This is a genomic window from Defluviimonas salinarum, assembly GCF_026013545.1.
GTDB classification, from domain to species: Bacteria; Pseudomonadota; Alphaproteobacteria; order Rhodobacterales; family Rhodobacteraceae; genus Albidovulum; species Albidovulum salinarum.
Genome location: NZ_JAPDOG010000004.1, coordinates 1 through 56347, shown reverse-complemented (window position 1 = coordinate 56347; position 56347 = coordinate 1). Strand labels below are relative to the sequence as shown.

General features: G+C 66.5%; 54 protein-coding genes and 1 tRNA gene (1 of these 55 cut by a window edge). 25 read left to right on the top strand and 30 right to left on the bottom strand.

Annotated features, from left to right (window positions below):
• The 5 genes in view from OM960_RS05815 to OM960_RS05795 are tightly spaced (at most 51 nt apart) and all read left to right on the top strand, a layout consistent with a single transcriptional unit that may run on beyond the window.
• On the top strand, positions 1-984 hold the 3' portion of the coding sequence (locus OM960_RS05815; protein ID WP_263332848.1) for an extracellular solute-binding protein. 843 nt of this gene lie to the left of the window's left edge; 984 of the gene's 1827 nt are visible here — the last part of the coding sequence; its start codon lies beyond the left edge, outside the window; it ends in the stop codon at positions 982-984.
• A gap of 4 nt (positions 985-988) precedes the next feature.
• Entirely contained in the window at positions 989-1102 is a 114-nt protein-coding gene (locus tag OM960_RS05810) for an entericidin EcnA/B family protein (RefSeq protein ID WP_263332845.1), read from the top strand.
• Between the two features lie 49 nt (positions 1103-1151).
• The gene (locus OM960_RS05805; RefSeq protein ID WP_264771347.1) at positions 1152-1625 is read left to right on the top strand and encodes an arsenate reductase ArsC; all 474 of its coding nucleotides are present in this window, start codon (positions 1152-1154) and stop codon (positions 1623-1625) included.
• Entirely contained in the window at positions 1622-2272 is a 651-nt protein-coding gene (locus tag OM960_RS05800) for an aquaporin (protein ID WP_263333242.1), read from the top strand. Before OM960_RS05805 ends, OM960_RS05800 begins: the two co-directional genes overlap by 4 nt.
• 51 nt (positions 2273-2323) lie before the next feature.
• Positions 2324-2650 (top strand): hypothetical protein, encoded by a 327-nt coding sequence (locus tag OM960_RS05795; RefSeq protein WP_263332841.1) that lies wholly within the window; start codon positions 2324-2326, stop codon positions 2648-2650.
• Between the two features lie 9 nt (positions 2651-2659).
• Here OM960_RS05795 and phoB read toward each other — a convergent pair whose 3' ends face one another.
• The 7 genes from phoB to OM960_RS05760 all read right to left on the bottom strand — a co-directional run bounded on the left by phoB (position 2660) and on the right by OM960_RS05760 (position 9959).
• A complete protein-coding gene (phoB, locus tag OM960_RS05790) occupies positions 2660-3343 on the bottom strand; it encodes a phosphate regulon transcriptional regulator PhoB (protein WP_264771346.1) in 684 nt (227 codons plus the stop codon).
• Between the two features lies 1 nt (position 3344).
• Positions 3345-4058 carry a phosphate signaling complex protein PhoU gene (phoU, locus tag OM960_RS05785; protein ID WP_263332836.1) on the bottom strand — a complete coding sequence of 238 codons (714 nt, stop codon included), beginning with the start codon at positions 4056-4058 and terminating at the stop codon, positions 3345-3347.
• 11 nt (positions 4059-4069) lie between these two features.
• Positions 4070-4867, bottom strand: a complete 798-nt coding sequence (pstB, locus tag OM960_RS05780; protein WP_263332835.1) for a phosphate ABC transporter ATP-binding protein PstB — start codon at positions 4865-4867, stop codon at positions 4070-4072.
• Between the two features lie 20 nt (positions 4868-4887).
• Positions 4888-6231, bottom strand: a complete 1344-nt coding sequence (pstA, locus tag OM960_RS05775; protein WP_264771345.1) for a phosphate ABC transporter permease PstA — start codon at positions 6229-6231, stop codon at positions 4888-4890.
• Positions 6228-7688: a phosphate ABC transporter permease subunit PstC gene (gene pstC, locus OM960_RS05770; RefSeq protein ID WP_264771344.1), complete on the bottom strand. Its 1461-nt coding sequence runs from the start codon at positions 7686-7688 to the stop codon at positions 6228-6230. The genes pstA and pstC overlap by 4 nt, the downstream gene beginning before the upstream one ends.
• A gap of 58 nt (positions 7689-7746) precedes the next feature.
• The gene (locus tag OM960_RS05765; protein WP_264771343.1) at positions 7747-8784 is read right to left on the bottom strand and encodes a substrate-binding domain-containing protein; all 1038 of its coding nucleotides are present in this window, start codon (positions 8782-8784) and stop codon (positions 7747-7749) included.
• A 134-nt stretch (positions 8785-8918) separates the two neighbouring features.
• On the bottom strand, positions 8919-9959 hold the full coding sequence (locus OM960_RS05760; protein ID WP_263332827.1) for an ATP-binding protein: 1041 nt from the start codon (positions 9957-9959) through the stop codon (positions 8919-8921).
• Between the two features lie 161 nt (positions 9960-10120).
• Between OM960_RS05760 and OM960_RS05755 the strand changes: the two genes are divergently transcribed.
• Positions 10121-10498: a hypothetical protein gene (locus OM960_RS05755; protein ID WP_264771342.1), complete on the top strand. Its 378-nt coding sequence runs from the start codon at positions 10121-10123 to the stop codon at positions 10496-10498.
• Between the two features lie 6 nt (positions 10499-10504).
• Here OM960_RS05755 and OM960_RS05750 read toward each other — a convergent pair whose 3' ends face one another.
• From OM960_RS05750 to OM960_RS05740, 3 genes are read right to left on the bottom strand one after another with little or no spacing between them, the layout of a single operon-like run.
• On the bottom strand, positions 10505-11023 hold the full coding sequence (locus tag OM960_RS05750; protein ID WP_264771341.1) for a gamma carbonic anhydrase family protein: 519 nt from the start codon (positions 11021-11023) through the stop codon (positions 10505-10507).
• A complete protein-coding gene (gene gmk / locus OM960_RS05745; RefSeq protein ID WP_264771471.1) occupies positions 11020-11655 on the bottom strand; it encodes a guanylate kinase in 636 nt (211 codons plus the stop codon). Before gmk ends, OM960_RS05750 begins: the two co-directional genes overlap by 4 nt.
• A gap of 2 nt (positions 11656-11657) precedes the next feature.
• Positions 11658-12536 (bottom strand): YicC/YloC family endoribonuclease, encoded by an 879-nt coding sequence (locus OM960_RS05740; RefSeq protein WP_264771340.1) that lies wholly within the window; start codon positions 12534-12536, stop codon positions 11658-11660.
• 231 nt (positions 12537-12767) lie between these two features.
• Here OM960_RS05740 and OM960_RS05735 point away from each other — a divergent pair, with 231 nt between their 5' ends.
• The gene (locus tag OM960_RS05735) at positions 12768-13379 is read left to right on the top strand and encodes a PAS domain-containing protein (RefSeq protein ID WP_263332818.1); all 612 of its coding nucleotides are present in this window, start codon (positions 12768-12770) and stop codon (positions 13377-13379) included.
• A 48-nt stretch (positions 13380-13427) separates the two neighbouring features.
• Here the strand turns inward: OM960_RS05735 and OM960_RS05730 are convergent, their stop codons facing one another.
• Positions 13428-14798, bottom strand: coding sequence for a class II 3-deoxy-7-phosphoheptulonate synthase (locus OM960_RS05730; protein ID WP_263332816.1), 1371 nt, complete (start codon positions 14796-14798; stop codon positions 13428-13430).
• Positions 14799-14932: 134 nt separating this feature from the next.
• Between OM960_RS05730 and OM960_RS05725 the strand changes: the two genes are divergently transcribed.
• Positions 14933-15970: a GlxA family transcriptional regulator gene (locus tag OM960_RS05725; protein ID WP_432759510.1), complete on the top strand. Its 1038-nt coding sequence runs from the start codon at positions 14933-14935 to the stop codon at positions 15968-15970.
• Between the two features lie 6 nt (positions 15971-15976).
• Here OM960_RS05725 and OM960_RS05720 read toward each other — a convergent pair whose 3' ends face one another.
• Positions 15977-17077, bottom strand: coding sequence for a PQQ-dependent sugar dehydrogenase (locus tag OM960_RS05720; protein WP_264771339.1), 1101 nt, complete (start codon positions 17075-17077; stop codon positions 15977-15979).
• A 165-nt stretch (positions 17078-17242) separates the two neighbouring features.
• Between OM960_RS05720 and OM960_RS05715 the strand changes: the two genes are divergently transcribed.
• The 5 genes from OM960_RS05715 to OM960_RS05695 all read left to right on the top strand — a co-directional run bounded on the left by OM960_RS05715 (position 17243) and on the right by OM960_RS05695 (position 22475).
• Positions 17243-18427 (top strand): ABC transporter substrate-binding protein, encoded by a 1185-nt coding sequence (locus OM960_RS05715; protein ID WP_263332810.1) that lies wholly within the window; start codon positions 17243-17245, stop codon positions 18425-18427.
• Between the two features lie 108 nt (positions 18428-18535).
• Positions 18536-19324, top strand: coding sequence for an ABC transporter ATP-binding protein (locus OM960_RS05710; RefSeq protein WP_264771338.1), 789 nt, complete (start codon positions 18536-18538; stop codon positions 19322-19324).
• The gene (locus OM960_RS05705) at positions 19321-20148 is read left to right on the top strand and encodes an ABC transporter ATP-binding protein (RefSeq protein ID WP_264771337.1); all 828 of its coding nucleotides are present in this window, start codon (positions 19321-19323) and stop codon (positions 20146-20148) included. The genes OM960_RS05710 and OM960_RS05705 overlap by 4 nt, the downstream gene beginning before the upstream one ends.
• A 3-nt stretch (positions 20149-20151) precedes the next feature.
• The gene (locus tag OM960_RS05700) at positions 20152-21162 is read left to right on the top strand and encodes a branched-chain amino acid ABC transporter permease (protein ID WP_263332805.1); all 1011 of its coding nucleotides are present in this window, start codon (positions 20152-20154) and stop codon (positions 21160-21162) included.
• Positions 21159-22475: a branched-chain amino acid ABC transporter permease gene (locus OM960_RS05695; protein ID WP_264771336.1), complete on the top strand. Its 1317-nt coding sequence runs from the start codon at positions 21159-21161 to the stop codon at positions 22473-22475. Before OM960_RS05700 ends, OM960_RS05695 begins: the two co-directional genes overlap by 4 nt.
• An 89-nt stretch (positions 22476-22564) precedes the next feature.
• Here OM960_RS05695 and OM960_RS05690 read toward each other — a convergent pair whose 3' ends face one another.
• On the bottom strand, positions 22565-24133 hold the full coding sequence (locus tag OM960_RS05690; RefSeq protein WP_264771335.1) for an ArnT family glycosyltransferase: 1569 nt from the start codon (positions 24131-24133) through the stop codon (positions 22565-22567).
• Positions 24134-24344: 211 nt separating this feature from the next.
• On the opposite strand from OM960_RS05690, the gene OM960_RS05685 reads away from it, so the two are divergent.
• Entirely contained in the window at positions 24345-26771 is a 2427-nt protein-coding gene (locus OM960_RS05685) for a GcvT family protein (RefSeq protein ID WP_264771334.1), read from the top strand.
• A 134-nt stretch (positions 26772-26905) separates the two neighbouring features.
• The gene (locus tag OM960_RS05680; RefSeq protein WP_264771333.1) at positions 26906-27505 is read left to right on the top strand and encodes a nucleotidyltransferase family protein; all 600 of its coding nucleotides are present in this window, start codon (positions 26906-26908) and stop codon (positions 27503-27505) included.
• Between the two features lie 13 nt (positions 27506-27518).
• Here OM960_RS05680 and OM960_RS05675 read toward each other — a convergent pair whose 3' ends face one another.
• The 4 genes from OM960_RS05675 to ypfJ form a co-directional block, all read right to left on the bottom strand.
• Positions 27519-28190 (bottom strand): Hint domain-containing protein, encoded by a 672-nt coding sequence (locus tag OM960_RS05675; RefSeq protein WP_264771332.1) that lies wholly within the window; start codon positions 28188-28190, stop codon positions 27519-27521.
• Positions 28191-28577: 387 nt separating this feature from the next.
• On the bottom strand, positions 28578-28886 hold the full coding sequence (locus tag OM960_RS05670; protein WP_264771331.1) for a hypothetical protein: 309 nt from the start codon (positions 28884-28886) through the stop codon (positions 28578-28580).
• 600 nt (positions 28887-29486) lie between these two features.
• Positions 29487-29570 (bottom strand) — tRNA-Leu (locus tag OM960_RS05665).
• A gap of 56 nt (positions 29571-29626) precedes the next feature.
• Complete coding sequence (ypfJ, locus tag OM960_RS05660; protein ID WP_264771330.1) at positions 29627-30472, bottom strand: KPN_02809 family neutral zinc metallopeptidase; 846 nt, start codon at positions 30470-30472, stop codon at positions 29627-29629.
• Positions 30473-30608: 136 nt separating this feature from the next.
• Between ypfJ and OM960_RS05655 the strand changes: the two genes are divergently transcribed.
• The gene (locus OM960_RS05655) at positions 30609-31187 is read left to right on the top strand and encodes a YqaA family protein (protein WP_264771329.1); all 579 of its coding nucleotides are present in this window, start codon (positions 30609-30611) and stop codon (positions 31185-31187) included.
• On the top strand, positions 31184-31639 hold the full coding sequence (locus OM960_RS05650) for a disulfide bond formation protein B (RefSeq protein ID WP_264771328.1): 456 nt from the start codon (positions 31184-31186) through the stop codon (positions 31637-31639). The genes OM960_RS05655 and OM960_RS05650 overlap by 4 nt, the downstream gene beginning before the upstream one ends.
• A 7-nt stretch (positions 31640-31646) precedes the next feature.
• On the opposite strand, the gene OM960_RS05645 is transcribed toward OM960_RS05650, so the two are convergent.
• Entirely contained in the window at positions 31647-32078 is a 432-nt protein-coding gene (locus tag OM960_RS05645) for an Lrp/AsnC family transcriptional regulator (protein ID WP_264771470.1), read from the bottom strand.
• 120 nt (positions 32079-32198) lie between these two features.
• On the opposite strand from OM960_RS05645, the gene rocF reads away from it, so the two are divergent.
• The 3 genes from rocF (at position 32199) to guaA (ending at position 35881) form a co-directional block, all read left to right on the top strand.
• The gene (rocF, locus tag OM960_RS05640; RefSeq protein ID WP_263332784.1) at positions 32199-33125 is read left to right on the top strand and encodes an arginase; all 927 of its coding nucleotides are present in this window, start codon (positions 32199-32201) and stop codon (positions 33123-33125) included.
• Positions 33126-33130: 5 nt separating this feature from the next.
• On the top strand, positions 33131-34177 hold the full coding sequence (gene ocd, locus OM960_RS05635) for an ornithine cyclodeaminase (protein WP_264771327.1): 1047 nt from the start codon (positions 33131-33133) through the stop codon (positions 34175-34177).
• A gap of 144 nt (positions 34178-34321) precedes the next feature.
• Positions 34322-35881 carry a glutamine-hydrolyzing GMP synthase gene (gene guaA, locus OM960_RS05630; RefSeq protein WP_264771326.1) on the top strand — a complete coding sequence of 520 codons (1560 nt, stop codon included), beginning with the start codon at positions 34322-34324 and terminating at the stop codon, positions 35879-35881.
• 109 nt (positions 35882-35990) lie between these two features.
• Here the strand turns inward: guaA and OM960_RS05625 are convergent, their stop codons facing one another.
• The 4 genes from OM960_RS05625 to OM960_RS05610 all read right to left on the bottom strand — a co-directional run bounded on the left by OM960_RS05625 (position 35991) and on the right by OM960_RS05610 (position 43523).
• Positions 35991-39134, bottom strand: coding sequence for an efflux RND transporter permease subunit (locus OM960_RS05625; RefSeq protein WP_263332778.1), 3144 nt, complete (start codon positions 39132-39134; stop codon positions 35991-35993).
• Between the two features lie 13 nt (positions 39135-39147).
• Positions 39148-39696: a hypothetical protein gene (locus OM960_RS05620; protein WP_263332776.1), complete on the bottom strand. Its 549-nt coding sequence runs from the start codon at positions 39694-39696 to the stop codon at positions 39148-39150.
• Positions 39689-42643, bottom strand: coding sequence for an efflux RND transporter permease subunit (locus OM960_RS05615; protein ID WP_264771325.1), 2955 nt, complete (start codon positions 42641-42643; stop codon positions 39689-39691). Before OM960_RS05615 ends, OM960_RS05620 begins: the two co-directional genes overlap by 8 nt.
• A gap of 88 nt (positions 42644-42731) precedes the next feature.
• The gene (locus OM960_RS05610) at positions 42732-43523 is read right to left on the bottom strand and encodes a hypothetical protein (RefSeq protein WP_264771324.1); all 792 of its coding nucleotides are present in this window, start codon (positions 43521-43523) and stop codon (positions 42732-42734) included.
• Positions 43524-44029: 506 nt separating this feature from the next.
• Here OM960_RS05610 and OM960_RS05605 point away from each other — a divergent pair.
• Positions 44030-45160 (top strand): hypothetical protein, encoded by a 1131-nt coding sequence (locus OM960_RS05605; RefSeq protein ID WP_264771323.1) that lies wholly within the window; start codon positions 44030-44032, stop codon positions 45158-45160.
• A 173-nt stretch (positions 45161-45333) separates the two neighbouring features.
• Here OM960_RS05605 and OM960_RS05600 read toward each other — a convergent pair whose 3' ends face one another.
• The 5 genes from OM960_RS05600 to OM960_RS05580 form a co-directional block, all read right to left on the bottom strand.
• Positions 45334-45894 carry a sarcosine oxidase subunit gamma gene (locus tag OM960_RS05600; RefSeq protein WP_263332768.1) on the bottom strand — a complete coding sequence of 187 codons (561 nt, stop codon included), beginning with the start codon at positions 45892-45894 and terminating at the stop codon, positions 45334-45336.
• A complete protein-coding gene (locus tag OM960_RS05595) occupies positions 45887-48868 on the bottom strand; it encodes a sarcosine oxidase subunit alpha family protein (protein WP_264771322.1) in 2982 nt (993 codons plus the stop codon). Before OM960_RS05595 ends, OM960_RS05600 begins: the two co-directional genes overlap by 8 nt.
• On the bottom strand, positions 48865-49188 hold the full coding sequence (locus tag OM960_RS05590) for a sarcosine oxidase subunit delta (protein WP_263332763.1): 324 nt from the start codon (positions 49186-49188) through the stop codon (positions 48865-48867). The genes OM960_RS05595 and OM960_RS05590 overlap by 4 nt, the downstream gene beginning before the upstream one ends.
• 75 nt (positions 49189-49263) lie before the next feature.
• Positions 49264-49512 carry a hypothetical protein gene (locus OM960_RS05585; RefSeq protein WP_263332761.1) on the bottom strand — a complete coding sequence of 83 codons (249 nt, stop codon included), beginning with the start codon at positions 49510-49512 and terminating at the stop codon, positions 49264-49266.
• 73 nt (positions 49513-49585) lie between these two features.
• Positions 49586-50830 (bottom strand): sarcosine oxidase subunit beta family protein, encoded by a 1245-nt coding sequence (locus tag OM960_RS05580; protein ID WP_263333236.1) that lies wholly within the window; start codon positions 50828-50830, stop codon positions 49586-49588.
• Between the two features lie 208 nt (positions 50831-51038).
• On the opposite strand from OM960_RS05580, the gene ccmI reads away from it, so the two are divergent.
• The 3 genes from ccmI to OM960_RS05565 are packed head-to-tail and all read left to right on the top strand — an operon-like array spanning position 51039 to position 52944.
• Positions 51039-52238, top strand: a complete 1200-nt coding sequence (ccmI, locus tag OM960_RS05575; protein ID WP_264771321.1) for a c-type cytochrome biogenesis protein CcmI — start codon at positions 51039-51041, stop codon at positions 52236-52238.
• Positions 52235-52711, top strand: a complete 477-nt coding sequence (gene ruvX / locus OM960_RS05570; protein WP_263332757.1) for a Holliday junction resolvase RuvX — start codon at positions 52235-52237, stop codon at positions 52709-52711. The genes ccmI and ruvX overlap by 4 nt, the downstream gene beginning before the upstream one ends.
• Positions 52708-52944 carry a DUF1289 domain-containing protein gene (locus tag OM960_RS05565; protein WP_263332755.1) on the top strand — a complete coding sequence of 79 codons (237 nt, stop codon included), beginning with the start codon at positions 52708-52710 and terminating at the stop codon, positions 52942-52944. Before ruvX ends, OM960_RS05565 begins: the two co-directional genes overlap by 4 nt.
• Before the next feature lie 11 nt (positions 52945-52955).
• Here OM960_RS05565 and OM960_RS05560 read toward each other — a convergent pair whose 3' ends face one another.
• The 3 genes from OM960_RS05560 to dusA form a co-directional block, all read right to left on the bottom strand.
• On the bottom strand, positions 52956-53729 hold the full coding sequence (locus OM960_RS05560; protein WP_263332752.1) for a hypothetical protein: 774 nt from the start codon (positions 53727-53729) through the stop codon (positions 52956-52958).
• Complete coding sequence (locus OM960_RS05555) at positions 53723-54541, bottom strand: sulfite exporter TauE/SafE family protein (RefSeq protein ID WP_264771320.1); 819 nt, start codon at positions 54539-54541, stop codon at positions 53723-53725. Before OM960_RS05555 ends, OM960_RS05560 begins: the two co-directional genes overlap by 7 nt.
• 75 nt (positions 54542-54616) lie before the next feature.
• On the bottom strand, positions 54617-55633 hold the full coding sequence (gene dusA / locus OM960_RS05550) for a tRNA dihydrouridine(20/20a) synthase DusA (RefSeq protein ID WP_290428564.1): 1017 nt from the start codon (positions 55631-55633) through the stop codon (positions 54617-54619).
• 101 nt (positions 55634-55734) lie between these two features.
• On the opposite strand from dusA, the gene OM960_RS05545 reads away from it, so the two are divergent.
• A complete protein-coding gene (locus tag OM960_RS05545) occupies positions 55735-56280 on the top strand; it encodes a hypothetical protein (RefSeq protein WP_264771319.1) in 546 nt (181 codons plus the stop codon).
• Positions 56281-56347: the final 67 nt, after the last annotated feature.

The following is a 56347-nucleotide window of genomic DNA, read 5'->3' as shown; positions in this document are numbered from 1 at the left end:
AGCCAGCGCGAATACAACGCGGCCAAATGGGCGAGCCAATACGACTTCGCGGCCGTGACATCCGGCGAGGTGGTGAAGTCGGAAATTCCGAACCAGCGGCCCTCGGGCATCACCGGCCTTGTCATGAACACCCGCCTGCCGGTCTTTGCCGACTGGCGGGTGCGCGAGGCGATGATCCTCGCCTTCAATTTCGAGTTCATCAACCAGACCATGAATGGCGGCACCGAACCGCGCATCAGCTCGTACTACTCGAACTCGGTGCTCGGCATGGGCGCCGGCCCGGCCGAGGGCAAGGTGGCCGAACTGCTCGCCCCCTTCGCCACCGAACTGCCGCCCGGCACGATCGAGGGCTACGCGCTGCCCGAGGGAAGCGCCGACCGCGCGCTCGACCGCAAGTCGCACAGGAAGGCCGTGGCGCTTCTGGAGGAGGCCGGCTGGACCGTAGAGGACGGCGTTCTGAAGAACGCCGAAGGCGCACCCTTCGAGTTCGAGATCCTTCTCGCCGCCGGTGCGACCGAGACCCAGACCGTCGTCGACATCTATGTCGAGGCGCTTAAGAACCTTGGCATCTTCCCGCGCGTGACCGTGGTCGACAGCGCCCAGTACAAGGAGCGTACGAACAACTACGAGTTCGGCATGGCCTGGTACACGCGCGCCCTGTCGCTCAGCCCCGGCAACGAGCAATACCTTTACTGGGGCGCTAAGGGGGTCACCGAACCCGGCAGCCGTAACTGGATGGGCATGAACGCGCCGGCGGCCGAGGCGATGATCAAGGCGATGGTTGAAAGCCGCAGCCAGGAGGATTTCATCTCTGCGACCCGGGCGCTCGACCGGGTTCTGACGGCGGGGCGCTACGTGATCCCGGTCTGGTTCTCCAAGGTCTCGCGCATCGCCCATTCGGCGCATCTTCACTACCCCGAGCGAATTCCGCTATACGGCGACTGGCCGGGCTTCCAGCCCGAAACCTGGTGGTATGAGGAATGACCCGATGAAGAAGATTGCCCTGCTCACCGTCCTTCTGGCGCTGGCGGCCTGCAACACCGTGGCCGGTGTCGGCGAAGATGTCTCGGGCGGCGCCCGCACCGTGCAGAGCTGGTTCTGAAACCGCTCCACTTCGCAGAACCGTTACACTCGCACGCTAGAGGGCGGGCATGAACATACTCGTCCTCTGTACCGGCAACTCCGCGCGCTCGATCCTGCTCGAAGCGATCCTGAACCGTGACGGCGCGGGCCGCGCCCGCGCCTTCTCCGCCGGATCGCGCCCCGCGGGCCGGGTCCATCCGCAATCCCTGCGGCTCCTTGACAGCAAGGGCATCGACATCTCCGGCCTGCGCTCGAAGAGCTGGGACGAATTTGCCGGCCCCGAGGCTCCCGCGATGGACATGGTGGTGACGGTCTGCGGCTCGGCCGCAGGCGAGACCTGCCCGATGTGGCCGGGCGCGCCGCTCCGCGCCCATTGGGGCGTCGAGGATCCGGCCGCCGCGGCCGAACCCGACCAGCCCGCCGCCTTCGCCGAGGCCTGGGACATCCTCTCGGCGCGGGCCCATCTCCTTCTCGCTTTGCCGTTCGAAAGCATGGACCGCGCCGCGCTCTCGGCCGAGCTTGCCCGGATCGGAACGCTCTGATGACCCGACGACTTGTCGCCGAGGCGCTCGGCACCGCCTTCCTGCTCATCGCCGTAGTCGGCTCGGGGATCATGGCCGAGACGCTTTCGGGCGGGAATACCGGCTTCGCGCTCCTTGCCAACGCGATCCCGACCGGCTGCGCGCTCTATGTGCTGATCACCGTGCTGGGCCCGGTATCGGGGGCGCATTTCAACCCCGCCGTGACGCTCGCCTTCGCGCTGATGCGCCGGATCGCCCCGGCCGAGGCCGCCGCCTATGCCGCCGTGCAGGTCGCCGGCGGGATCGTCGGGGTCTGGCTCGCCCACGCGATGTTCGACCTCGAAATCCTGCAGGTTTCAACGACCGCACGCACCGGCGGCGCGCAGTGGCTGGCCGAGGTCATCGCCACCTTCGGCCTTCTCTTCGCGATCCTCGGCGGGCTGCGCCACGCCCCGGCCCAGGTGCCGGCGCTGGTCGGCACCTACATTGCCGGCGCCTACTGGTTCACTGCCTCGACGAGTTTCGCCAACCCGGCCGTGACCATCGCGCGAGGGCTCACGGACACCTTCGCCGGCATCGACCCCGCCCACATCCTCGCCTTCGTCCTGGCCCAGTTGGCCGGCGCCACGCTCGCGGCGTTTTCTCTGCCGAAGCTCTTTTCTGACTGAGCGATCGGGTGCAGACTGGAAAAAACAACAATTCCCGGCGGAGCATCCGCGATGAAATGGCATCATGTTCAGGAAAACTGGTCTGCGTTCTTTGACGCGATCCTCGACAAATGGCCCGACGCCGACGAAACCGAGCTTGAGGAAATCGACGGCGATCAGCGCGCCTTCATCGCCTATGTCGCCGAACTGACCGGACAGGAACCCTCCGACGCGCGCGAGGAAATCCGTGACTGGCTGTCCGGCGAGCTTCCTTCCGACGTGGTCATGGATCCCCGCCACGACGACCATTCGATCCGGCTCTCGGGCAAGTACCTGCCCGAGGGCGAGGATGAATACGACGACGACTCCCGCTTCGGCGACGACGGCGCCGGGCGCTGAGGCCCGGCCTCAGCCGAGCGCGTAGCCCGCGCCGCGCACCGTGCGGATCGGATCTTCGCCGCCCTGGGCGCAGAGTGCCTTCCGCAGCCGCCCGACATGCACGTCGACGGTGCGGGTGTCGACATAGATCTCGCGCCCCCAGACCCGGTCGAGTAGCTGGTCGCGACTCCAGACCCGGCCGGGCTTTTCCATGAAGGTCGCCAGCAGCCGGAACTCGGTCGGGCCGAGTTTCAGCGCCTTGCCGTCGCGGTGCACCCGATGGGTCTCGGCATCGAGCGTGATGTCCGCGTATTCCAGCGTCTCGCCCAGGACCGCGGGCCGCGTGCGGCGCAGTTGGGTGCGCACCCGCGCCATCAGCTCGACGACCGAATAGGGCTTGACCATGTAGTCGTCGGCCCCGGTCTCGAGCCCGCGCACGAGATCGACTTCCTCGGACCGCGCCGAGAGCATGATGATCGGCACCCCGCGCGTCTCGGGCCGCGACTTCAGCCGCCGGCAGACCTCGATCCCCGAGACGTTGGGCAACATCCAGTCGAGCACGATCAGGTCGGGCGCCTCCTCGGCCACGAGAAGCAGCGCCTCCTCGCCGTTGTCGGCCTGGGCGACGCGGAAGCCCTCGGCCTCGAGATTGTAGATCAGAACCTCGCGCTGTGCGGGCTCGTCCTCGACCACCAATACGCTCGGCGCCTGCATCTCACTTCCCTTCGATGCCGGCCGTGGTCACGCTGTCCGCCTTCGGCCGGCTTTCCTCCGGCATGGCGCCCGTGACGAGGTAGATCACCTGCTCGGAGATCGTCGTGGCATGGTCGCCCATCCGCTCGATATTCTTGGCGATGAAGTGCAGGTGCATGCAGGGCGTGATGTTGCGCGGATCCTCCATCATGTGGGTGAGGAACTCTCGGAACAGCGCGGTGTACATCTGGTCGACCTCGCGATCGCGCGCGCGCACGTCCTCGGCCAGCGCCACGTCGCGCGAATTGTAGGCATCGAGCGCATCAGACAGCATCTGCACCACCGCCTTCGACATCCGCTTGAGCGCGCCGCCGGCGCCGGGAATGTCGTGCATTTGGCTGAGAACCGTGGTGCGTTTCGCCATGTTCTTGGCAAAGTCCCCTACCCGCTCCAGGCTCGAGGCGATCTTCAGCACCGAGAGCGCGGTGCGCAGGTCCGACGCGGCCGGCGCGCGCAGCGCGATCAGGCGCGCCGTCTCCTCGTTGATCTTCTCCTCGAGCGCGTCGATCGCCTTGTCGCCGGCCCGCACCTTCTCGGCCATGTCCTCGTCGCGTGCGGCGAGCGCCTCGGCGGCGTCGAGGATCGCGGTCTCGACCATGCCGCCCATGCGCATGACGAGTCCTTGGACGGCCTCCAGATCGCGGTCGAAGGCGCGCAGGATGTGCTGTTCGCTCATGTCGGTCTCCCTCAGCCGATCCGGCCGGTGATATAGGCTTCGGTGCGCGGATCACGCGGGTTGGTGAATATCTGGCCGGTCTCGCCGAACTCGACGAGATTGCCGAGGTGGAAGAAGGCCGTGCGCTGACTGACGCGGGCGGCCTGCTGCATCGAGTGGGTCACGATCACCACCGAGAAATTCTCGCGCAATTCGTCGATCAGTTCCTCGACCTGCGCCGTCGCGATCGGGTCGAGAGCCGAGCAGGGCTCGTCCATCAGGAGCACCTCCGGCGAGGTCGCGACCGCGCGGGCGATGCAGAGCCGCTGCTGCTGGCCGCCCGAAAGCCCGGTGCCGGGCGAGGTCAGCCGGTCCTTGACCTCGTTCCACAAGGCGGCGCGGCGCAGCGACTTCTCGACGACCTCGTCAAGCTCGGCGCGGTTGCGGGTCAGGCCGTGGATGCGCGGCCCGTAGGCGACGTTGTCGTAGATCGACTTCGGGAACGGGTTCGGCTTCTGGAACACCATGCCGACGCGGGCCCTGAGCTGCACCGGATCGACGCGCTTGTCGTATATGTCCTCGCCGTCGATCTCGATCCGCCCCTCGACTCGGCAGATCGGGATCGTGTCGTTCATCCGGTTGAGGCAGCGCAGGAAGGTCGACTTGCCGCAGCCCGACGGACCGATGAAGGCCGTGACGGTGCGGTCGGCGATGTCGACATCGACGTCCTTGATCGCGTGGTTGGTGCCGTAATAGACCTGCACGCCGCGGGCGGTGATCTTGTTCTCGCGCGCCGACGCGGTGCGGTCGGCCAGTCGCATGTCTTCCATGGTTTGAGTCTCCGCCATTCTTACCACCGCCGTTCAAATCGGTTGCGCAGCAGGATCGCGACCGCGTTCATCACCAGCAGGAACACCAGCAGAACGATGATCGCACCCGAGGCCCGCTCGGCAAAGCCGGGATCGGCGCGTTGTGTCCAGTTGTAGACCTGCACCGGCAGCGCCGCGGCAGGATCGAAGAAGCCCTCGGGCGGCGCGGCCGGGAAGTCGCGCACGAAGGCGACCATGCCGATCAGGAGAAGCGGCGCGGTCTCGCCGAGCGCCTGGGCAAGTCCGATGATCATGCCGGTCAGGATGCCGGGCATCGCCAAGGGCAGCACATGGTGAAAAATCGTCTGCATCTTCGACGCGCCGACACCGAGCGCCGCCTCGCGGATCGACGGCGGCACCGCGCCGAGTGCCGCGCGGGTCGGGATAATGATCCGGGGCAGCGTCATCAGCGTCAGCACCAGCCCGCCGACGATGGGCGCCGATTGCGGCAGACCTGCGAAGTTGATGAAGATTGCGAGACCGAGGATCCCGAAGACGATCGACGGCACCGCCGCGAGGTTCGAGATGTTGACCTCGATGAGGTCGGTCCAGCGGTTCTTCGGCGCGAATTCCTCCAGATAGATCGAGGCGGCGACGCCGATCGGCAGCGACAGGATTAGAACGATGATCATCATGTAGGCCGAGCCGAGGATCGCGACGCCGAGCCCCGAGGCTTCGGGGCGAAGCTCCGAGGCGTCCGGGCCGGTGATGAAGTCCCAGTTGAAGGCCTTGACGAGCAGCCCCTCGGCCATCAGCGCATCGGCGAGCCGAAGCTGGTTCGGCGTCACGTTGCTGTCGCGCTCGGCGCTCTGCATCGTCACTCGGCCCTTGAGGTAGCCGTCGATCCGGCCGTTGGCGAGCACCTTGACCGTCACCGTCTCGCCGACGAGATCCGGATTGGAGAGCACCCGCTCGCGCACCTGTGCCGCCGCCTCCTTGGAGATCATGTTGGCGACGTCCTTGTCGGTCAGCCCCTCGATCGCGATCCCCTTCGCGGCGACGGCTTCCTTCAGCGCCTTGTCGATGAGCTTGCCGTAGCCGATCGTGGTGACCTTCTTCATCTCCTCGGGATCGCGGTTGCCCTTCTTGTCGAGCACGGCCGCGTCGAGGTTCATCTCGAGCACGAGCGAGGTCTGGCGGAAGGCGCTGACACCGTTGGAGAGGACCGAGGTGAGCAGGATCACCAGCGCCGCGAGGCCGATCCCGAGCGCGACGAGGCCGTAGAGGCGGAAGCGCTTCTCGGCCGCGTTGCGGCGGCGGGTGCGGGCGTCGACCTCAATCAGCGAACCGCGGTGCGGCGTGGTCGGAAGGGAGGCGTCGGTCATTCGTACTGTTCCCGGTATTTGCGCACGACGACGAGTGCGAGCACGTTCAGCACCAGCGTGAAGAGGAAGAGCATCATCCCGAGCGCGAAGGCGACAAGCGTCTCGGGCGAGGCGAACTCGGTGTCGCCGGTAAGCTGGCTGACGATCTTGACGGTGATCGTGGTCATCGCCTGGAACGGGTTGAGGTCAAGCTTGGCCGCGGCCCCTGCCCCCATGACGACGATCATCGTCTCGCCAATCGCCCGGCTCGCGGCGAGAAGGATCGCGCCGACGATGCCTGGCAATGCGGCCGGCAGGATCACCTGGCGCACGGTTTCGGACTGCGTCGCGCCGATCGCGAAGGAACCGTCGCGCAGCGATTGCGGCACCGCGTTGATGATGTCATCCGACAGCGAGGACACGAACGGAATGAGCATGATCCCCATCACGAGGCCCGCCGTCATCACCGAGGCCGAGGACGTGCCGAGCCCGAGCGGCTGGGCGAAGTAATCCCGCAGGAGCGGGCCGACCGTGATCAGCGCGAAGAGACCGTAGACGATGGTCGGGATGCCGGCGAGGATCTCGATCGCGGGCTTGGCGAAGGTGCGCAGCCGCTTGGAGGCGTATTCCGACAGGTAGATCGCGATCAGCAGCCCGACCGGCACCGCGAAGATCAGCGCCACGAAGGAGACGTAGAGCGTTCCCCAGAGAAGCGGCCAGATGCCCAGGTCGGAGCCGCCTCGGAACTGCGGGTTCCAGGTCAGGCTCAGGAAGAAGTCCTTGGCCGGGTAGAGCTGGAAGAAATGGATCGACTCGAAGAGGAGCGAAGCGATGATGCCCGCGGTGGTCAGCACCGCGACCAGCGACGAGGCGATCAGCGCGGCGAGGACGAAGCGTTCGAAGACATTGCGGGCGCGATATTCGGGCGAGACGCGGAGCAGAGACAGAAGCGCCCCCACGAGCGACACCGCAATCACCGCCGCGGTCAGCGCCAGCCGCGCGCCATGGCTGTCTGACCGGTAGGCCTTCGCCGCCTCAAGCACGTTCGGCCGCAATTCGGCGCCGAGCGCGACGCCCGCGTCACTCAGGAGGCTGCCGAGCTCGGCGTCACCAGCCTGTAAACCGGCGAGCGCTTCTTCAGTAACCGCACCTGACGCGATCGCGGCATCGAGCCCCTCGGCGAGACGGCGCACGTCGCTCATCACCAGGGTGGCCGATCCGCCCTCGGGGATGTCGGAGGGCTGGATCATCGCGCCCACCCGCGCCTCGATCAGCATCGGCTGCAGGAACAGCCAAACGGCGAGCAGAAAAAGCGCCGGAACCGAGGCGAAGAGGAACACCGTCTGGCCGTAATAGCCGATGAGCGAGTGGAGGTTGCGACGGTCGCCTTGCGCGCCGGACAGCGCACGGTGACGGCCCAGCACGTAGCCCGCCGCGGAGATGGCCAGCACGATCAGGACGAGGACGGCAATGTTCATGGGAGGTTCCGAGTGAAGGAACGGGCGGCGTCAATCGCGCCGCCCGCAAGGCTGGAGATCAGTTCAACGGCGCCATCGGCGTGCCGGCGGCAACCATTTCCTGGGTCGCGGCCAGTTCCGGATCCGACACGAGGCCGTATTCGGCGAGCGGGCCGTCCGGGCCGGCGACGTCGTCCGAGACGAAGAAGTCGATGTACTCCTGCAGGCCCGGGATCACGCCGAGATGCGCCGTCTTGACGTAGAAGTAGAGCGGGCGCGAGACCGGGTAGTCGCCGGCCGCGATCGCCTCGACGGTCGGGACAACGCCGTCCATCGTCGCGACGACGAGCTTGTCGGTGTTGTTCTGGTAGAACGAAAGGCCGAACACGCCGATACCGTTCTTGTTCGCGTCCACGCGGGCCAGCGTCTCGGTGTAGTCGCCGTCGATGTCGACCGACACGCCGTCGGTCCGAAGCGCCATGCACTTCTCCTCGGCCGCGTCCTCATCGCCGCCCGCGACGGTCTTGAATGCCTCGAAAGCGCCCGTGGCCTCGCAGCCGGCGAGGATCACCTTCTCGTCGAAGACTTCGCGGGTGCCGTGCTTGGTGCCCGGGACGAAGGCGAGGATGTCCTGCGCGGGCAGGTCGGCGCGGATATCGGTCCAGCTCTTGTTCGGGTTGGCGACGACTGCGCCGTCGACCACGACCTCGGCCGCGAGCGCGCTGAACCAGTCGGCGGGCGTGAAGGCGAATTCCGGGCCGTTGATGTCCGAGGCGAAGACGATGCCGTCATAGCCGATGCGGACTTCCATGATCTCGGTCACGCCGTTGGTGGTGCACAGGTCGATGTCCGACTGCTTGATGCGGCTCGAGGAGTTGGCGATGTCGATCGTGGTCTCGCCCACGCCTTCGCAGAGCTTCTTGCGGCCAGCACCCGAACCGCCACCCTCGACGACCGGGGTCGGGAAGTCGAAGTTCTCGCCGAAGAGCTCGGCGACGATGGTGGAATACGGCAGAACCGTCGAGGAGCCGGCGATCTGGAGCTGGTCGCGGGCGTCGGCCGCGGTCGCGGCGGCAGCCAGCGCGAGAGCCGAGACGGTGAATTTCACGGAAGCCATTGCATTCTCCTGCAAGTCACTTGCGGCCGCCCCATGACGACCTCGCCGCCCGTGTAGAAGCGTGCCGCTATGCTTTTGTGACGCTTCAGTAACAGTTTTATGACGGCCGCGACAGGTCCGCGCATTGGAAATCGCTAGCCGGACGGCAGTATCACCATGAATCTGCTACCTTTTCCGAGTTCGCTCTCGATCCGCAACCGGCCGCGGTGACGGTTAACGATGTGTTTTACAATCGCGAGACCAAGCCCGGTTCCGCCCTTTTCGCGACTCCGGTGGGTATCGACCCGATAAAACCGCTCGGTCAGGCGCGGCAGGTGCAGGGGATCGATTCCCTCGCCGCGGTCGATGACCTCGATCTGCACGGCCGGGCCGCGCAGCACCGGCTCGCGCTCGATCCGCGACACCCGCACCGTCACCTCCTTGCCGGAGGCGCCATATTTCAACGCGTTCTCGATGAGGTTGTGGAAGACCTGGGTCAACTGGTCGGCATCGGCCCTGAGCTTCACCGGACCCGGACAGGGTTCGAGCCGCAGGGTCACGCCGGTCGCCGCCGCCGCGTCCTTGTGGCTCGCCAGCGCGCTGCCGAGAAGGCCGAGGATCTCAACCTCGTCGGAGGGCCGGCGCCGCTCCTCGGCCTCGACCCGGCTGAGCGACAGGAGGTCGTTGACGAGCCGGATCATGCGGCCGGCCTCGCGCTCCATGATCGTGAGGAACCTCTCGCGCGCGCCCGCGTCGTCGCGCGCCGCGCCGCGCAGGGTCTCGATGAAGCCGACGAGCGCGGTCAGAGGCGTGCGCAACTCATGGCTGACATTGGCGACGAAATCGCGGCGCATCGCGCCGGCCTGCTCGAAGGCGGTGAGATCCTCGAAGGCGATCAGCGTGCCGGAGCGGTTCTCGACCGGCATCGGGCTGAACGTCACCTCAAGATGGGTCTCGCGGCCCGCCCCGGCATGGAGGATGCGGGCGGTAGAACGGCGCCGGGCGCCGAGGCTCGCCTCGAGACCGCCGAGGAAATCCGGATGCCGCAGGAAGGCGTTGCAGGGCCGGCCGACCATCGCGGCGCCGAACAGCGCGGTCGCCGCCTCGTTGGCGGCCACGACGCGCTGGTCCGGCCCGGCCAGCACCAGCGCCATCGGCACCCCGTCAAGGACCGTTCCGATTTCTTCCTTGCGCATCGCCTTCGCCCCCTTGCCCGAACCGGAGCCGCACCCTGAGCCAGCGCGCATCCATTGTAAATCTCCGCGGAGGTTTCCTCGGTCGCCGGGACAGGATAGATGAGGAGCTGAGAATCGTTCGCATCGGCCTTCCGACAGGCGAACCGGGCAAGCAGGATGTCATGGGGGCGGCACGACACAACGAACAGGCAGAGATCGGAGCGGGCGCGATCCGCGCCCTGCTGGTCGATCTACCGCAAGATCTCGCCGCCAGCCTGCCCGGACTCGGGCGGCTCAGTACCGTCAGCATCGGCTCCGAGACCTTTGACCTCCGCGCGCTCGCGCAGGTGATGCCGGACGTGGTGATCACGCCGCTCATCGGGCCGGGGATCGATATCCTCGATCTCGCACGACGCCTCGCAGCCTTCGGCTATGGCGGCGCCCTGCGCGCCGTGACCGGGCCGATCCCCTGCCCGGCCGAGGTCACGGCCGAGGTCCGGGGCGCCTGCGTGGGAATTGATTTCGATCTTCTAGTGGTCGCGGAGCCGGCCCGGATCTGACCCGGCTCAGGTCTCGCGCAAGCCCGCACGGTAGCGCGCCGCGTTGGCGCGGTAATGCGCCGCCGAGGCGATGAGCTTCGCCCGCGCCGCCGCATCTAGTTCGCGGACGACCTTGCCCGGAGCCCCCATCACGAGGCTGCCGTCAGGGATCTCCTTGCCCTCGGTGATGAGCGCACCGGCGCCGATCAGGCAGCCCTTGCCGATCTTCGCGCCGTTCAGCACCGTCGCGCCCATCCCGATCAGCGAGCCCTCGCCGATGATGCAGCCGTGCAGCATCGCCTTGTGGCCGATGGTGCAGTCCGCGCCGATCACCAGCGGGAAACCCATGTCGGTGTGCAGGACGCAGTTCTCCTGGATGTTGGAACCGCTTCCGACGCGGACCTCCTCGTTGTCGCCGCGCAGCGTGGAGCCGAACCAGACATTGGCGCCCGCCTCCAGAACCACCTTGCCGATCAGGTTCGCGCCCGGCGCGACCCAGGCGTCCTCGCCGATTTCCGGCACGATTCCATCGAGTTCGTAGATCATCTTGCAGCAAACTCCCGGTTGAGGCCGCGGACGAACTCCGCCAGATCCGGCTGGCGGTCACGGCGCATCCGCTCGGCCGTGAGGATCGTCTTGAGCTCGGATTCAGCGCGGTCGATATCCTCGTTGATCAGAACGTAGTCGTATTCCGCCCAATGGCTGATCTCGGCTTCGGACTTGGCCATGCGGCCCGCGATCACCTCGTCGCTGTCCTGCGCCCGCGACCTGAGCCGCCGCTCCAGCTCGGCGATCGACGGCGGCAGCACGAAAATCGACACGACGTCGCGCCCGAGTGCCGAGTTGCGGATCTGCTGGCCGCCCTGCCAGTCGATGTCGAAGATCGTGTCGCGCCCCTCGGCCATCGCCGCCTCGACGGGCGATCTGGGCGAACCGTAGAGATTGCCGAAGACCTCGGCATGTTCAAGCATCTCGCCGGCCTCGACCATCGCCTCGAATTCAGGCCGCGAGCGGAAATAGTATTCCCGCCCGTCCTCTTCGCCGGGGCGCGGCGCGCGGGTCGTGGCGGAGACCGAGAAGCGCAGGGATTGGTCCCATGCCATCAGCCGCCGCGCCAGCGTCGATTTCCCAGCACCGGAGGGCGACGAGAGAATAATGAGCAAACCCTTGCGCTTCATGGTCATTCCACGTTTTGAACCTGCTCGCGCATCTGGTCGATGACGGTCTTGAGGTCAAGCCCGATCCGGGTCAGCCCGGCATTTCCGGATTTCGAGCAGAGCGTGTTCGCCTCGCGCATGAACTCCTGGATCAGAAAGTCGAGTTTCCGGCCGACCGCGCCCGGCTCCGCCATAAGCGCCCGCGCCGCCGCGACATGGGCAATGAGCCGGTCGATCTCCTCGCTGACGTCGGCCTTGACGACCAGAACCGCCAGTTCCTGCGCCACCCGCGCCGGATCGGCCTCGGCTGCGCCGGCCATCACCCGCGCGAGGTTGTCGGAAAGCGCCCGCTCCATCTCGGGCCGCCGCGCCTCGGCGGCAGTGGCCGCCGAGGCGGTCAGCGCCTCGATCCTGTCGATGCGGCTCTCGATCACCCCGGCCAGCGCTGTGCCCTCGGCGGCGCGCACCGCTGCGAAATCATCCAGAAGCGGCGGGAGATCCGCGAGAAGCGCGTCCCGGAGCGGCCCGGTCTCCTCCGCCTCGCCGCCCTGGTCGGTCACGCCGCGGAGGGCAAGGATCTCGACCGCGCTCGGATCGGCCACGGGAATCCCCGCCGCCTCGGACTTCGCCCGCACCAGCGCGAGTGCCGCGAGTGCGGCGTCGAGCCCGGCGGGATTGACCCGCAGCGCCTCGCCGCCGCCGTCGCGCGCCAGCTTCAGCGACAGCGTGATGTTGCCGCGGCTCGCCACCCGCGCAACCGCTGCCCGCACCGCCGGCTCCAGCCCCTCGATCCAGTCCGGCAGCCGGAGCCGCAGGTCGAACCCCTTGCCGTTGACCGATCGGATTTCCCAGGCCCATCCATAGCCGCAGCCCTCGCCGCGGCGGGCGGAAAAGCCGGTCATCGACACCAATTGCGAATTAACCATTTAAGACTTTTGTCCCCCCGACCGCCGCGAAACGCGCTAAATTAAGACTTGGGTAAGCATTCCGGTCCTAGGGTTAACAAAACCTGACCGCCGCCACAACGCGGCGCGCGCCGGAGTATTGGCAAGTACCGGTGCGGAGGGTTTGACGTGGACGTGACGGGGCATCCTCGGGACAAGATCGTCCCGATATCGGGATATCGCAGGAACATGAGATTTCCGTGCATTTCTGAGGTTCAGGCCTATTGGGAGGCGCTGCGCGACGGGCGCCAGGTTCCCTGCCGGTCCGAGGTCGATCCCCGCGGGATCGAACGCGCGCTCGAATACACCTTCGTGCTGGAGCGGATCGCACCGGGCGTGGCACGGTTCCGGCTGGCCGGAATGCATCTGAACAGCCTCATGGGGATGGAGGTGCGCGGCATGCCGCTGACCGCCTTCTTCACGCCGAAGGCCCGCGCCGAGGTCGCATCGATCCTTGACCGGGTGTTCTCGGCCCCGAGCACCGCCGAGATGACGCTCACGGCCGAGACCGGCCTCGGCCGCCCGCCGATGGAGGCGCGGCTCCTCATCCTGCCCCTGAAGAGCGATCTCGGCGATATCAGCCGGGCGCTCGGTTGCCTGATGGCAGAGGGAGCGCTGGGCCGCGCCCCGCGCCGGTTCGAGATCGGCGCCCGCAGCATCACCCCGATCGCGCCCGGACTGCCCTCGCCCAGCCGCGGCACGGTGGCAGCGACCGGTTTTGCCGAGCCCACGCTCCCGTTTCGCGACGCAGCGCCGGAGCCGGGCCGCAGCCACCTCCGGCTCATCGTCACCGATAAATGAAAACGGCCCCGAAGGGCCGTTTCAGAAAACCAGCGATGGAGCGGCCGGTTACATCCCGGCCGCCTTCTGCATCGCGCGGCGGCCCTGCAGTTCCTCGGCGACGAGGAAGGCCAGTTCCAGCGATTGCGAGGCATTGAGCCGCGGGTCGCAGGCGGTGTGGTAGCGGTCCGAGAGGTCCTCGTCCGTCACCGCGCGCACGCCGCCGGTGCATTCGGTCACGTCCTTGCCGGTCATCTCGAAATGCACGCCACCAGGGATGGTGCCCTCGGTCTTGTGGACCGCGAAGAACTCCCTGACCTCGCGCAGAACGCTGTCGAAGGGCCGGGTCTTGTAGCCCGAGGCGGCCTTGATCGTGTTGCCGTGCATCGGGTCGCAGGTCCAGACGACCTTGGCGCCCTCCTCCTCGACCGCCCGGATCAGGCGCGGCAGGTGATCGCCGACCTTGCCCGCGCCAAAGCGCGCGATGAGGGTCAGGCGGCCGGCCTCGTTCTCCGGATTGAGCTTCTTCAGAAGCACCTTGAGGTCGTCCGAGGTGAGCGACGGGCCGCACTTGAGTCCGATCGGGTTCTGCACGCCGCGGCAGAACTCGACATGGGCGCCGTCAGGCTGCCGGGTGCGGTCGCCGATCCAGATCATGTGGCCCGAGCCCGCGACCGGCAGTCCGGAGGTCGAGTCGATCCGGCAGAGCGCCTCTTCGTATTCGAGAAGCAGCGCCTCGTGGCTAGTGTAGAAATCGACCGCCGCCATCGCATGGACGGTGTCCGAGGTCACACCCGCGGCAGCCATGAAGTCCATCGCGTCCTGGATCCGCGTCGCCACCTCGCGGTAGCGCTTGGCCTCGTCTTCGTCGGTGAAGCCCGCGATCCAGCTCTGGACCCGGTGCATATCGGCGAAACCGCCGGTGGAGAAGGCGCGCAAGAGGTTCAGCGAGGCCGCGGCCTGAGTATAGGCCTGCAGCATCCGCGCCGGGTCGGGCACCCGCGCATCCGCGGTGAAGTCGAAGCCGTTGATGATGTCGCCACGGTAGGAGGGCAGTTCCACCCCCTCCAGCGTCTCGGTAGCGGCCGAGCGCGGCTTGGCGAACTGGCCGGCGACGCGGCCGATCTTGACCACCGGGAGCTTCGCGCCCCAGGTCAGCACGATCGCCATCTGCAACAGCACCTTGAACGTGTCGCGGATATTGTCGGCCGAGAACTCGGCGAAGCTCTCGGCGCAGTCGCCGCCCTGAAGCAGGAAGGCGCGGCCCTGGCTCACCTCGCCGAGCGCGCGCTTGAGCTTGCGCGCCTCACCGGCGAAGACCAGCGGCGGATAGGCGGCGATCTGCGCCTCGACGGCGTTCAGAGCGGCCTGATCCGGATAGTCGGGCATCTGCACCCGCGGCTTGGCGCGCCAGTCGGATTTGGTCCAGCCCTTGGTCATCTCAACTCTCCTGAAAGCAGTGCCGTCAACGGGCGGCTTATACTCAAGCGACCGCGTCCCTGCAAACCGTTATGGTCGCAAATGTTGCTTGCGGGGAACCTGCATTAGTGATTTTTATGCGCAAAACGACAACGATGGGTCGCATTATGCCGGTCGCTCCCGTGAAGGGCAAGAAAGAGGCGGACAGCACGCTCCGGCAACGGCGCTTCGTGTTCCTGTTGCTGAACCGTTTCACCATGCTCTCCTTCGCCGGTGCGATCGAGCCGCTGCGCATCGCCAACCGTGTCTTGGGGCGCGAGGCCTACACCTGGGTCCTGGCCGGCGAGGGCGGCGAATTCAGCACCTGCTCGAACGGCGCGGCCTTCAAGCTCGACATGGGGCTCGAAGAGATCGACCGCGAGGACACGATTCTCGTCTGCGGCGGCATCGACGTGCAGTCCGCGACGACCAAGCCGATCCTCAACTGGCTGCGGCGCGAGGCGCGGCGCGGCGTGCCGATCGGCGGGCTTTGCACCGGCGCTTACACCGTCGCCAAGGCCGGGCTGCTCGACGGCAAGCGCGCGACGATCCACTGGGAGAACCAGGACAGCTTCCTCGAGGAGTTCGAGGAGGTGAAGCTGACGAAGTCGGTCTTCGTCGTCGACGGCAACCGGATGTCGACGGCGGGCGGCACGGCGTCGATCGACATGATGCTGAAGATCGTGGCCCAGGACCATGGCGAGGATGTCGCCAACACAGTGGCCGACCAGCTCATCTATTCCTCGATCCGCACCGACCAGGATACCCAGCGGCTGTCGATCCCGACCCGGATCGGGGTCCGGCATCCGAAGCTCAGCCAGGTCATCCAGATGATGGAGCAGAACATCGAGGACCCGATCAGCCCGGCGGACCTTGCCGAGGATGTCGGCATGTCGACGCGCCAGCTCGAGCGGCTCTTCCGGCGCTACCTCAACCGGTCGCCCAAGCGGTATTACATGGAGCTGAGGCTGCAAAAAGCGCGCAACCTCCTGATGCAGACCGACATGAGCGTGATCAACGTCGCGCTGGCCTGCGGCTTCGCGAGCCCTTCGCATTTCTCCAAATGCTACCGGGCGCATTATAAGACCACGCCCTACCGCGAGCGCGGCTCGCATGGCACGCCGAACGTGGCCACCCCGCGCCTGTCGATCTGACCCGCGTCATTCCGGGCGGATCCGGTAGACGGCGCCGCGGTCGACGGAGAGGAACCAGATCGTGCCGTCCGGCGCCTCGCGGATGTCGCGGACGCGGGCGGTCTCGTCCGTCTTCAGCGCCTCCTCGGCCCAGCCCGCCTCGGGGTCGAGCCGGGCGATGTAGTCGAACTTGAGACTGCCGACGAAGTGATGGCCGCGCCAGCCGGGCCAGAGCTTGCCCGAATAGATCATGTGCCCCGAGGGCGCGATCGAGGGATCCCAGTAATGCTTCGGCTGCTCCATTCCGGGCGCCGAGGTGCCGCGGCCGATCTTCAATCCGCTGTAGTGGCGACCGTAGGCGATCTCCGGCCAGCCGTAGTTGGCACCACGCTCGATCAGGTTGATCTCGTCGCCGCCCCGCGCACCGTGTTCCGAGGCCCAGAGCCTGCCCCGCTCATCGAAGGCGAGGCCCTGCGGGTTGCGGTGGCCATAGCTCCAGATCACGCCGCCCGCGCGGTCGGGGAACGGGTTGCCGAGGGCGGCGGCGCCATTGCGGGTGATGCGGATGATCTTGCCGTGCAGCATGTCCAGATCCTGCGCCGGATCGAATGCGCCGCGCTCGCCGATGGTGAGGAAGATCGCACCGTCCGGCGCCTCGGCCAGCCGTCCGCCGAAATGCCGCCCGCCGGAGGAGCCCGCCGGCATTTCCCAAAGGATCCGCAGACCGTCGAGCCGGTCCGGCCCGAGCCGCGCCGCCACCACCGCGGTTCCCGCCCCCCGGCCCTGGGGGCGTGCGAAACTGAGGAGCACCTCGCCGCTTTTCCCGAAGTCGCGCGGCACGAGGATGTCGAAGAGACCGCCCTGCCCTTCGGCCCGAACCTTCGGCACGCCGCCGACCCGCACGGCCGCGCCGCCGGGGCCGATCCGCGTCAGCCGTCCCTCGCGCTCGGTGACGAGAAATCCGCCATCGGGCAGGAAAGCCAGCGACCAGGGCTCGCGGAACCCCTCCGCAACGGTATCGATTCCGAGCCTGCCGACCGTCGTTTCCAGGGGGGCGGCTTCGGCGGCGCCAAACACGAAGGTTAGCGCAAGGACAGTCCGCCGTGCGAGGGCCGCGACACCGGGCATGGTCTTCCCTTTCGGATTGCTTGTCCGAAAATAATGCCGTTCGGCGGCCGGTCCAGTCACATTGCCGACAGGCGCCGGCGAATTGCTAGCTGTTCTGTGGCTTTTCTTTTCGATTCAGCCGCTCTAGTTTGCCCTCAGGACAACGTTCCAACATGGGAGTGAACTATGAAAAAACTTCTGGCCGCCACCGCGGCTGCAGCCCTCATGACCGGCGCGGCCGGCGCGGAGGACATCAAGATTGGCGTGATCCTCGGCTTCACCGGACCGCTGGAATCGATCACTCCGATGATGGGCTCGGGCGCCGAGCTGGCAATGAAGGAAGTGTCTGACTCGGGCAAGCTGCTCGACGGCTCGACCGTGACGTCGGTCCGCGGCGACTCGACCTGCGTCGACGCCGCCGCCGCGCAGGCCGCCGCCGAGCGCCTCGTGACCACCGACGGCGTCAGCGCGATCATGGGTGCGGACTGCTCGGGCGTCACCGGCGCGGTTCTCGCCAACGTCGCGGTGCCGAACGGCATCGTGATGGTCTCGCCCTCCGCAACCTCGCCCGGCCTGACCTCGGCCGAGGACAACGGCCTGTTCTTCCGCACCGCGCCGTCGGATGCGCGCCAGGGCGAGATCCTCGCAGCGATCCTGAAGGAGCGCGGCATCGGCTCGGTGGCGATCTCCTACACCAACAACGACTACGGCAAGGGCCTCGCCGACAGCATCCAAGCGGCGGTCGAAGCCTCGGGCGGTTCGGTCACGATCTCGGCCGCGCATGAGGACGGCAAGGCCGACTACTCGGCCGAGGTCGGCGCGCTGGCCTCCGCCGGCGGCGACGCGCTGATCGTCGCGGGCTATGTCGACCAGGGCGGCTCGGGCGTCATCCAGGGCTCGCTCGACACCGGCGCCTTCTCGACCTTCGTGCTGCCGGACGGCATGTACGGCACCGTGCTCGAAGAGAAGTTCGGCTCCTCGCTCGACGGCTCCTTCGGCACCGTGCCGGGCACCGACAGCCCTGGTGGTGCAACCTTCCAGGAAATGGCCACCGCCGCAGGCTTCGACGGCACCTCGTCCTATGCGGGCGAGAGCTATGACGCCGCCGCGCTGATCATGCTCGCCATGCAGGCCGCCGGCTCGTCGAAGTCGGCCGACCTGATGGGCAAGATCATGGACGTCGCCAACGCTCCGGGCGAGCCGATCTATCCGGGCGAGCTTGCCAAGGGCCTCGAGCTGCTCGCGGCTGGCACCGACATCGACTATGTTGGCGCCTCGGCGGTCGAACTGATCGGACCGGGCGAAGCCGCCGGTGCGTACCGCGAGTACGAGTTCACCGACGGCAAGATCACCACGACGAAGTTCCACTGAGGGATCTTTCGCGCGACTTCGAGTCAGCCCGGCACGCCCGGGCTGACTTTTCGTTTAACAACAACAGCTTCTGACGCGAACCTTGCGTCACGGAAGCGAGGGGGATGCATGATCGTCGTCGAGGGTCTGCACAAGCATTTCGGCGGCTTCCGGGCCGTCGACGGCGCGTCGATCGAGATCGCCACGGGCTCGATCACCGGGCTGATCGGACCGAACGGGGCCGGAAAATCCACGCTTTTCAACGTCATCGCGGGGGTTTACCAGCCGACCGCGGGCCGGGTGATCATGGACGGCGAGGACATCACCGGGCTGCCGCCGCACGACCTCTTTCACAAGGGGCTGCTGCGCACCTTCCAGATCGCACACGAGTTCTCCTCGATGACGGTGCGGGAGAACCTGATGATGGTTCCCGCCGGTCAGTTGGGCGAGACGCTCTGGAACACCTGGTTCCATCGTGGCCGGATCGCCCGAGAGGAGGCGGAGCTTGCGAAGAAAGCCGACGACGTCCTTGACTTCCTGACGATTTCGCATCTCGCCGACGAGCGTGCCGGCAACCTTTCCGGCGGCCAGAAGAAGCTTCTGGAACTTGGCCGCACGATGATGGTCGACGCCAAGATCGTCTTTCTCGACGAGGTCGGCGCGGGCGTGAACCGCACCCTTCTCAACACCATCGGCGACGCCATCGTCAGGCTCAACAAGGAGCGCGGCTACACGTTCTGCGTCATCGAGCACGACATGGATTTCATCGGCCGGCTCTGCGACCCGGTGATCGTCATGGCCGAGGGCAAGGTGCTCGCCAAGGGCTCGGCTGACAGCATCATGCAGAATGAGGCGGTGATCGAGGCCTATCTCGGCCGCGGCCTGAAGAACAAGGCGAAGGCGGAGGCCGAGGCATGAGCAGTTCGAGAAATCCCTACAAGGACGACCGCGGCAACAAGGACCGGTCGATCACCAAATCCGGCGGCGGCGAGTTGGAATATCCGACCAAGGGCGGCAAGGCCCGTCCCGCCCCCGGTGGCCCGTTCCTCGCGGCCGAGAATATGACCGGCGGCTACGGCGCGGCGGACATCTTGCATGACTGCACGCTTACGGTCGAGAAGGGCCAGATCGCGGTCATCGTCGGCCCGAACGGCGCCGGCAAGTCGACCGCGATGAAGGCCGTCTTCGGCATGCTCAACCTGCGCGGCGGCCATGTGAAGCTCGACGGCGAGGACATCACCGCCCTCACGCCGCAGGACCGGGTGGCCAAGGGCATGGGCTTCGTGCCGCAGGTCAACAACGTCTTCCCCTCGATGTCCGTCGAGGAGAACCTCGAGATGGGCGCCTTCATCCGCAAGGACGATTTCCGCGCCACGATGGAGCAGGTCTACGACCTCTTCCCGATCCTCAAGGACAAGCGCCGCCAGCCGGCGGGTGAACTGTCGGGCGGCCAGCGTCAGCAGGTCGCAGTCGGCCGGGCGCTGATGACCAAGCCGAAGCTCCTGATGCTCGACGAACCGACGGCCGGGGTTTCGCCCATCGTCATGGACGAGCTCTTCGACCGCATCATCGAGGTCGCTCGCACCGGGATCTCGATCCTGATGGTCGAGCAGAATGCCCGCCAGGCGCTGGAGATCGCCGACAGGGGCTATGTGCTCGTGCAGGGCGCCAACAAATACACGGATACCGGAGAGGCGCTTCTGGCCGATCCGGAAGTCCGCCGCACCTTCCTCGGGGGCTGAGACATGGATTTCCTCAACGCGATCGTGGCACTTCTGAACTTCGTCGTGATCCCAGCCACCTCCTACGGCGCGCAGCTTGCGCTGGGGGCGCTCGGGGTCACGCTGATCTACGGGATCCTGCGCTTTTCGAACTTCGCCCACGGCGACACGATGGCCTTCGGCACCGCGATGGTGATCCTCGTCACCTGGGCGTTCCAGTCGGTGGGCATCCATTTCGGGCCGCTGCCGACCGCCCTTCTGGCCCTGCCCTTCGGCATCGCGATCACCGCGGCGCTGGTGCTGGCCACCGACAAGGCGGTCTACCGCTTCTACAGGCGACAGAAGGCGGCGCCGGTGATCCTCGTCATCGTCTCGATGGGCGTGATGTTCATCATGAACGGCGTCACGCGCTTCATCATCGGCGTGGGCGAGATCCGCTTCGACGACGGCGGCCGGTTCATCGTCAACGCGAACGAGTTCAAGAAGGCCACCGGCCTCGCCGAGGGCCTCGCATTCCGCTCGACGCAAGGTCTGACCATCCTCACCGCGATCATCGTCGTGGCCGCGCTCTTCTGGTTCCTCAACAAGACCCGCACCGGAAAGTCGATGCGCGCCTATTCCGACAACGAGGATCTGGCGCTTCTCTCGGGCATCAATCCCGAGCGCGTCGTCGCGGTGACCTGGATCATCGCGGCGGGGCTCGCGGTGATCGCCGGCACGCTCTACGGGCTCGACAAGTCGTTCAAGGCTTTTAACTACTTCCAGCTCCTGCTGCCGATCTTCGCCTCCGCCATCGTCGGCGGCCTTGGCAGTCCCCTGGGTGCGATCGCGGGCGGGTTCCTCATCGCCTTCACCGAGGTCGGCTTCACCTATGCCTGGAAGAAGGTCGCGACCTACGTCCTGCCCGACGCGCTGGCGCCGGACGGGCTCGCCCAGCTTCTGTCGACCGATTACAAGTTCGCGGTTTCCTTCGCGATCCTCGTCATCGTCCTGCTCTTCAAGCCCACCGGGCTTTTCAAGGGGAAAGCGGTATGAACCTGCGCAACCTCCTCCTTTTCGGTTTCGTCGCCCTGCTGATCGTGCTCGAGGGCACGACGACCGCCTTCGGGCTTTTCGGTGGCAGCTGGAACACCGCGCTCGGCATCCTCAACATGGGGCTGATCTCGGCGATCCTTGCGCTCGGCGTGAACATGCAATGGGGCTATGCCGGGCTCTTCAACGTCGGCGTCGTCGGCTTCGTCGCACTCGGCGGTCTCGCGCCGGTGCTGGTCTCGACCCAGCCGGTGACCGAGGTCTGGACCACGCAGGGCGCGGGCCGGCTGATCCTGGCGCTCCTCATCGGGCTCGCGGTCATCGCGCTTGCGATCGTGCTTTACGGCCGGCTCCGGGGTCGCAACCGCACGCTTGCGATCCTCGCGGTGCTGATCGGAGGCTTCTTCCTCTTCCGCGCAGTCTTCGACCCGGCTGTCGACGTCGTCGAATCCTTCCAGCCCGCGACGCATTCCAACCTCGGCGGTCTCGGCCTGCCGGTGCTCCTCGCCTGGCCGGTCGGCGCGCTCTTCGCCGCCGGCGCCGCCTGGGTGATCGGCAAGACCGCGCTTGGCCTGCGCTCCGACTACCTCGCCATCGCTACGCTTGGCATCGGCGAGATCATCATCGCGGTGATGAAGAACGAGGACTGGCTGGCGCGCGGCGTCAAGAACGTGATCTCGATCCCGCGGCCCGTGCCGTACGAGGTCGATCTGCAGCGCGATCCGGGCTTCATCGACCTGGCCGCGAGTTTCGGCTCCGATCCGGTCACGGCCTCGACGGTGGCTGTGAAGCTCCTCTATGCCGGGCTCTTCGTGGTGATCCTCCTCGCGCTCATCTGGGCGTCGGAGAAGGCGCTCAATTCGCCCTGGGGCCGGATGATGCGGGCGATCCGCGACAACGAGACCGCGGCCGAGGCGATGGGCAAGGACGTCACCCGCCGGCACCTGCAGATCTTCATCCTCGGCTCGGCGGTCTGTGGCCTCGCCGGCGCGATGATCGTGACGCTCGACAGCCAGCTCACGCCCGGCACCTACAACCCCTTGCGCTTCACCTTCCTCATCTGGGTCATGGTGATCGTCGGCGGCTCGGGCAACAACTGGGGCTCGGTCCTCGGCGGGTTCCTGATCTGGTTCCTCTGGATCAAGGTCGAGCCGTGGGGCCATGCGCTGATGGGTCTCATCACCTCGGGCATGGCCGAGGGCGCGCTGAAATCGCACCTGCAGGACAGCGCCGCGCATATGCGGCTCCTGACGATGGGGCTGGTGCTGCTGCTGGTGCTGCGGTTCAGCCCAAGGGGTCTGATCCCGGAACGCTGAGGCCACGCCATCGCAATCGACGATAGCAGCGCGTTCCCGGGGCCCGGGGGCGCGCTGCGGTCGTTTTGGAGGCCGTATCTTTATGACGGTTAGTCGCGAATGTTGCTGGTGACCGTCGCGCCGGACCAGAAGCCGTAGCGGATCCCGTTGTAGAATGCCTCGTCCTCAGGCTCCGCGGTAACCGGCACGCGATCGACGGGGCCGAAGAGGAGCCCCTCGGGATGCGCCGCACCCCAGCTGCGCAGGGCCTCGGGCCCCGACAACACGGCGACGGGCGTGGTCAGGCGCGCGCCGAAGTTGAACTCGGCATTGTAGATCATCTCGGCCACGGCGAGCCCGCCCTTCTCCGCCGCCGCCAGCTTCGCGCTGATCTCGCGGTGGTCGTAGGCGGCGTAAAGCCCGGTCGTCACGATGAGCACATGCAGCGCGGCGGCGAGTCCGATGCCAAACACCGCGTGGGCCGGCGTGAAACTCAGCCGCCAGCCGAAAACGCCGAGCCCGATGCCGACGAGGCCGAAGAGCGCCACCGCCCAGCCCGGCATCAGCGGCGCGAGGTCGCCCGTGGCCGGGATCAGCCCCACCGCGAGCGCAAGCGCGGCGAGCCCGAGGATCACCGGAAAGACCGCCGCCGCCGAGCCGCCGCGGCCACTCCGCTCGATGCCCCCGAGTGCCCGCGCCATGAGGAGCGCCACCGCGGGAAACTCCGGGATGAGGTAGTGGATCTGCTTGCCCGAGATCAATGAGAAGAGGACGAGCCCCGACCCCGCCCAGATCGCGAGCATCCGCCCTCCGGCATCGCCCCTGACCGCCCGCACGGTGGCGGGCCAGAGCCGCCAGGACCAGGCCCAGGGAAAGAGCAAGATCGGCAGGAGTGCAACGAGGAACCAGACCGGCCGGTCATGGGCAAGCCCCCCAGCGACCCGCGCCGCCGACTGCGTCCACAAGAGCTCCTCGCGATAGGCGGCGGTGCCGCCGATCAGAGCCGGCACCAGCCAGACCGCGACGAGAATAAGCCCCGCGCCAAGCGCCATGCCGAAGCCCTTCCCGGCCTCGCTCAGCCGTGGCGGTTCCGGCGCCCAGAGCGGCATCGTCAGAAGAGCCGGCATCAGATGGACGAAGATCACCGGCCCCTTGGCATAGACCCCGAGCGCCAGCACGAGCCCGAAAGCGATCCAGAGCCGGCGGCCGCGCTCGCCCTGCCCGATGCGCCACAGGATGCCGACGCCGAGGATCGTGGCAAAGGTCAGCATCGTGTCGAAGAGCGTCAGGCTCGCATAAATCAGGAAGACCGTGAAACTCGCCAACACGAGGATCGATCGCGCGCCGACGCCGGAATCCTCGGGCCAGAGCCGCCGGGCGAGCCCCGCCATCGCGAGGGCCGAGGCGACGCCGAAGGCCGGCGCCACCAGCCGCGCAGCAAATTCGCTCACGCCGGTGAATTGCCAGACGAGGTTGATCAGCCAGAACAGGAGCGGCGGCTTGTGGGTGTAGAGGTCGAAGTTCCGCGTCAGGTGGAAGACGTCGCCCGAGAGCCACATCTCCCACGCGACACCGAGATAGCGCGTCTCGTCGATCGGCAGGAGCGGCCTGAAGCTGGCGAGGGTGACGAGGATGACGAGAAGGACGAGCGCCCAGACGGCGGATTGAGGACGAATCAAACTCGGCTCCATTGGCTGTCGGGCGTTATCCTCTCCTAAGCGCACCGCCCCTGAAGCGCAAATCCGGCCTGAGACCGACGCGGCTAATATCGATCCTGCGCGCAAGGAAAGCGACAAAGTTTGTCGCGGACGCGCTCTCGTGGTGATCGGCGATTTGCCATCCTCGCGCAAAACCGGCCCGACCGGGGCCGCAACGCGGGGGTATCCATCCATGAAGTCTCATGTCCAAGTCGCGGTCATCGGCGGCGGCGTCGTCGGCTGCTCGGTGCTTTATCACCTGACGAAATACGGCTGGAAGGACGTGATGCTGATCGAGAGATCGACGCTCACGTCGGGCTCCACCTGGCACGCGGCGGGCGGGTTCCACACGCTGAACGGCGACACCAACATGGCGGCGCTGCAGGGCTACACGATCCAGCTCTACAAGGAGCTGGAAGCGATCACCGGCATGTCCTGCGGGCTCCACCACGTCGGCGGCGTGACGCTCGCGGACAATCAGGCGCGCTACGAGATGCTTGTCGCGGAACGCGCCAAGCACCGCTACATGGGGCTTCATACCGAGATCCTTGGCCCGTCGGAAATCGAGAAGCTCACCGACGGCCTCGTCAACACCACGGGCATCATCGGCGGCCTCTACGATCCTCTGGACGGCCATCTCGACCCCTCCGGAACCACCCATGCCTACGCCCGCGCGGCGAAGATGGGCGGGGCCGAGATCGTCGAGCACAACCGGGTGCTGGAGACCAATCCGCGCCCCGACGGCGGCTGGGACGTGGTCACCGAGAAGGGCACGATCCACGCCGAGCACATCGTCAACGCGGGCGGTCTCTGGGCGCGCGAGGTGGCGGCGATGGCAGGCGTCTACCTGCCGCTTCTGCCGATGGCGCACCAGTATCTCGTCACCGACGACATCCCCGAGATCATGGAGATCCTGAACTCCGGCCGCGAATTCCCCCATGTCATGGATCCCGGCGGCGAGAGCTATCTCCGCCAGGAGGGCCGCGGCCTCTGCATCGGATTCTACGAGAAGCCCTGCGAAGGCTGGTCGCTCGACGGCACGCCCTGGACCTTCGGGCATGAGCTTCTGCCCGACAACCTCGACAAGATCGAGGAGTCCGTCGCCTTCGCCTACAAGCGCTTCCCGGTCCTCGAAAAGGCCGGCGTGAAGAGCGTCATCCACGGCCCCTTCACCTTCGCGCCCGACGGCAATCCCCTGATCGGCCCGGTGCCGGGTTTGCGCAACTATTGGTCCGCCTGCGCCGTCATGGCCGGCTTCTCCCAAGGTGGCGGCATGGGCAAGTCGCTCGCCGAATGGATGATCCACGGCGAGACCGAATGCGACCCGCGCGGCTTCGACGTCGCGCGCTTCGGCAAATGGACGACGCCGGGCTACACCGTCCCGAAGGTGATCGAGAACTACCAGATGCGCTTCTCGGTCTCCTATCCGAACGAGGAACGCCCCGCCGCCCGCCCCTTCCGCACCACGCCGATGTACGACATCTTCGACGGCATGGGTGCGGTCTGGGGTCAGCAATACGGGCTTGAGGTCGTCAACTACTTCGCGCTCCCCGGCGAGCCGCGCTACGAGACGCCGAGCTTCAAGCGCTCCAACGCCTGGGAGGCGACGGCGGCCGAGGTCCGCGCGGTGCGGGAAGCGGTGGGCATCAACGAGGTCCAGAACTTCGGCAAGTTCCGCGTCACGGGGCCGAACGCGCGCGCCTGGCTCGACCGGATCATGGCCGGCGCGATCCCGAAGGCGGGTCGGCTGTCGCTGACCCCGATGCTCTCGCCCGAGGGCAAGATCATCGGCGACTTCACCGTCACCTGCCTTTCCGAGACCGAGTTCCGCATCACCGGCTCCTACGGCGCGCAGGACCAGCACCTGCGCTGGTTCGAGGCAAACCTCGACGCCGGCGTGACGGTCGAGAATGTCTCGGACCGCGTCACCGGCTTCCAGATCGCCGGGCCGAACGCGCGCGAGCTTCTGAGCCGCGTCACCCGGTCGGATGTCTCCGGCGAGGCTTTCCGGTTCATGGATGCGAAACGCATGACCATCGGCATGGCCGACTGCCTCGTCCAGCGCGTGAGCTACACCGGCGATCTCGGCTACGAGATCTTCACCGACTTCATGAGCCAGCGCACGCTCTGGCACACGCTCTGGGCCGCAGGCCAGGACCTTGGGCTGAAGCCCTTCGGGATGCGGGCGATGATGTCCTTGCGGCTCGACAAGCTCTTCGGCTCCTGGGCGCGCGAGTTCTCGCCCGACTACTTCCCCGGCGAGACCGGAATCGACCGCTTCATCCGCTGGAACAAGGAGGCCGACTGGATCGGCAAGGCCCCCGCGTTGAAGGAGAAGGCAGAAGGTCCGAAGCGCCGGCTCTGCGCCTTCATCGTCGATGCGGCCGATGCCGATGTCGTGGCCTACGAGCCGATCTGGATCGGGGACGCGGTCGTGGGATTCTGCACTTCGGGCGGCTATTCGCACTGGACCGGCCAGTCGGTGGCGCAGGGCTTCGTCCCGGTCGACTTGATCCGCGATGGGCTCGAGGCCGAGGTCGAGATCCTCGGCCAGCGCCGCAAGGCACGGATGGTGACCGGCCCGCTCTGGGACGCCGACGGCGCCCGCATGCGCGGCTGAACGCGCCGCGCCGCGGTCCGTCAGGGGCGCGGCGCGGGACGCAGCGTCGACAGGGTTGCAGCTGCAGGTTCCAGTTGGAATAGTGGGGCGGGACGAATGCCGGGTTCACGGCCCGCGATGCAGGAGCGCCGGGAATGGCTGGGCTTGCAATTCTGATTCCGGCCGCGGGGGCATCGCGGCGCATGCACGGCTCGGACAAGCTGCTCGCCGAGGTCGATGGCCAACCTTTGCTTCGACGGGCCGCAGCGATGGCGGCCCGGACCGGCGAGCGGGTGATCGTGACCCTGCCCGAGAGCGGCCCATCCGCGCCGGGGCGCCGCGCCGCGCTGATCGGGCTCCCGCTGCAGATCGTACCGGTCGCGGACGCCCATGACGGGTTCTCGGCAAGCCTGCGCGCCGGCGCGGATCATGCCGGGCCGGTCGAGGGCCTGATGGTGCTGATGCCGGACATGCCCGATATCGAGCGAGAAGACCTGACGCTCCTGATCGCGGCATTCGCGGAGGACCCGACCCGGCCGCTGCGGGCCGCCACGGAGACCGGTGTCGAAGGCCATCCGGTGATATTCCCCCGCCGGCTCCTGCAGGAGCTGAGGGTTCTGACCGGGGACCGCGGCGCCCGCGTCGTCCTTGAAGGCGAATCCGTCCGCACCTGCACCCTGCCGGGAGACCGGGCCATCCTCGATCTCGACACGCCCGAAGACTGGGACGCGTGGCGCCGCCGTCACGAGGACTGACGAAGCGGATCGGTCAGGCCGCCAGGGCGATACGCTTGTCGCCGGGACGGCTCCACCCGGCCCGCGCAGGCACGTATGCGGCCAGACCGGCCTCGGTCGCGAGTTCGGGGAAGATCGCCAGGATTTCCCACAGCTGCGCCGTGTGCAACCCGTCGAGCGCCGCACGATCCGGCCGGAAGCTCTCGCTCCAGGCGCCGTCGGCGAGGATCACCTCGTGGGCGTCGAACATGAGATGGAAATAGGTCACCTCGGTGTGGACCTCCGGCACGCGCTGCGCCGGGTGGAGGTCGCAGGCCGCCACCAGAACCTCACTCTCGGCGCCGAGAAGGCGCGCCGCCTCGCCACTCATCAGTATCCGGTGCTGCGGGCTGACGGTCAGGTCGCGTGACGGCATGCCGGGGCCAAGACTGCCGCGCCGGATCGTGACGGGGCGAAGCTCAGCGAACCGCTCCAGCGCGTCGGCATCAAAATGCCGCGCGCCGATCCAGCGCAGGGGGCGATAGCCGTTGTCGCGCGTCAGGACCCGATCGCCGGGCCGAAGGTTCTCGATCTCGACCTCGCCGCGCAGCGTCGCGATACGAACGCCCGCGATGAAACAGGGCGTGCGAGGGCATGTTTCGGGTATTTGCGCGTCAGCCGTCGACGGCATCTCCTTCACATCGGCCTCACAGGATCGGTTTGCCACAACCTTCGTTTCCGTTTCGACATTCATCGCGACTCGTTCCTACACCATGACCACTTAGCACAATAAACCACTCGATTTTGTGGCTAAGAGCTAAATGCGGTCGCATTTAGGCAAGTCTGCGACATTTCGGTCGCGTCGCGGTGAAACTCGCGCCCAATTCATTTTACGGTTGTTATTCGTGCAAAGAGTTCGCGCTTCGGAATTGAGTTGAACTCCGCTCCGCCGCGTCCCTGGCCTGGCCTGGACGACTCGCGTTACGCCTCGCGGATCCGGACACAAGCCCACAAAAGCTGTCCGCCTTGCGGGCGGCGTCATGTGATTGGAGGTTCCGCGCGATGCCGGCACCGGTCGTCAGGGCGGCGCCGATCGCTTTAATGGCGACGTAGACTATTCCACAGTCGCCGCGATCTGAGCGCCGCCCTTGGCCGCGACGCCCCGGCAGCGGTTCGGTCTGAGGCTTTTACCATGCTGGAGGACATCGTCGGATTTCGATCCGAGACAAAGTCCGGCTATTCCTGCCGGATCGGCTTTCGATTTTTGGGAAAATTCGGCGGCCGGGAATCCGTCTTTGAAAATAAACCCCAGGCCGCCAATAATGCCGCACTCAGAAATTGCCATCCACCGTTTACCCACGCCTCGCACCCACTCAATGAACTCATAGACGTCCCGCAATTTCGGGTCGTGGGATGGCCGCACTCGTGACTAACCGCGGAACCGATTGTTTCCGCGCTACTCGTAATGGGGCTAAATCCCCATCGGTCGTTCTGGATATCCAGCTTCCTGCGGCGCGTCCATTTGCTTGCCGCCGCCAGAAAACCGAGACCCCCAGCCCCCAGACAATGCTCTCCGAAGGACGTCTATCAGGATACCTTTGGTGCCCCCCGAGGCCAACCAAAAAATGGCGACATCATGGCAGGAGAAGTTCAAAGAATATTGCCAATTGTTGAGAAAATTGATCTTGCAAGGTTCGAAAAAAGCGACGATCCGGATGCTCGGAAAACTAGATAAGGGGGGTCAACCCTTCACTCCACACAAATTAGCCGACACATCCGCCAGCCGACGCGAAACCGGCAAAGGCACGGACTCGCACCCCGCCTCACATAAGTTTCCTGCTTGGATACAATAAAGATCCTAGCGGTCACGCCGCCGCGAGCTTTGTGTCAAAATCAGGGCATCCAATCGTTCACAAACCACCGCCAATTCGGTGCGCCGCAGTCGGTTTGTTCGCCCTCGCCCATGCGTCTGCATGTTTCGATTCGCCCGCCAGTGGCAGACTCGAGGCCGACTCAGTCTGGGTGGTGCCCGAGGCGAGACTCGAACTCGCACGCCTTGCGGCGACGGATTTTGAATCCGCTGCGTCTACCATTCCGCCACTCGGGCAACGCGACGAGCGGTCTAGCTGCCCGCGCGGTCAAAGACAAGCTGTTTGGCGGTGCTCAGAGCGCGTTCGCGCTGAACGTGTCGCAGGCGGCGACCGAACCGCTCTCGTAGCCTTGCGCGAACCATCGCTGCCGCTGTTCGGACGTGCCGTGGGTGAACGTGTGCGGCATCGGCCGCCGGCCGGCATTGCGCTGCAACGTGTCGTCGCCGATCTGGCGGGCGGCATTCATCGCCTCGCCGATGTCGCCGGGCTCCAGACTGCCGAACCGCTCGCCGGCATGGCGCGCCCAGACGCCCGAGAGGCAATCGGCCTGCAGCTCGATGCGGACCGAGATCGCGTTCGACTGGGCCTCGCTTGAACCTTGGCGGATCTTGTTGGCCTCGCCAAGGATCCCGAGCTCGTTCTGGACGTGATGGGCGATCTCGTGGGCCACGACATAGGCGGCGGCGAAGTCGCCCTTCGCCTCGAGGCGCTGCGCAAGGGTCGTGAAGAACTGGGTATCGAGATAGGCCTTGCGGTCGAGCGGACAGTAGAACGGGCCGGTCGCGCCGGACGCGCCGCCGCAGGGTGATTGCGTCGCCGCCTTGAACAGGACCAGCGTCGCCGGCTCATACCGCTGGCCGAGCTCGCGAGAGAAGATCTCGGCCCAGATCTCTTCGGTGTCGGCCAGCGTGACCGAGACGAACTCGCCAGCGCGCCTGTCGGCTTCGGTCAACTCGCCGCCGCCGCTCGTACCGATGCCCGGCCCGCCGGTCAGCATCGGCGTGACATCAACGCCGAGGAAATACCCGATTGCGAGGATCGCCAGGAGACCGCCAATCCCGATCCCGCCTGCCCGCCCGCCGCTCATGCGGCGCCGGTCCTCGATGTTGCGGCTGCCGCGCCGCCCCTGCCATCTCATATCGTCCCCCTTAGACAGCCTCAGGTGTTCACAGCCTCCAAATTACCCCCGCGAAGGCTGGAAGACAAAGATTGTCCCGCTTGACGCCAAGGCCGGCACATGGCCTAACGGCGGCGAGGCTGTTTGGGCAGGTCCGATGATCCGCACCTTGTATGACTGGACGATCCGGCTCGCGGAGCATCCGCGCGCGTTGTCGGCGCTTGGCGTCGTCTCCTTCGTGGAAAGCTCGTTCTTCCCGATCCCGCCCGACGTGCTGATGATTCCGATGATCATCGCGCGGCCGTCGCGGGCCTGGTTCATCGCCGCGATCGCGCTCGTCACCTCGGTTCTCGGCGGGCTTTTCGGGTATTTCATCGGCGCAGTTCTCTTCGATAGCGTCGGCCAGCCGATCCTCGAGTTCTACGGCAAGACCGAAGCGGGCGCGGTCTTCGCGGAGCGGTTCAACGAATATGGCGGCTGGGCGGTGCTGATCGCCGGCGTCACCCCGTTCCCGTTCAAGGTCATCACGATCGTCTCGGGCTGGACCGGGCTGTCGCTGCCGGTCTTCATTATCTCGGCCATTATCGCGCGGGGCCTGCGCTTCTTCATCGTGGCCGGCCTGCTGTGGCAATTCGGCCCGCCGATCCGCGACTTCATCGAGCGCCGCCTCGGTATCGTCTTCAGCCTCGGCATGGCGCTCCTGATCGGAGGTTTCGCGGCGGTGAAATACCTGTGACACGCACACGACTGATCCTGCTTGCCGCGGGCGGCTCGCTCGCCCTCCTCGCCGGCGCCTTCGTCTTTCAGGCGCTCGGCTACGCGCCGTGCAAGCTCTGCATCTGGCAGCGCTGGCCGCACGGGATCGCGGTCGCGATCGGCGGGCTCGCGCTTGTCACGTCGCTTCCGTGGCTGCCCTGGCTCGGTGCTCTGGCGGCGCTGGCCACGGCCGGGATCGGCGTGTTTCACAGCGGCGTCGAACTGCGCTGGTGGCCGGGCCCCGACACCTGCACCGCGTCCGGCGACCTCGCCGGGTCGGCTGAGGATCTGCTGAACCAGATCATGGCCGCGCCGCTGGTGCGCTGCGACGAGGTCGCCTGGATGTTCGCGGGCCTTTCCATGGCGACATGGAACGCGATCCTGTCCTTCACGCTCGCCGCGCTCTGGATCGCCGCCGCCCGCCGAACCTGAACAGTTTTCAACGCCTGCCGGCGCGCCGGGTAGAGAGCATCAGGCTCGTCTCGCTCGCCGTGACCCCGTCGAGCTTGCGGATCATCGCCAGCACCCGGTCGAACTCCTCGAGCGTCCGGGTTCCGATCTCGGCGATGAGGTCCCAGCGGCCATTCGTCGAATGCACCGCCTGCACCTCCGGCAGGCCGGAGAGCCGCGCCAGGACCCGGTCCGTGCCGCGGCCCTCGATGCCGATCATCATCAGTCCGCGCACCGGCATCGCGGTCAGGTCGCCGCGCGTGACCACTGTGAAGCCCTGAATCTCGCCGCGCGCCACCAGCCGCTCCATCCGCGCCCGCACCGTCGCCCGTGCAAGACCGAGCCGAGCGGCCAGTTCGGACAGCGACGCGCGCCCGTCGCGCCGGAGAGCCGCAATCAATGCCTGATCCGTTTCGTCCAGTTCGTTCATATTGGCCGCCGTTTCGGACATTCATCTGAACATATTGATCATTGATTTACTTCAAACCGACGCAATCCGGCAAGAGACTGCGCATCGCCCCCCGAAACACCGGAGACGCCCATGAAACCGACCTGCATCCTGATCGGCGCGCCGATCGACACCGGCCAGAAACGCGAAGGCTGCCTCATGGGGCCGGCCGCCTACCGGGTCGCCGGCCTCGCCCAGAGCCTCGAAGCACTTGGCCAGTCCGTGATCGACCACGGCGACGTGACGCCGGCGCCGCTGCGCGAGACCGACTGCGCCAACCCGGCCGTCCACCACCTCGCCGAGACCGTCGCCTGGACCGAGGCGCTCGCCGAAGCCGGCGAGGAAGCCATGGCCAAGGGCCTGCCGATCTTCATGGGCGGCGACCATTCGCTCTCGCTCGGCTCGGTCGCCGGGGTCGCGGCCCATGCCGCGAAGGTCGGCCGGCCGCTCTTCGTGCTCTGGCTCGACGCGCATTCCGACTACCACACGCCGCTCACCACCCAGTCCGGCAACTTGCACGGCACGCCCGTCGCCTACATCGCGGGCCGGAACGGCTTCGAGGCTTTCCCGCCCTTCCCCGCGCCGGTCCCGGCCGAGCGCATCTGCCTTTACGGCATCCGTTCCGTCGACTCGGCCGAACATGCGGGTCTTCTGGAAAGCGACATGACCGTCTGTGACATGCGAGTGCTCGACGAACGCGGCATCGTCGCGCCCCTGCGCGAGTTCCTCGACACGGTGCGGGCGCAGAACGGCCTGCTCCATGTCTCGCTCGACGTCGATTTCCTCGATCCCGGGATCGCGCCCGCGGTCGGCACCACGGTTCCCGGTGGCACCACCTTCCGCGAGGCCCATCTGGTGATGGAGCGTCTGCACGAATCCGGCCTCGTCACCTCGCTCGACCTCGTCGAACTGAACCCCTTCCTCGATGAACGCGGCAAGACCGCGCGGCTGATGGTGGAGCTCGTCGGCTCCCTCATGGGCCGCAAGGTATTCGACCGCCCCACCCGCAGCTTCGGATAACCCAGATGGAAAACCTGAACATCGTCCCCTTCGTCAGCGTCGACAACATGATGAAGCTCGTGCTTCACCTCGGCCCTGAGCGCGTGATGACCGATCTCGCCGGCTACATCGAGGCCGACTTCCGCCGCTGGCAGAGCTTCGACAAGACCCCGCGCGTGGCCTCGCATTCCGAAGTCGGGGTAATCGAACTGATGCCGACCTCGGACGGCGAGATGTACGGCTTCAAATACGTCAACGGCCATCCGAAGAACACCAAGGAAGGGCTCCAGACCGTCACCGCCTTCGGCCTTCTGGCTGAGGTGAACACCGGCTACCCGATCCTCCTGACCGAGATGACGATCCTCACCGCGCTGCGCACCGCGGCAATGTCGGCGCTCGCCGCGCGGCACCTCGCGCCGAAGGGCGCGACGGTGATGGCGATGATCGGCAACGGCGCCCAGGCCGAGTTCCAGGCGCTGGCCTTCAAGGCGATCTGCGGCGTGAACGAGGTCCGGCTCTACGACATCGACCCCGCCGCGACGGCCAAATGCGTCCGGAACCTCGCGGGGTCCGGCCTCGCGCTGACCGCCTGCAAGACCGCCGAGGAGGCGATGGAGGGGGCCGGCATCATCACCACCTGCACCGCCGACAAGCAATGCGCGACGATCCTGACCGACAACATGGTCGGCACCGGGGTCCATATCAACGCGGTCGGCGGCGACTGCCCCGGCAAGACCGAGCTTCACCGCGACATTCTCCTGCGCTCCTCGATCTTCGTCGAATACCCGCCGCAGACCCGCATCGAGGGCGAGATCCAGCAGCTCGACCCCGACCACCCGGTCACCGAGCTCTGGCAGGTTATCACCGGCGCCGCGACCGGCCGCTCCGATCCGCGCCAGATCACGCTCTTCGACTCGGTCGGCTTCGCGATCGAGGACTTCTCGGCGTTGCGCTACATCCATGACCAGCTGAAGGCCCTGCCCTACAGCGAGCCGCTCGACATGATCGCCGATCCCGACGATCCGCGCGACCTCTATGGCATGCTCCTGCGCGCCAAGGCGAAGGCGGCCTGATCCGCCACTTTCTGTCCGAAATATTCTCGGGAGTCGCCATTGGTGTGCCACCGGTTCAAGCACCAATGGCGACGGGGCAGACAGCCCCCGCCTTCCCCGCCAAACACCCTTGCGCCGGATCGGACAAGGCAATATTCCCCGGCCATGACACACGCCCATGACCGCCTCCTCATCATCGACTTCGGCAGCCAGGTCACGCAGCTCATCGCGCGGCGCCTGCGCGAGCTGAACGTCTACTGCGAGATCCACCCCTACAACCGGGTGGACGATGCCTTCCTGAAGGATTTCGCCCCGAAAGCGGTGATCTTCTCGGGCGGCCCCGCCTCGGTCTTCGCCGAGGGCGCGCCGATGCCGCCCGCAGGCGTGTTCGATCTTGGCGTGCCGATCCTTGGCATCTGCTACGGCCAGCAGGTGATGATGCACTGCCTGGGTGGCCGCGTCGAGCGCGGCCACAAGACCGCCGAGTTCGGTCGCGCTTATGTCACGCCGACCGAGGACAGGCTGCCGCTCCTCGACGGCTGGTTCGCGGAAGGCCGCGAGCAGGTCTGGATGAGCCACGGCGACCACGTCTCGGCGATCGCGCCCGGCTTCCAGGTCTACGGAACCTCGCCGAACGCCCCCTTCGCGATCACCGCCGACCCCGAGCGCCGCTTTTTCGCCGTGCAGTTCCACCCCGAGGTGCACCACACGCCGAAGGGCGCGAAGCTCTACGAAAACTTCGTCCGCCTCGCCGGCTTCAGCGGCGACTGGACTATGCGCGCCTACCGCGAGGACGCGATCGAGAAGATCCGGGCCCAGGTCGGTGACCAGAAGGTGATCTGCGGACTTTCGGGCGGCGTCGACAGCTCCGTCGCCGCGATCCTCATCCACGAGGCGATCGGCGACCAGCTCACCTGCGTCTTCGTCGACCACGGGCTCCTTCGCCTCAACGAGGCCGAGGAAGTGGTGTCGATGTTCCGCGACACCTACAACATTCCCCTGATCCACGCGGATGAATCCGACCTCTTCCTCGGCGCGCTCGAGGGCGTCTCGGACCCCGAGGTGAAGCGCAAGACCATCGGAAAGCTCTTCATCGACGTCTTCCAGAAACACGCCAACGAGGTCGGCGGCGCCACCTTCCTCGCCCAAGGTACTCTCTACCCCGACGTCATCGAGTCGGTCAGCTTTTCCGGCGGACCCTCAGTCACCATCAAGTCGCACCACAACGTGGGCGGCCTTCCGGAAAAGATGGGCTTGAAGCTTGTCGAGCCGCTGCGCGAGCTTTTCAAGGACGAGGTCCGCGCGCTCGGCCGCGAGCTCGGACTTCCGGACCGGTTCATCGGCCGCCACCCCTTCCCCGGCCCCGGCCTCGCGATCCGCTGCCCGGGCGAGATCACCCGCGAGAAGCTGGAGATCCTGCGGCAGGCTGATGCGGTCTACATCGACCAGATCCGCAAGCACGGGCTTTACGACGAGATCTGGCAGGCCTTCGTCGCGATCCTGCCCGTGAAGACCGTGGGCGTGATGGGCGACGGGCGAACCTACGACTACGCCTGCTCGCTTCGCGCGGTGACCTCGGTCGACGGCATGACCGCCGACTACTACCCCTTCACCCACGACTTCCTTGGCGAGACCGCAACGCGGATCATCAACGAAGTGCAGGGCATCAACCGGGTGATGTACGACATCACCTCGAAGCCCCCCGGCACGATCGAGATGGAATAGGCCGCGCGACTGCCAACGGTTCGGTCTCGCGAGACCTTGCACGCAAGCTTCAACTGAAACGCCCCGGCGCGATGCGCCGGGGCGTTCCTTTCGCGGGGAGGCGGAAGCGTCAGTGAGCGCCGGCCCACCCACCGGCAGACGCCTCGCCACTGGCCGCGGCAGTCTCCCGCTCGGCGGCGGCGCCGAACCACAAGATCAGCACCGGCATGATCAGCAGGTTGACCAGCGTCGAGCTGACCAACCCGCCGAGGATCACCACCGCCATCGGGAACTCGATCTCGTGTCCCGGTATCTCGCCCGCCACGACCAGAGGCAGAAGCGCCGCACCGGTCGTGATCGCGGTCATCAGGATCGGCGCCAGCCGTTCGCAGGCGGCCTGGCTGACCCGCGCGGGACCGAAGGGCATGCCCTCCTCCCCGAGCCGCTGGCAATGGCTGATCATCAGGATGTTGTTCCGCGCGGCGATGCCGAGCACGGTGATGAAGCCGACCAGCGAACCGAGCGAGAAGATCCCGCCGCCGAGCCAGGCGGCGACGACGCCACCGGCCAGCGCCGCCGGCATCGCTGCGAAGGCGACCGCGGCGTAGCGGATCGAGCGGAACGAGGCGTGCAGGAGCGCGAAGATCCCGAGCGCGACCGCGATTTCCACCGCGATGAGCCGGGTCTGCGAGGCCTGCAGCTCCGCGAACTCACCCAGCATCTCGAAGTGATAACCGAGCGGGAACTCCATCTCCTCGACAATATCCTCCACCTCGGAGGCGACCGAGCCGAGATCGCGGCCCGAGACATGGGCGCCAACCTCGATCGAGCGCGAGAGATCCTCGTGCTGGATGATGTTGGGCGTCGGCGTGACGGCGATTTCCGCCACGTCCTTCAGCGCCACCTGCCCGCCGATCGGCGCGTCGATCAGGATGTTCTCGATATCCGTCAGCGACGCCCGGACTTCCGGCGTGCCCCAGACCTGCACGTCATAGGTGCGCGCATGGGTATGGATGTCGCCCGCCTCGATTCCCGAGATGATCGTCGAGACCGCGCGGCGCACGTCGCCCGGCTTCAGGCCATAGGCGGCCGCCTTCCCGACGTCGGTCCGGATGTCGATCTGCGGCACATTCTTCTGCAGGCCGACATGCAGCCCCACGAGCCCCTCGACACCGCTGATCGCTTCGGCCACGCGGTCGGCCTGTTCGCGGATCCCCTCGAAATCGGGACCGAAGATGCGCACGACGATCGGCTCGCTCTCGCCGGTCAGCACCTCGCGGATGCGCTCCTTGAGATAGGTCAGCACGTCCCGGTAAAGCCCCGGATAGCCGTCGACCACTTCCTGAATTCGGTCGAGCGTGGCGTCATAGTCCGCCGCGGGATCGACCGAGACCCAGTTCTCGCCGAAATGCATGCCCACGACCTCGTCCATGTAGAGCGCCTGGCCGATATGGGCGCCGAAGTTGCGCACCCCCTCGATATCTCGCAACTCCTTGCTGCCCTGGACCGTGATCCGGTACATCTCGGGCTGCGAGACGCCGGGTGCCGTGACCCAGTGCATCAGGAAGTCGCGCTCCTTGAACGAGGGCAGGAGCTGCTGGCCCATGAACGGCAACAGCGTAAAACAGGCGCCGAGCAGCACCACGCAGGCCGTGACGGTCACGCGCGGGACGGCGAAGATCGCATCCAGCATCCGGCGGTAACCCGCAACCAGGAACCGGGCCAGCGGCGCCGGCTTGTCGCCGATGTCGCGATTGCCGAGCAACACATAGCTCAGGGCCGGCGTAATGGTCACCGCGACGACGAGCGAGGCCATCAAGGCGACCGCGTAGGACCAGGCGAGCGGCCGGAAGAACGACCCCGACAGTCCTTCGAGGAAGAAGACCGGTACGACCGCCAGCACGATGATCGCCGTCGCGAAGACGATCGCGGCCCGGATCTCGAGAGACGCTTCAAGGATCACCCGGAAGGTAGAGCGGCCGAGCCGCTTTGCGCGGTTTTCGCGCAATCGTCGGACGATGTTCTCGACGTCGATGATTGCGTCGTCCACCACCGCGCCAAGCGCGATCGCAAAGCCCGCAAGCACCATCGTGTTGATCGTCATTCCCTGCCAGTCGAGCACCAGGAGCGCCCCAAGCAACGACACCGGCACGGCAACGATCGAGATGAGCGCGATGCGCCAGTCGAAGAGGAACACCCAGAGCACCAGCGTGACCAGCACCGCCGCCACGAGAAGCGCCTTGGAAAGATTGTCGATAGAGGTCTCGATGAAGGTCGCCGGACGGAAAATCTCGCTGTCGATCTCGATGTCCTGCAGACCCGGCCGCATCTTGTCGAGCGCCTCCTCGATCTTCAGCGACACGTCGAGCGTGTTGGCCCAGGGGAACTTCTCGACGATGAGGAGGAGCCCCGGCCCGTCGTTGATAACCGCGTCGCCGATCAGCGGCTGGTGGTCGATCTTGACGTCGGCCACGTCGGCCAGCGTCTTGTCGGTGCCGGTGACACTGACCTTCTTCAGATCGTCGATCGAGTGGATCGGCAGCACATGGTGGATCGGATAGCGGTTCGTATCGGTGTCAATGAAACCGCCGGTGCCGACACGAGCGCCGTCGGAATACTGCAACAGCCCGACATCGAGCGCGTCGGCGGTGCTTTCCATCACCGTGTCCAGAGTCACGCCGTTTTCCGCAAGGCGTGCGGGATCGACCTGCACCTGCAGCATCTCCAGCCGCTCGCCCCAGATCGCGACGTTGGCCACGCCGGGCACCCGCAGGAGCCGCTCGCGGATCTTCCAGTAGGTCGTCATCGACATGTCGATCAGCGAGTATTTCTCCGAGGACAGGCCGATCTTCATGATCCGGCTCGTCGCCGAGAGCGGCGGCAGGATCACCGGCGGGCTCGACCAGGTCGGCAGCGTCGGCGAGATCTCGTTGACCCGCTCCTGCACCAGCTGACGGGCGCGCAGAAGATCGGTGTCGCGCGTGAAGATCATCACGATCGACGACAGTTGCGGTGCCGATTTCGACCGGATGATGTCGAGCCCGTCGATTCCGGCCAGACCCTGCTCGAGCGGGATCGTCACATATTCCTCGACCTCGATCGACGTCAGCCCGAGCGAGGGCGTCTGGATCTCCACCAGCGGTGGCGCGAATTCGGGAAACACATCGACCTTCAGATCGTTGGTCCGCTGCGCCCCGAAGATGACCAGCATGGCCGCAAGCGCGATCACAATATAGCGAAAGCGCATGCTTGCTTCGATCAGAAACCTGAACATCACGCGCCTCCGTTCAATGACCGGTGCCGGTCTCGGCACCGAAGAGTTCGGCAGCGCCAACCGCGACGATCTGGGTTCCGACGGGCGGCCCCGACCGCAGATAGACCGTTTCACCCTCGATCCGATCGACGTTCACTGGCAAGCGGACATAGTGCCGTTCGGCCCCGTTTTCGCCGTAGACCCAGGTGGTGCCGTCGGCCCAGTAGATCAGCGATCCGTATGGCACGGTGAGCTGCGGCAGGACCGGCACCTTGACGATCTCCGGCGGATCCTCGATTGCAGCCGCTGTCTGGAGCTCCTCGGCCGAGGCGACCACGATCTCCTGTGCCGGCGGTTCCGGCGGCATCCGTTCGGTGACTTCCGTCAGTTCCAGCCCGATCCGCAACTCGGCATGCGGGATCAGCTCGATGACATTGCGTCCCTCGCCGTCCTGCGTCATGTGCCAGGGGATCGGGGCGTCGGAGACATATCCGCCCCCGCCCCCACCGGCCGCCAGAAGCGGCGCGGGACAGGTCAGACCGAAGGCGAGGCACAGCATCGGTATGTGTCTGATATCACGCATTGACTTGTCCTCCGCTAGCAAGTGCCGTTTCCGGCTGGGCGCCCGCGAGCGCCGGCAGGATGAAGCGCGCCATTGCAGCCGCACCCACCAGGCCCGCAACCAACGCCACGGATGCCGGCCAGACGAATTCCAGCCCCGGCGCGAACAGCAGGATCGCCGGCGCAAGCGCCACGATCGTCGCCACCTTGGCCGTGAAGAGCGCCGTCATCGCCGGATCGCGGGCATCGAACCGCATCGCAGTCGCCGCATCCCTGAGCCCGATGCCGAACGCCGCCACCGCGCCGATCGCCGCGGCCACCGACCAGACACCAAGCGCAAAGGCCGAAATCGCCGCGACCGATCCGATCGACGCCGCATAGAGCGTCACCAGCGCCGCGCGCGACCAGCTGTCAAGCGCGACCTGCATCAGAAGCACGATCCCGATCAAGGCCGCGACAGCGACCTGCCAGATCGGAATCCCGCCGCCCGTCGAGGCGAGCGCGGTCCCGCCGACCACTTCCGCATGGTATTCGAGCGGAAAATCGATCGACGCGAGCGTGGCCTCGACCTCGCGCACCAGCGCCGCATTCGCCGAAGGCGCCGTCACGGCGATCTCGACGAAGCGCGACACCGCCGAGCGGTTGATGAAGGCCGGCGTCGACGCGATCCGAACGTCGGCCAGGTCAGACAGCGCGACCTTGCCCGCAGGCACGTCGATCAGCGCGGTCTGGAGAGCCTCGACCGAACCGCGATGGGTTCCGTCGCCCCACACCACCACGTCGAACACCTTCTGGTTCTCGAAGAACTGGCCGACCTGAATCCCGGCGACCAGCGCCGAGAGCGCGCGACGGACGTCGCCCGGCTTGGCACCGTATTTCGCGGCGCGGTCCAGATCGACTTCGACTTCGACCACCTGCTCGAGATCGGTCTGGCGCAACTCGGCGCCGCTGATGCCGCCGATGGCGGTCAGCCGATCAGTGACTTCCTGAGCCTTGGCGTTCAACTCGTTGAAATCGTGACCATAGACCCTAACCAGCAGGTCCGCGTTCGCCGTCGGCGGCGCCGCGCGTGCGATCTGGCGGTTCTGGTAACTCGTGACCGCAGCCGCAAGACCGGCCTGTTCCACCATCCGGGCGATCTCGGGCTCTGCTTTGGCCGGGTTCACGCCATCGGCGAGCGTCAGCCACAACGAACCGGAGTTCGCGTTCAGAACCTCGTCCGAAATCTCGGCCCGGCCGACCTGCAGTGCCGCGTGCGCGACCATGTCGCTCGCAAGCAGCGTATCGGACAGTGCCTGGCCTTCCGCCATCACGACCTCGAGCGACGTACCGGGCGCCGAGTTCCACTCGACCAGCACGTTTTCGTTGCGGAAGTTCGGCGCCGCGGCCATGTTGACCGTCGCGACGACACCCGCTCCGCCGGCCACCAGAAGCGCGACGAGCGCGAGTCCCGGCATACGCGAGACACTGCCCCCGGCCGTAAAGGCCGGCGCGGCGGCGAGCCCGCGGCCACCGATCAGCGTGCCGAGAGCCGGCGCCACCAACAGGGCCACCACGAGCGACAGCGCGATCGTGACCATGTAGGGCCAGACCGATGCTGCTGCGACGGCACCGCTGACACCGTCCAGGAACATGAGCGGCACCGCGGCGAGGAGCGCCGCGAGCGTGGTGACGACCATGAGCGTTCGCTTGCGATCGCTCGCTTCGGCACCGGCCGGAGCCGCGGCCTGAAGCGCGTCGTGAAGGATCATCCCGATCGCCGCGAACAGCCCGGCCATCATTGCACCGCTGACCACTCCGGCCATGCTGGTGAGCAGCCAGACCGACATGAGCGCCGCAGCACCTGCGGTGACGCCGGAGACGGCAGTGAACCGCCAGTCGCGCGACACGAGCGCGATCACGGCGAGGGCAGCCGCCGCACCGATCGCGGCCACGAGCCGGATCCGGTCGGCCGCGCGCTCGGCGATCAAGCCTGCGCTGTAGACGTCCATGTTCACGTCAACGCCGGGCAGACCCGGTTTCATGCCGGCCATCGCGCGTTCGACTTCGTGCGCCACCTCGGCAGTGCTGGCCCAGGGGAACTTCTCGATAACCATGAGGAGTCCCGGCTTGCCGTTGATCAGCGCGTCGCCGATCAGCGGCTGGTGCCCCTCGACGACCTCCGCGACGTCACCGATCGCCATCGCGGGATTGTCCGTCAGCGGCAGCCCCTTCATGTCCGTGGGGGACACGATCGGAAAGACGTGCTGGATGCCGAGTCGCTGGTTCGGCGTGTCGATGAACCCGCCGGTGCCGGGCGTCGACGCTTCCAGATACGAAAGCGGCGACACCCACATCGAGTTGCCCGATGTCCGGATGATGTCCTCGAGCAGCACATCGTTCTGCGACAGCACGTCGGGATCCGCGATCACCTGCATCTGGCGCTGGCGTTCGCCCCAGATCGAGATGTTCGCCACACCCGGAACGCCGGAAAGCCGCGGCCGGATGGTCCAGCGCGCAAGCACCGAGAGGTCGATCTGCGAGAGGGTTTCCGAGCTCAAGCCGATCTGCACGACCCGCGCGTCGGTTGCGACCGGCTGGCGCATGATCGGCGGCTTGGAGACGTTGGGCAGCGCGTGGGCGGCCGTCAACCGCTCCTGGACCATCTGGCGCGCGATCATCAGGTCGGTGCCCGGTTCGAACACCATCTCGATCGACGACAGCCCCGTGATCGACCGCGAGTCGATGCGGTCGACCCAAGGCAGACCATTGAGCATGTCGGCCTCGAGCGGAACGGTGATCATCGCCTCAACTTCCTGAGCCGACAGCCCAAGCGCCTCGGTCTGCACCTCGACGATGGTCGGCGAGAGGTTGGGAAGCAAATTGACCGACATCCGCCGGAACTCGATGGCGCCCGCCACCATGGCGACGACACCGAGCACGAGAATCAAAAGCCGGTATCGAACGGCAGCCTCGTGGATCCTCGTCATGTCAAAACCTCCTATTAGCAGTCGCTACAACCTGCTCGCTCGGCCTCCTCGTTTTTCGTCCGGTCGGCGCTCTTCCGGCGCTACCGGCTCATTCCTCGGTTTGTTGTGCTGGTGTCGTCGCGGCATACCCATAGCCGCGTCCGTCGATTTCGAGCGCGAGTTCTCTGGCGCGCTCCATTCCCGCTTCGTCCAAATCAATCACTTCGGTCAGAAAAAGTTCTTCCTTGTTCGGATCGTCGCCCTTGAAGCCGATCTTCACGAGCCCGACGTCCGGCGCGTAATACTTGGTCTGGAATATGCCCTCCTCGGTCTCCTGATCGTGCTCGTCGATCGCGATCACGTCCGAGAACTCGCCGGCGGGCACCGACACCACGAGACCCGCTTCGGTCACCTGACCACTGTCGGTCCAACTGACCGGCGGCGGCGCGTAACCTTGCGAGAGTTCAGGGTCGCCGACCTTGGGGTCGGCCACCAACTTGATGCCTGCCCTGGCGCCTTCGGGGGCACCGGGGAACCAGTATTTCGCGCCGATCAGGTCGTCGCCGTCGAAGGCTTCGGTCAGTTCGCCGACATGCCAGACGTTGCCGTCCTTGTCCTGCGCCCGGAAGGCGATCTCCTGTTCGATCAGCGTATCGTCCTGGAAATCCTCCTCCAGGAGCACGAGGACGCGGACTCCCGCGATCATCTTCGTCAGGTCGGTCACGGTGGCGACATAGAGATGCTTCACCTTTTCGCCGGCATCGTCGACGGTCCACCCTTCGTAGGACATACGTTCGCCCGGTCTCAGCGGCGTCCAGCGGTTGTCGATGACGTGAGAACGATCGCTGAAATTGTTCGCATCAATTTCCAGCAGTTCCACTTCCGCCACCACCGGCGTCACGAAAAGACAAGCGAACCCTGCAAGTAGTCCAAACCGAACACCCATGACCCCCCCAAACCCACTCGGCCAATCAATAAGGCCTGACAAATGTATGACTTGCACATGAATAGCGTTGAAATTGCATTGTCTCATAAGCCTTTTCGGCCAGCAATTACCCAAAAGATCTAGAGATAAGAACCGAACGCCGCCTTTGGAAAGTCGTCGATTTCAATGCATCGCCGCATCGGGACGATCAGGAAATTCTCCTATTAATCAATAGGATTCCTGGGCTTTCAGTTGAACTCCGGAGGCTCTTCCGGCGGCGATGAACCTCGCGGACCGCGTCCCGATGTAGGAACCTAATGGTTAGTCTGCCGCTTTGTGGCGAATAGAGCGCACCGGCGTTCGATCAGCACGACATGGTTCACAATTTCACCTGACATGTGTCAGATTGGTCCCCGTCGAGCAGCATAGATGCGACCAGGGTGACCATGACAATTGAATACGAAGACGCACCGGAATCTCGGTTGCTCCGCACGTTCTGCCTTGCCGGTATCGGGCTGGCCGTCTCAACGATGGCGGCGGCGGCCGAGGAGTGCACCGCACCGTGCCTGGACACCGCATTCACGCTGGAGTTGCAGGGCGACTGGATCTTCGATGCCACGCCGCCGCCCAGTACATCGAGTACGCTCGAACCGACCCTCAGCGTCGACCTCCTGTTCCGGGCGACCGACGCATTGAGCTTCGTCGGATCCATCACCGCCGAGAACATCAGCGAAGCCCCCGACGAGGACGGCTTCGTGTCGGATGGTCCCGGCGCCTTTCTCGGCGAGATTTACGGCCAGTACGAAGCCGATCCGTTCAGCTTCAGGCTCGGCAAGTTCGATCCCGATTTCAGCCTCGCCAGCGCGGCGCTCAGCGACCTCTACGGCACCGACATCGTGAGCGACTACGACGCCGAGGAGCGCTGGGGCGTCCAGGCCACCGTGCCCTTCGAGGCGGCGTCGCTGTCGCACGCGGTGACCGTCAACGTCTTCACGACCGACCGCACGATCCTGAACCGTTCGATCGGCACCCAGCGGCCACGTCTGACGCTCGCCGATGGCGGAGCCGGCAATGTCGAGGGGATCGGCTCGGCCGGGATCTTCTACGACTTCTGCTCCGGCGCCGAGGCCACGAGCTGTTTCGAGGACGGCGATGCCGGCGGCCGTTTCGGGCTGCGTTACCAGAAGGCCGGCGCACAGACCGAGGAGCAGATCGAGGACGAGATCGTTCCGGAGGACGAGATCGGCTATCTCGGCGCGGTCAACAAGCGCTTCGCGCTGTCGGACGCAGTCGATCTGGTCCTGCTCGGAGAGGTCGCCTATTTCCGCAACTTCGAGAGCGCGCCCGAGGATGCGCTGTTCAGCACCGGAACCGCGGCGATCGAAACCGGACCGCTGACCTATACCGCGACCTATACCAACCGCAAGACCGAGGTCTTCGGCGAGCCCGACGCGACGGACGAACTCATCGCCCTCGGCGTGATCTATCGCCCGGCCGGCTCGGCGTTCGGAACCGGCGCCAGTTGGGTCCTCGACGCCGGCCTTTCGTTCCTGAGCACCGCCGATGGCGAAGAGGAGAACCGGCTGGGTCTCCGGGCATCGCTCGAATTCTAGGCCGCCAGGCCAGGCGTTCCGGAAGACAATTCCGGCACCCCGAAAAACAACGCCCCCCGGACAGCCGGGGGGCGTTTTCTTGTCTGGAGCCACGCGGGACGATCACCGCGTCCATCGCCTCGACGCCACAAGGGATCCGCCCCCGCTCCCTTTCAGGACCGGGGGCGTCAGGATTACGCCGGGAACGGCTCCGAGCCGGTGCGGGCCGACACTTCCAGCGCGCCAAACACATAGCCCGCGGCGGAGCGGAACGAGACGAGGCTGAACTCGTCCTCGGCCGATTTCCAGAGCGCCGCGGCGACCTGGGCCGCGCGGGTGCGACGGATCTCGCCCTCCGCCAGCGTCTCGAAGTCGACCGGGCAGAGCTTCAAGAGCGCCTGGCTCGCCTTCGCGCCCTTGATGCGGAACATCGCGCGGGCGTCGGAAACGTCCGCGACGATGTGGTGCTCACCGGCAAGCGCCTCTTCGAGCGCCGCGACCGTGGCCACTGCCTCGGTGTAGGGCACCAGGATCAGAAGCTCGTCCGGCGACATCCAGGCCGCGGCCTTGTCGCCGGCAATGACGATCCGGCGGGCTTCCGGAACGGCGGTGCCGGTCGCAGCCTTCACCGCCTTCTTCATCTTGGCCGAGGACAAGTCACCGCGAACGGTGATCATGCCCTGCAGGCCTGCCTCGGAAACCTCTACGAAACCTTTGTGAGAAACGCCCCCCAAGGCGCTGACTGCCTTAGACATTCTGCTTTTCTCCATCCTTGTCGTAGAAGACCGGATCGACGATCCGCGCCTTGACCACCTTGCCATTGTCCACCGGGAACTCGATCACCTCGCCCATCCGGTCGGGACCGTGCTTCACGAGCCCCATCGCGATCCCCTTGTTGAGGGTCGGCGAATGGTAGGTCGAGGTCACCCGGCCCTGCATGTTGCGCTGGCCGTTGGCATTGTAGCCCTCGGCAACGGCATAGGCACCGTCCGGGATCACCGAACCGTCGAGGGTTTCGAGGCCGACGAGCTTCCACCGGTCCGGGCTCGCCATGAAGGAGCGTTCCTGGGCGCGCTTGCCGAGGTAGTCTTCCTTCTTCTTCGAGATCGCCCACTGCAGGTTGAGATCCTGCGGTATCACCGTGCCGTCGGTCTCGTCGCCGATCATGATGAAGCCCTTCTCGGCCCGCATGATGTGCATCGCCTCGGTGCCGTAGGGCATCACGCCGAACTCCTCGCCGGCCGCGATCAGCGCGTCCCAGAAGGCGCGGCCTTCCGACGCCGGAACCGCGACTTCGAAGGAAAGCTCGCCCGAGAACGAGATCCGGTGCACCCGCGCGCGGAACCCGCCGAGCACGCCCTCACGCCATTCCATGAACGGCAGCGCCTCCTTCGAGAGATCCATGCCGCCGAGTTTCTCGAGCAGTTTCCGGGCGTTCGGGCCCGCAATTGCCACCTGGGCATACTGTTCGGTGACGTTGGCGGTATAGACCTTGAAGTCCCACCACTCGCACTGGAGCCAGTCTTCCATCCAGCCGTGGATTCGGTCCGCACCCCCGGTCGTGGTGTGGCAGAGCCAGGTGTCCTCGGTCAGGCGCACGACGACGCCGTCATCCGAGAGGAACCCGTTCTCGTTGCACATCAGACCGTAGCGGCATTTGCCCACCGGCAGCGTCGACATCATGTTGGTGTAGAGCATGTCGAGGAACTTGCCCGCGTCCGGCCCCTTCACGAGGATCTTGCCGAGTGTCGAGGCGTCGAGAAGGCCGACCGAGTTCCGGACCTGCCGGATCTCGCGGTTGACCGCGTCGTGGACGCCCTCGCCCGAGCGCAGGAAGCAATACGGACGGCGCCAGAGACCGACCGGCTCCCAATGGGCGCCGTGGGTCTCGTGCCATTCGTGCATCGGCGTCTTGCGCAGCGGCTGGAAGATCTCGCCGCGCGCCTCGCCCGCGATCGCGCCCATCGAGATCGGCGTGTAGGGCGGGCGGAAGGTCGTGGTGCCGGTCTCCGGGATCGCGCGGTTGAGCGAGTCCGAGAGGATCGCCAGACCGTTGATGTTGGAGATCTTGCCCTGGTCGGTCGCCATGCCGAGCGTGGTGTAGCGCTTGGTGTGCTCGACCGACTCGTAACCCTCGCGGGCGGCGAGCTGGACGTCCGACACCTTCACGTCGTTCTGCGGGTCGAGCCACATCTTGAAGCGCAGCGCGGGGCCTGCGCCCTGCGGCATGATCCAGACCGGGATCAGCGGTTCTTCCGCCTCGGAGACGGCGCCGGGCGCCGTGCCCTTGCCACCGACAGCCTGATGCGCGTCCGCGAGCACGTCCTGCGCCGCGAGGATTCCGTTGGCCGAGCCCACCGCCGTCACCATCGCCGCGCCGTCCTCGCCCGTCGCCGGACGCTTCGGGTCGGGGCGGAACATCGCCAGCTTGTCGTCCCAGATCAGCTTGCCGCCGCAATGCGACCAGAGATGGACGACCGGCGACCAGCCGCCGGACATCGCCACGGCGTCGCAGGCGATCTGCTCCAGTTCGGCGCCCTCGCCGGCCTGGATGCAGGTCGCAACCCCGGTGACGCGCTTGCCGCCCTTGACCTTGGCAATGCCGTGGCCTTCGAGCACGCGGACGCCGCGGGCGCGCACCGCCTGCGGCAGCTCGCCCTTGGCTTCGGGGCGCGCGTCGATCACGGCCGGCACCACGAGGCCCGCGTCGAGCAGCGCGAGCGCGGTGCGGTAGGCATCGTCGTTGTTGGTCACGATCACGGTGCGGTCACCGGGGCTGACCGCCCAGTTGACGACGTAATCGCGCACGGCCGAAGCCAGCATGACGCCCGGAATGTCGTTGCCCGCGAAGGAGAGCGGCCGCTCGATCGCGCCCGTCGCGGTGACGATATGGCCGGCGCGCATCCGCCAGAGGCGGTGGCGCGGACGGCCGTCGCCCGGCGTATGGTCGGCGATGCGTTCATAGGCCATGAGATAGCCGTGGTCGTAGAGACCGGAGGCCATCGTACGGGTGCGGAGCGTGACATTCTCCATCTTCTCAAGCGCTTGGACGGCTTCCTTCACCCAGGCGCCGGCATCCGTGCCCTCGATCTGGACACCGTCGACGACGGCGCGGCCGCCCCAATGGGCGGTCTGCTCGATGAGCCAGACGCGCTTGCCCTGCTTGCCGGCGGCAAGGGCCGCGGCAAGGCCGGCAATGCCACCGCCGACGATCACCAGATCGGCGAAGGCATAGGCATATTCGTAACGGTCCTCGTCGCGGTTCTGCGGCACTTTGCCGAGACCGGCCGACTGGCGGACGATCGGCTCGAAGACGTGCTTCCACGCGAAGCGCGGGAACATGAAGGTCTTGTAGTAGAAGCCCGCCGGAAGGAACCGGTAGAACTTGTCGTTGATCGCGCCGATGTCGAACTCGAGGCTCGGCCAGTGGTTCTGGCTGGCCGTGACCGCGCCGTCGAAAAGCTCGGTCGTCGTGGTGCGCTGGTTCGGTTCGAACCGGCCGCCGGTCCCGAGGCCGACGAGCGCGTTCGGCTCCTCGGCGCCCGACGCGACAACGCCGCGCGGGCGGTGGTACTTGAACGAGCGGCCGACCATCATCTGGTCGGCACCGAGAAGCGCCGAGGCCAGCGTGTCACCGGCAAAGCCCTTCATGCGCTTGCCGTTGAACGTGAAGGACAGGGCCTTCGAGCGGTCGATCAGGCGGCCGCCTTTCTGAAGACGCGTGCTCATTTGTAGCCCTCCCAGTCCGGGCGTTTCGCCTTGATCTTTGCCTGCAGGTCCGCAGGCGGCTCCTTGGTCTGCGCGCTGTAGGTGCCGAACACCTCGAGCGTCGCGGTGCAGCGGGCGGCGAGGAACCACTTGCCGCAGCCATAGGCATGCCGCCAGCGCTCGAAATGCACGCCCTTGGGGTTCTTGCGAAGGAACAGGTAGCCTTCGAATTCGTCGTCGGAAGAGCCCGGCCCGAAGCGCTTCAGATGCGCCTCGCCGCCGGCCTGGAGCTCGGTTTCCTCGGCTTTCACGCCGCAATAGGGGCATTCAAGGGTCAGCATGTCTGGCCTCCGGACATGAAAAGGGCGGGCGCCGAATGGCACCCACCCTGGAAGTCGTGAATCGGTCGTGTCGCGTTAGTTGCTCTGGCCCGAATCCGCCGGGGCAGCGTCGCCATCGGCAGGCGCTGCAGCGTCCGGCTCCGGAGCGACGTCGGTCGAGTTGTCGATGGTGACACTTGTCGAGCCTGCATCCGGGCTGCTGGTCGCGGCCGGCGGGGCATCGCCGCCGAAAATGAAATACGCGAGAATTCCGACAGCGACGACCAGCCCGCCCACGATGAAGGCGATGTTGGCGCTGCTGCCTGTCTGCGATGAATTCGCCATGTCTTCAGCTCCTTGGCAATGGTATCAGCCTTGCCAACGCAGAAGATGCCGCTTGTGTTCCCAGTGTTCCGCATCAATGCGCCACCCCAGCAGCGACGCTTTCATCGATGAACTTGCCTTCGCGGAAGCGGTACATGGAGAATTCCTCGGCCAAGGGCGAGTGGCCGCGGGCCATGAGCTCCGCCATCGCCCAGCCCGAGCCCGGGATCGACTTGAAGCCGCCGGTGCCCCAGCCGCAGTTGACGAAGATGCCCGAGACCGGGGTCTTGGAGATCAGCGGCGAGCGGTCGCCGGTCATGTCGACGATGCCGCCCCACTGGCGCAGCATCTTCAGGCGCGAGATCATCGGGAAGGTCTCGACCAGCGCACGGACGGTTTCCTCGATGTGGTGGAAGGAGCCGCGCTGGGTGTAGTTGTTGAATCCGTCGGTGCCGCCGCCGATCACCATCTCGCCCTTGTCGGACTGCGACATGTAGCCGTGCACCGTATTGGCCATCACGACCACGTCCATGCAGGGCTTGATCGGCTCGGAGACGAGCGCCTGGAGTGCCAGCGATTCAATCGGCAGACGGAAGCCCGCCATCTCGGCGAGGACCGAGGAATGGCCGGCGACGACCATGCCGAGCTTGTCGCAGTCGATCGCGCCCTTAGAGGTGTCGATGCCGACGACCTTGCCGCCTTCGGTGCGCACGCCCGTCACTTCGCACTGCTGGATCACGTCCATGCCCATCGCCGAACAGGCGCGGGCATAGCCCCAGGCCACCGCGTCGTGCCGCGCAGTGCCGCCACGCGCCTGGTAGAGCGCGCCGAGGACCGGGTAGCGGGGACCCTCGATGTTGATGATCGGCACCAGCTCCTTCACGCGCTGCGGCGATATCCACTCGGTCGCGACGCCCTGGAGGTTGTTGGCGTAGACGGTGCGCTTGTAGCCGCGGACCTCGTGCTCGGTCTGGCCGAGCATCAGGAGACCGCGGGGGGAGAACATGACGTTGTAGTTCAGGTCCTGGCTCATCGTCTCGTAGAGCGAGCGCGCCTTTTCGTAGATCGCGGCCGAGGGATCCTGCAGGTAGTTCGAGCGGATGATTGTGGTGTTGCGGCCGGTGTTGCCGCCGCCGAGCCAGCCCTTCTCGATGATCGCGACGTTCGTGATCCCGTAGTTCTTGCCGAGATAATAGGCCGAGGCGAGGCCGTGGCCGCCGGCACCGATGATGATCGCGTCGTATTTCTTTTTCGGCGCGGGCGAACCCCATGCACGCTCCCAGCCGAGATGATAGCTCATCGCGTGGCGAGCGACTGCAAAAGCCGAGTAGCGTTTCATGGCCATGTCGAATCCCCCTTCGGGCAGCGTATCCACCCACGGCGCCTGCTTAAACGCAGGGCGAAAAGCGACAGGCTGGCAAGCGTCGCTATTGGGAAAAATGCGACATGAGCCGTTATCTGCGACAATCGCGCCGCCCCCGAGCCGGGCTTTTCCCTTTCGGCAGGGCACCGAAAGGCTTAGATGAAGGCGGAACTTCGGAGGCAAAATGCTCTTCTGGATCGTGTCGCTCGCCCTTTCCGCCGCCGTCGGCGCGGCGCTTCTGCGCTCGCTGGCCCAAGGCGGCCAGACGGTCTCCGCCAATGCCGACATCGGCGTCTACCGTGACCAGCTGGCCGAGGTGGAGCGCGATCTTGCCCGCGGCGTCGTTGACGCGGCGGAGGCGGAGCGGGTGCGCATCGAGATCTCGCGGCGGATTCTCGATTCCGACCGGAGCGCCGGCCCGGCCCGCGTGGCGCGCGGATCGGTCGCCCTGCCCGCACTCGGCATCGCCGTCGCCCTCGCGGGCGCCTTCGCGCTGTACCTCTCGATCGGCGCTCCGGGCTATCCCGACCTGCCGATCGGCCAAAGGATCGAGCGCGCGGCGATCTTCCATGAGGACCGCCCCTCGCAGGCCGAGGCCGTCGAGACCGCGCAAATACCCACGCCGCCAACGCCCGAAGCTTCCTACGCCGAGTTGATGGAGCGGCTCCGGACCGCGGTGGCGGCGAATCCCGGCGACATCACCGGGCAGCGGCTGCTCGCCCGCAACGAGGCGGCCCTTGGCAACCATACCGCCGCCGCCGAGGCGCAGGCGCGCGTCATCGCGCTTGCCGGCGATGCAGCGACAGCCAACGATCACGCGACCCTCGCCGACAGCTACGTGCTCGCGACCGGCGGCTATGTGTCGCCCGAGGCGGAGGCCGCGCTGAACGAGGCGTTGCGGCTCGATCCCGGCAACCCGACCGCGCGGTTCTATACCGGGCTGATGTGGGCGCAGACCGGACGCCCCGACCGGGCGTTCCAGTTCTGGAAGGCCCTGCTCGAAGCCGGACCGGAAGACGCGCCGTGGATCGCGCCGATCCGGGCACAGATCGAGATGCTGGCCGCCGCAGCCGGTGTCCGCTACACGCCCCCTGCCCCGGCGGCTTCCGGCCCGGATGCCGGCGACGTTGCGGCAGCGGCCGGGATGAGCCAGGAGGAGCGCCTCGACATGATCCGCGGCATGGTCGACGGCCTTGCCGAGCGTCTCTCCAGCGAGGGCGGGCCGGCCGAGGACTGGGCGCGGCTCATCACCTCGCTCGGGGTCCTGGGAGAAACCGAGCGCGCCAAGGCGGTCTGGACCGACGCGCAGTCTGTATTCGCCGGCCACGAGGCGGATCTGGAAACCGTGCGGGCCGCCGCACGTCAGGCGGGGGTCGCAGAGTGATCCACGACGCTTTGGACAGCTTCGTCGCGGCGCTACCGCGCGATCGCGCGCTCGCGGGCCTCGATCTTGGCGAGAAGACCATCGGCGTCGCCGTCTCGGACCGCCGGCTTTCGGTGGCGACGCCGCTGGAGACGATCCGGCGCAAGAAGTTCACGCTCGACGCAGCCGCGCTTCTGGCAATCTGCGAGAAGCGCGAGATCGGCGGGATCGTGCTCGGCCTGCCCTTCAACATGGACGGCAGCGAGGGTCCGCGCTGCCAGTCGACCCGCGCCTTCGCGCGCAACCTCAGCCGCCTCACCGACCTCGCGATCGGCTTTTGGGACGAGCGGCTGTCCACCGTGGCGGCGGAACGGGCGCTTCTTGAGGCAGATACGACGCGCAAGCGTCGCTCGGAGGTGATCGACCACGTCGCGGCGGGGTATATCCTGCAGGGAGCGTTGGACAGGATCGGGCACATGAGGCGGCAGGGATGACGGACGAGGTCTGGAAGCGGCAGGAGATCGACAGCCCCTGCGTGAAGATCTGCACGATCCACCCCGTGGAACGGCTCTGCGTCGGCTGCCTGCGCTCGATCGACGAGATCGGCCGCTGGGGGCGGATGACCCCCGAGGAGCGGCGCGCGATCATGGCCGATCTGCCTGCGCGCCAGCCGCGACTGCGGCAAAGGCGCGGCGGACGGGCGGCGCGGACGGGCGGCAGGGACTGAGCCTTCAGGCGTCAGACCGTCAGCCAGTCGGCAATGCCGCCGGGCAGTTCGGGGCGGAAATAGGCGATGATGCGGCCCTCCGGAGGGGCCTCTGCGGCCTCCGTCCAGGGGCTGATGCCGTGGAGCGCAAGGCGATGGATCAGCACCGCCTCGCCCGGCTCGGCATGAAGCACGACCCGATCGCACACGGCGAAGACCTCGCGCCGGGCGGCGTGGTAGGCCTCGGTGACGTCGACCTCGGCCCAACGGCTCAGCGGATGCCCGGCGAGCGCCTCGGAAAACGCCCGTGACATGATGTGGTGGCTGCCCTCCCAGACGACCGGCGGGCTCGCGCCCGGCGCGGTTCGGGTTAGCGGCAGGCCGAGGATCCAGGCATGCGGTTCGCGGATCATCCGACGCCGCTCGGAGCCGACGGGCAGCAGGCCGTCCACGTGAGCCGCGTCGCGCAAGAGCCTGTAGCGGAAGGCGGCCTCGCCCTCCTCGACCCAGGGGCGCGGATAGCCGGGATGGACGGTCGAGAGCTGCGCGCGGTGAAGCTGAAGCCGTCCCGCCAGGGTCTCGACCGCGTCGATGGCGGCGCCCGCCAGCGGCACGCCCGCGACCGCGCCCTCGGCGTCGTTCGGCAGCGCCTCCAGCCCGACATCCCAGGTGCCGCCGCAGCGCAGCGCCTCGGTGGCTTCGGCGAGCGCCCGCCGCGCGGCCGGCAGCGCCGCCTCGGCCCAGCGGGCAAGCGCCGGATCGGTCGGAAACCTTGCCCAGCCGCGCGCCGCGAATCCCGCTACCATCCGGCCGCCTTCCTCAGCATGTTGAGCGCGACGAGCGCGAGGAAAGCCGCGAAAACGCGCCGCAAGGGCTTCGGGTCCATCGCGTGGGCGAGCTTCACCCCCCAGGGCGTGGTGATCAGCGTCATCGCGATGATCGTGACGAAGGCCGGAAGGTTGACCGCCCCCACCGTGTAGGGCGGCGCGCCATCCACCCCGGTCAAAAGGAACCCGGCCACCGAGGGCACCGCGATCACGACGCCGAACCCCGCCGCCGTCGCCACCGCGCGATGGATCGGCACCCCGTGGAGGCTCATAAGCGGCACGCCGAACGAGCCGCCGCCGATCCCCATCAGCACCGACAGGAACCCCACCGCCGGCGAGAGAACCGCGCGCCTCCCGCCTAACGGCATCGCCGGCGCGAGCCGCCAGTCCGCCCGCCCGAAGCCGAGATAGAAGGCCACCACGAGCGCCAGCGTCCCGAAGATCGCCTGCAACGCCGGCGTCCTGAGCTGCGCCACGGCGAGCACGCCGAGTACCGCGCCGATGGCGATCCCGGGCGCCCAGCCCTTCAGGATCGCCCAGTCGACCGCGCCCTTGCGGTGATGCGCCAGGACCGAGCGGGTCGAGGTCACGATGATGGTCGCGAGCGAGGTCGCGAGGCAGACCTGCATCACGTCCGGCCCGCCGTAATCGAGCCCGGTGAAGGCGTAGAAGAAGGCCGGCACGAGCACGATGCCGCCACCGACGCCAAGAAGCCCGGCGATCACCCCGGCAAACGCCCCGATCGCAAGAAGCAGCGCCAGCATCGGCAGGAGATCGGACATGAGCGGCATGAGCTTCCCTTCCCAAACGCGCCCTTGCGGGATAGCGCGGGGCGCGGGCGAACGCCAGCGGGCTCGCGCCGGAACTCAGGCAGCAAGATCGTTTAGCGGCGCCAGCGCCGCGTCGATCACGTCGAGACCGGCCCCGGGCGCGTTGGCGCGCTCCGACAGGATCCGCCGCCAGGCCCGCGCGCCGGGCTGGCCGTGAAAGAGCCCGAGCATGTGCCGCGTGATCTGGTGCAGCTTGCCGCCGGCTTCCAGATGCCGCGCGATATAGGGGCGCATTCGCTCCACCACCTCGTGCCGACTGGGTCCCGGCCCCGCGCCGAAGATCCGCGCGTCGGCCTCGCCCAGCACCTCGTAGGGTTCGTGATAGGCCGACCGCCCGATCATCACGCCGTCGAGCCCGTCGGCCAGGAATGCCTCCGCGTGATCGAGCGAGGTGATACCGCCATTGACCGAGACGTGAAGATGCGGGAATGCGCGCTTCATCTCGGCAACGAGCGGATAGTTCAGCGGCGGAATGTCCCGGTTCTCCTTCGGGCTCAGCCCCTTCAGCCAGGCCTTCCGGGCATGGATCGCGAAGCGGCTGACGCCGGCGGCAGAGACGGTTTCGAGAAAGGCCGGCAGCACCTCCTCGGGCACCTGCTCATCGACGCCGATCCGGCATTTCACCGTGACCTCGACCGGGCTCGCCGCGATCATCGCGGCGACGCAGTCTGCCACGAGGCCGGGCCGCTCCATCAGCACCGCGCCGAAACAGCCCGACTGCACCCGGTCCGACGGGCAGCCGACGTTGAGGTTGATCTCGTCATAGCCGAAACCGGCGGCAATCCGGGTCGCCTCTGCCAGCTCGTCCGGCTCCGAGCCGCCCAGTTGCAAAGCCACCGGCCTTTCGGTGGCGTCGAACCCGAGCAGCCGCTCGCGGTCGCCGTGGATCACCGCCGGCGCCGTGACCATTTCGGTATAAAGCAGCGCCTCAACGCTGATCTGGCGGTGGAAGTGGCGGCAATGCCGATCCGTCCAGTCCATCATCGGAGCGACGGACAGACGCGCGGCACGGAGAATGTCGGTTATAACAATTATTCCAGTCACTTCCGTCATATCTCGCTTGCATCGTTCAGCATCATGCCGGGCTATTTCACATCATCCCGCATGTTGAGTAGTCCATAGGACTACTGAATTCTGCGCAAGGACTACCGCACGTGGGCACCATCATCGAACGCAGACGTAAGGACGGCACAGCTTTATACCGGGCGCAGATCGTCATAAAGCAAGGCAGCAAGATCGTCCATCAGGAGTCCTCCAGCTTCGACCGAAGGACTACCGCCGCTTCTTGGCTAAAGAAACGCGAAAAGGAACTGAAGGCGCCGGGCGGGCTGGCGGCGGCGAAGGTCAGAACCGGCACTATTGGCGAAATCGGCAGAAGGTATGTCTCTGAGAAGCGAGACGGTATAGGCAAGACCAAAGCTCAGGTGCTCCGATCGATCGAGCGGGATTTCTCAATATCCGACATCCGGTCCGATGAGCTATGCTCCGAGGATATCGCAACGTTTGCCAGGACGCTCTCAGAGGGCCGCGCGCCATCGACCGTCCAGAACTACCTATCGCACCTCTCAGCAGCACTTGACCTCGCGGGGCCTGCGTGGGGCTACGACATTGACAGAAACGCCGTCGGCGATGGTGTGAAGGCCAGCCGTCAGCTAGGGTCAGGACCCATTGATCTGCTTGAAGCTGCCGCCGCCGGGTGATTCAAGGCTCCAGACTGACGGGGTTGATGATGAGCAATCTTTTCTGGCTGACGGACGAGCAGATGGA

Bases quoted from the DNA above. Each gene is read 5' to 3' on its own strand.
- OM960_RS05580 (WP_263333236.1), bottom strand. From the start codon at position 50,830: ATGAAACGCTACTCGGCTTTTGCAGTCGCTCGCCACGCGATGAGCTAT.
- pstB (WP_263332835.1), bottom strand. From the start codon at position 4,867: ATGGAAGACATGCGACTGGCCGACCGCACCGCGTCGGCGCGCGAGAAC.
- OM960_RS05705 (WP_264771337.1), top strand. From the start codon at position 19,321: ATGAGCAGTTCGAGAAATCCCTACAAGGACGACCGCGGCAACAAGGAC.
- OM960_RS05565 (WP_263332755.1), top strand. From the start codon at position 52,708: ATGACGGACGAGGTCTGGAAGCGGCAGGAGATCGACAGCCCCTGCGTG.
- OM960_RS05620 (WP_263332776.1), bottom strand. From the start codon at position 39,696: ATGCGTGATATCAGACACATACCGATGCTGTGCCTCGCCTTCGGTCTG.
- OM960_RS05730 (WP_263332816.1), bottom strand. From the start codon at position 14,798: ATGACCAAGGGCTGGACCAAATCCGACTGGCGCGCCAAGCCGCGGGTG.
- OM960_RS05795 (WP_263332841.1), top strand. From the start codon at position 2,324: ATGAAATGGCATCATGTTCAGGAAAACTGGTCTGCGTTCTTTGACGCG.
- OM960_RS05755 (WP_264771342.1), top strand. From the start codon at position 10,121: ATGGGGGCGGCACGACACAACGAACAGGCAGAGATCGGAGCGGGCGCG.
- ypfJ (WP_264771330.1), bottom strand. From the start codon at position 30,472: ATGAGATGGCAGGGGCGGCGCGGCAGCCGCAACATCGAGGACCGGCGC.
- OM960_RS05600 (WP_263332768.1), bottom strand. From the start codon at position 45,894: ATGTCTAAGGCAGTCAGCGCCTTGGGGGGCGTTTCTCACAAAGGTTTC.
- dusA (WP_290428564.1), bottom strand. From the start codon at position 55,633: ATGACGGAAGTGACTGGAATAATTGTTATAACCGACATTCTCCGTGCC.
- phoU (WP_263332836.1), bottom strand. From the start codon at position 4,058: ATGAGCGAACAGCACATCCTGCGCGCCTTCGACCGCGATCTGGAGGCC.
- OM960_RS05615 (WP_264771325.1), bottom strand. From the start codon at position 42,643: ATGACGAGGATCCACGAGGCTGCCGTTCGATACCGGCTTTTGATTCTC.
- OM960_RS05725 (WP_432759510.1), top strand. From the start codon at position 14,933: ATGGGTCGCATTATGCCGGTCGCTCCCGTGAAGGGCAAGAAAGAGGCG.
- OM960_RS05810 (WP_263332845.1), top strand. From the start codon at position 989: ATGAAGAAGATTGCCCTGCTCACCGTCCTTCTGGCGCTGGCGGCCTGC.
- phoB (WP_264771346.1), bottom strand. From the start codon at position 3,343: ATGCAGGCGCCGAGCGTATTGGTGGTCGAGGACGAGCCCGCACAGCGC.
- guaA (WP_264771326.1), top strand. From the start codon at position 34,322: ATGACACACGCCCATGACCGCCTCCTCATCATCGACTTCGGCAGCCAG.
- OM960_RS05695 (WP_264771336.1), top strand. From the start codon at position 21,159: ATGAACCTGCGCAACCTCCTCCTTTTCGGTTTCGTCGCCCTGCTGATC.
- OM960_RS05625 (WP_263332778.1), bottom strand. From the start codon at position 39,134: ATGTTCAGGTTTCTGATCGAAGCAAGCATGCGCTTTCGCTATATTGTG.
- OM960_RS05760 (WP_263332827.1), bottom strand. From the start codon at position 9,959: ATGCGCAAGGAAGAAATCGGAACGGTCCTTGACGGGGTGCCGATGGCG.
- OM960_RS05560 (WP_263332752.1), bottom strand. From the start codon at position 53,729: ATGGTAGCGGGATTCGCGGCGCGCGGCTGGGCAAGGTTTCCGACCGAT.
- ocd (WP_264771327.1), top strand. From the start codon at position 33,131: ATGGAAAACCTGAACATCGTCCCCTTCGTCAGCGTCGACAACATGATG.
- OM960_RS05765 (WP_264771343.1), bottom strand. From the start codon at position 8,784: ATGGCTTCCGTGAAATTCACCGTCTCGGCTCTCGCGCTGGCTGCCGCC.
- OM960_RS05710 (WP_264771338.1), top strand. From the start codon at position 18,536: ATGATCGTCGTCGAGGGTCTGCACAAGCATTTCGGCGGCTTCCGGGCC.
- OM960_RS05700 (WP_263332805.1), top strand. From the start codon at position 20,152: ATGGATTTCCTCAACGCGATCGTGGCACTTCTGAACTTCGTCGTGATC.
- OM960_RS05720 (WP_264771339.1), bottom strand. From the start codon at position 17,077: ATGCCCGGTGTCGCGGCCCTCGCACGGCGGACTGTCCTTGCGCTAACC.
- OM960_RS05595 (WP_264771322.1), bottom strand. From the start codon at position 48,868: ATGAGCACGCGTCTTCAGAAAGGCGGCCGCCTGATCGACCGCTCGAAG.
- ccmI (WP_264771321.1), top strand. From the start codon at position 51,039: ATGCTCTTCTGGATCGTGTCGCTCGCCCTTTCCGCCGCCGTCGGCGCG.
- OM960_RS05590 (WP_263332763.1), bottom strand. From the start codon at position 49,188: ATGCTGACCCTTGAATGCCCCTATTGCGGCGTGAAAGCCGAGGAAACC.
- OM960_RS05685 (WP_264771334.1), top strand. From the start codon at position 24,345: ATGAAGTCTCATGTCCAAGTCGCGGTCATCGGCGGCGGCGTCGTCGGC.
- OM960_RS05735 (WP_263332818.1), top strand. From the start codon at position 12,768: ATGAGATTTCCGTGCATTTCTGAGGTTCAGGCCTATTGGGAGGCGCTG.
- OM960_RS05750 (WP_264771341.1), bottom strand. From the start codon at position 11,023: ATGATCTACGAACTCGATGGAATCGTGCCGGAAATCGGCGAGGACGCC.
- gmk (WP_264771471.1), bottom strand. From the start codon at position 11,655: ATGAAGCGCAAGGGTTTGCTCATTATTCTCTCGTCGCCCTCCGGTGCT.
- OM960_RS05740 (WP_264771340.1), bottom strand. From the start codon at position 12,536: ATGACCGGCTTTTCCGCCCGCCGCGGCGAGGGCTGCGGCTATGGATGG.
- pstC (WP_264771344.1), bottom strand. From the start codon at position 7,688: ATGAACATTGCCGTCCTCGTCCTGATCGTGCTGGCCATCTCCGCGGCG.
- OM960_RS05680 (WP_264771333.1), top strand. From the start codon at position 26,906: ATGGCTGGGCTTGCAATTCTGATTCCGGCCGCGGGGGCATCGCGGCGC.
- OM960_RS05585 (WP_263332761.1), bottom strand. From the start codon at position 49,512: ATGGCGAATTCATCGCAGACAGGCAGCAGCGCCAACATCGCCTTCATC.
- pstA (WP_264771345.1), bottom strand. From the start codon at position 6,231: ATGACCGACGCCTCCCTTCCGACCACGCCGCACCGCGGTTCGCTGATT.
- OM960_RS05715 (WP_263332810.1), top strand. From the start codon at position 17,243: ATGAAAAAACTTCTGGCCGCCACCGCGGCTGCAGCCCTCATGACCGGC.
- OM960_RS05805 (WP_264771347.1), top strand. From the start codon at position 1,152: ATGAACATACTCGTCCTCTGTACCGGCAACTCCGCGCGCTCGATCCTG.
- rocF (WP_263332784.1), top strand. From the start codon at position 32,199: ATGAAACCGACCTGCATCCTGATCGGCGCGCCGATCGACACCGGCCAG.
- OM960_RS05655 (WP_264771329.1), top strand. From the start codon at position 30,609: ATGATCCGCACCTTGTATGACTGGACGATCCGGCTCGCGGAGCATCCG.
- OM960_RS05555 (WP_264771320.1), bottom strand. From the start codon at position 54,541: ATGCCGCTCATGTCCGATCTCCTGCCGATGCTGGCGCTGCTTCTTGCG.